Origin of the sequence: Luteibacter sp. 1214 (assembly GCF_031455395.1) — a bacterium.
Classification (GTDB): Bacteria; Pseudomonadota; Gammaproteobacteria; order Xanthomonadales; family Rhodanobacteraceae; genus Luteibacter; species Luteibacter mycovicinus.
Genome location: NZ_JAVDSQ010000001.1, coordinates 858,366 through 916,036 on the forward strand (window position 1 = coordinate 858,366; position 57,671 = coordinate 916,036).

At 66.2% G+C, this 57,671-nt stretch carries 46 protein-coding genes (2 of these 46 cut by a window edge); 13 read left to right on the forward strand and 33 right to left on the reverse strand.

The features are described 5' to 3' along the window. From J2X57_RS03545 to asnB, 9 genes are all read right to left on the reverse strand, one after another. A protein-coding gene (locus J2X57_RS03545) for a maltotransferase domain-containing protein (RefSeq protein ID WP_309863837.1) crosses the window boundary here: on the reverse strand, window positions 1-2,815 show its 5' portion. It extends 467 nt beyond the left edge of the window; the window shows 2,815 of its 3,282 coding nt (coding positions 1-2,815); its start codon is at window positions 2,813-2,815; its stop codon lies beyond the left edge, outside the window. A gap of 135 nt (window positions 2,816-2,950) precedes the next feature. Then, a complete protein-coding gene (locus J2X57_RS03550; protein ID WP_309863839.1) occupies window positions 2,951-3,589 on the reverse strand; it encodes an FMN-binding negative transcriptional regulator in 639 nt (212 codons plus the stop codon). Window position 3,590: 1 nt separating this feature from the next. Next, window positions 3,591-4,670, reverse strand: coding sequence for a cell division protein ZipA (gene zipA / locus J2X57_RS03555; protein ID WP_043693427.1), 1,080 nt, complete (start codon window positions 4,668-4,670; stop codon window positions 3,591-3,593). Window positions 4,671-4,696: 26 nt separating this feature from the next. Further along, window positions 4,697-8,197, reverse strand: coding sequence for a chromosome segregation protein SMC (smc, locus tag J2X57_RS03560; protein WP_309863842.1), 3,501 nt, complete (start codon window positions 8,195-8,197; stop codon window positions 4,697-4,699). A 7-nt stretch (window positions 8,198-8,204) separates the two neighbouring features. Continuing rightward, entirely contained in the window at window positions 8,205-8,468 is a 264-nt protein-coding gene (locus J2X57_RS03565; RefSeq protein ID WP_036114001.1) for a BolA family protein, read from the reverse strand. Then, the gene (locus tag J2X57_RS03570) at window positions 8,465-8,764 is read right to left on the reverse strand and encodes a YciI family protein (RefSeq protein WP_036114004.1); all 300 of its coding nucleotides are present in this window, start codon (window positions 8,762-8,764) and stop codon (window positions 8,465-8,467) included. Before J2X57_RS03570 ends, J2X57_RS03565 begins: the two co-directional genes overlap by 4 nt. Before the next feature lie 24 nt (window positions 8,765-8,788). Next, a complete protein-coding gene (lysS, locus tag J2X57_RS03575; RefSeq protein ID WP_036114006.1) occupies window positions 8,789-10,321 on the reverse strand; it encodes a lysine--tRNA ligase in 1,533 nt (510 codons plus the stop codon). Window positions 10,322-10,411: 90 nt separating this feature from the next. Further along, a protein-coding gene (prfB, locus tag J2X57_RS03580) for a peptide chain release factor 2 (protein WP_139382718.1) occupies window positions 10,412-11,537 on the reverse strand; the annotation gives its coding sequence in 2 pieces (ribosomal slippage) (window positions 10,412-11,461 and window positions 11,463-11,537; 1,125 coding nt in all). A 183-nt stretch (window positions 11,538-11,720) separates the two neighbouring features. Next, the gene (asnB, locus tag J2X57_RS03585; RefSeq protein WP_309863849.1) at window positions 11,721-13,391 is read right to left on the reverse strand and encodes an asparagine synthase B; all 1,671 of its coding nucleotides are present in this window, start codon (window positions 13,389-13,391) and stop codon (window positions 11,721-11,723) included. A gap of 334 nt (window positions 13,392-13,725) precedes the next feature. On the opposite strand from asnB, the gene J2X57_RS03590 reads away from it, so the two are divergent. Next, the gene (locus J2X57_RS03590; protein WP_043693419.1) at window positions 13,726-14,154 is read left to right on the forward strand and encodes a hypothetical protein; all 429 of its coding nucleotides are present in this window, start codon (window positions 13,726-13,728) and stop codon (window positions 14,152-14,154) included. Here J2X57_RS03590 and J2X57_RS03595 read toward each other — a convergent pair. After that, complete coding sequence (locus tag J2X57_RS03595; RefSeq protein WP_309863854.1) at window positions 14,118-15,476, reverse strand: formimidoylglutamate deiminase; 1,359 nt, start codon at window positions 15,474-15,476, stop codon at window positions 14,118-14,120. The genes J2X57_RS03590 and J2X57_RS03595 overlap by 37 nt on opposite strands. A 121-nt stretch (window positions 15,477-15,597) precedes the next feature. Here J2X57_RS03595 and J2X57_RS03600 point away from each other — a divergent pair, with 121 nt between their 5' ends. The 3 genes from J2X57_RS03600 to hutI all read left to right on the forward strand — a co-directional run bounded on the left by J2X57_RS03600 (window position 15,598) and on the right by hutI (window position 19,819). Continuing rightward, window positions 15,598-17,169 carry a bifunctional GNAT family N-acetyltransferase/carbon-nitrogen hydrolase family protein gene (locus J2X57_RS03600; protein ID WP_036114014.1) on the forward strand — a complete coding sequence of 524 codons (1,572 nt, stop codon included), beginning with the start codon at window positions 15,598-15,600 and terminating at the stop codon, window positions 17,167-17,169. Between the two features lie 65 nt (window positions 17,170-17,234). Continuing rightward, a complete protein-coding gene (locus J2X57_RS03605; protein WP_090352548.1) occupies window positions 17,235-18,587 on the forward strand; it encodes a chloride channel protein in 1,353 nt (450 codons plus the stop codon). After that, a complete protein-coding gene (gene hutI / locus J2X57_RS03610; RefSeq protein WP_309863857.1) occupies window positions 18,584-19,819 on the forward strand; it encodes an imidazolonepropionase in 1,236 nt (411 codons plus the stop codon). Before J2X57_RS03605 ends, hutI begins: the two co-directional genes overlap by 4 nt. Window positions 19,820-19,890: 71 nt before the next feature. Here hutI and J2X57_RS03615 read toward each other — a convergent pair whose 3' ends face one another. Beyond that, window positions 19,891-21,189 (reverse strand): hypothetical protein, encoded by a 1,299-nt coding sequence (locus tag J2X57_RS03615; protein WP_308846954.1) that lies wholly within the window; start codon window positions 21,187-21,189, stop codon window positions 19,891-19,893. Next, window positions 21,186-23,744 (reverse strand): type IV secretory system conjugative DNA transfer family protein, encoded by a 2,559-nt coding sequence (locus tag J2X57_RS03620; RefSeq protein ID WP_309863862.1) that lies wholly within the window; start codon window positions 23,742-23,744, stop codon window positions 21,186-21,188. Before J2X57_RS03620 ends, J2X57_RS03615 begins: the two co-directional genes overlap by 4 nt. Before the next feature lie 201 nt (window positions 23,745-23,945). Between J2X57_RS03620 and J2X57_RS03625 the strand changes: the two genes are divergently transcribed. Beyond that, entirely contained in the window at window positions 23,946-24,965 is a 1,020-nt protein-coding gene (locus J2X57_RS03625) for a hypothetical protein (protein WP_309863865.1), read from the forward strand. Continuing rightward, on the forward strand, window positions 24,962-25,702 hold the full coding sequence (locus J2X57_RS03630) for a hypothetical protein (RefSeq protein ID WP_309863868.1): 741 nt from the start codon (window positions 24,962-24,964) through the stop codon (window positions 25,700-25,702). The genes J2X57_RS03625 and J2X57_RS03630 overlap by 4 nt, the downstream gene beginning before the upstream one ends. Before the next feature lie 66 nt (window positions 25,703-25,768). Here the strand turns inward: J2X57_RS03630 and J2X57_RS03635 are convergent, their stop codons facing one another. The 3 genes from J2X57_RS03635 to J2X57_RS03645 all read right to left on the reverse strand — a co-directional run bounded on the left by J2X57_RS03635 (window position 25,769) and on the right by J2X57_RS03645 (window position 27,490). Further along, window positions 25,769-25,933: a 30S ribosomal protein THX gene (locus J2X57_RS03635; RefSeq protein ID WP_079522086.1), complete on the reverse strand. Its 165-nt coding sequence runs from the start codon at window positions 25,931-25,933 to the stop codon at window positions 25,769-25,771. Between the two features lie 95 nt (window positions 25,934-26,028). Then, window positions 26,029-26,997, reverse strand: a complete 969-nt coding sequence (locus tag J2X57_RS03640) for a cation diffusion facilitator family transporter (protein ID WP_309863870.1) — start codon at window positions 26,995-26,997, stop codon at window positions 26,029-26,031. 37 nt (window positions 26,998-27,034) lie between these two features. After that, window positions 27,035-27,490, reverse strand: a complete 456-nt coding sequence (locus tag J2X57_RS03645; protein WP_043697621.1) for a MerC domain-containing protein — start codon at window positions 27,488-27,490, stop codon at window positions 27,035-27,037. A gap of 87 nt (window positions 27,491-27,577) precedes the next feature. Between J2X57_RS03645 and J2X57_RS03650 the strand changes: the two genes are divergently transcribed. Next, window positions 27,578-29,590 (forward strand): TonB-dependent receptor, encoded by a 2,013-nt coding sequence (locus tag J2X57_RS03650; protein ID WP_309863874.1) that lies wholly within the window; start codon window positions 27,578-27,580, stop codon window positions 29,588-29,590. Window positions 29,591-29,891: 301 nt separating this feature from the next. Here J2X57_RS03650 and J2X57_RS03655 read toward each other — a convergent pair whose 3' ends face one another. Genes J2X57_RS03655 through gltX form a run of 3 tightly spaced genes read right to left on the reverse strand, consistent with a single transcriptional unit; the run spans window position 29,892 to window position 32,104 of the window. Next, on the reverse strand, window positions 29,892-30,365 hold the full coding sequence (locus tag J2X57_RS03655; RefSeq protein WP_036114050.1) for a transcriptional repressor: 474 nt from the start codon (window positions 30,363-30,365) through the stop codon (window positions 29,892-29,894). A gap of 40 nt (window positions 30,366-30,405) precedes the next feature. Then, window positions 30,406-30,708: a hypothetical protein gene (locus tag J2X57_RS03660; RefSeq protein WP_036117827.1), complete on the reverse strand. Its 303-nt coding sequence runs from the start codon at window positions 30,706-30,708 to the stop codon at window positions 30,406-30,408. Further along, complete coding sequence (gene gltX, locus J2X57_RS03665; RefSeq protein ID WP_309863878.1) at window positions 30,701-32,104, reverse strand: glutamate--tRNA ligase; 1,404 nt, start codon at window positions 32,102-32,104, stop codon at window positions 30,701-30,703. The genes J2X57_RS03660 and gltX overlap by 8 nt, the downstream gene beginning before the upstream one ends. 204 nt (window positions 32,105-32,308) lie before the next feature. On the opposite strand from gltX, the gene J2X57_RS03670 reads away from it, so the two are divergent. The 3 genes from J2X57_RS03670 (at window position 32,309) to J2X57_RS03680 (ending at window position 36,186) form a co-directional block, all read left to right on the forward strand. After that, entirely contained in the window at window positions 32,309-34,387 is a 2,079-nt protein-coding gene (locus tag J2X57_RS03670; RefSeq protein ID WP_036114054.1) for a ricin-type beta-trefoil lectin domain protein, read from the forward strand. 124 nt (window positions 34,388-34,511) lie between these two features. After that, window positions 34,512-35,672: a glycosyltransferase family 1 protein gene (locus tag J2X57_RS03675; RefSeq protein WP_036114057.1), complete on the forward strand. Its 1,161-nt coding sequence runs from the start codon at window positions 34,512-34,514 to the stop codon at window positions 35,670-35,672. Next, complete coding sequence (locus J2X57_RS03680; RefSeq protein WP_036114058.1) at window positions 35,644-36,186, forward strand: phosphatase PAP2 family protein; 543 nt, start codon at window positions 35,644-35,646, stop codon at window positions 36,184-36,186. The genes J2X57_RS03675 and J2X57_RS03680 overlap by 29 nt, the downstream gene beginning before the upstream one ends. Here the strand turns inward: J2X57_RS03680 and J2X57_RS03685 are convergent. From J2X57_RS03685 to J2X57_RS03755, 15 genes are all read right to left on the reverse strand, one after another. Further along, window positions 36,102-39,044 carry a type 2 lanthipeptide synthetase LanM family protein gene (locus tag J2X57_RS03685; protein WP_309863885.1) on the reverse strand — a complete coding sequence of 981 codons (2,943 nt, stop codon included), beginning with the start codon at window positions 39,042-39,044 and terminating at the stop codon, window positions 36,102-36,104. The two genes, J2X57_RS03680 and J2X57_RS03685, sit on opposite strands and share 85 nt — an antisense overlap. Before the next feature lie 10 nt (window positions 39,045-39,054). Next, on the reverse strand, window positions 39,055-39,261 hold the full coding sequence (locus tag J2X57_RS03690) for a DUF6229 family protein (protein WP_309863888.1): 207 nt from the start codon (window positions 39,259-39,261) through the stop codon (window positions 39,055-39,057). A 214-nt stretch (window positions 39,262-39,475) separates the two neighbouring features. Further along, window positions 39,476-40,348, reverse strand: a complete 873-nt coding sequence (accD, locus tag J2X57_RS03695; RefSeq protein ID WP_309863890.1) for an acetyl-CoA carboxylase, carboxyltransferase subunit beta — start codon at window positions 40,346-40,348, stop codon at window positions 39,476-39,478. A 63-nt stretch (window positions 40,349-40,411) separates the two neighbouring features. Next, the gene (gene trpA, locus J2X57_RS03700; protein WP_309863893.1) at window positions 40,412-41,212 is read right to left on the reverse strand and encodes a tryptophan synthase subunit alpha; all 801 of its coding nucleotides are present in this window, start codon (window positions 41,210-41,212) and stop codon (window positions 40,412-40,414) included. Further along, window positions 41,212-42,423, reverse strand: coding sequence for a tryptophan synthase subunit beta (trpB, locus tag J2X57_RS03705; protein ID WP_036114070.1), 1,212 nt, complete (start codon window positions 42,421-42,423; stop codon window positions 41,212-41,214). Before trpB ends, trpA begins: the two co-directional genes overlap by 1 nt. Before the next feature lie 10 nt (window positions 42,424-42,433). After that, the gene (locus tag J2X57_RS03710) at window positions 42,434-43,045 is read right to left on the reverse strand and encodes a phosphoribosylanthranilate isomerase (RefSeq protein ID WP_043693382.1); all 612 of its coding nucleotides are present in this window, start codon (window positions 43,043-43,045) and stop codon (window positions 42,434-42,436) included. Then, entirely contained in the window at window positions 43,042-43,809 is a 768-nt protein-coding gene (truA, locus tag J2X57_RS03715) for a tRNA pseudouridine(38-40) synthase TruA (protein ID WP_036114074.1), read from the reverse strand. The genes J2X57_RS03710 and truA overlap by 4 nt, the downstream gene beginning before the upstream one ends. Window positions 43,810-44,302: 493 nt before the next feature. After that, window positions 44,303-46,819: a FimV/HubP family polar landmark protein gene (locus J2X57_RS03720; protein WP_309863900.1), complete on the reverse strand. Its 2,517-nt coding sequence runs from the start codon at window positions 46,817-46,819 to the stop codon at window positions 44,303-44,305. 168 nt (window positions 46,820-46,987) lie between these two features. Continuing rightward, window positions 46,988-47,278, reverse strand: a complete 291-nt coding sequence (locus J2X57_RS03725) for a hypothetical protein (protein ID WP_309863903.1) — start codon at window positions 47,276-47,278, stop codon at window positions 46,988-46,990. Beyond that, window positions 47,278-48,306, reverse strand: coding sequence for an aspartate-semialdehyde dehydrogenase (locus tag J2X57_RS03730; RefSeq protein WP_308846964.1), 1,029 nt, complete (start codon window positions 48,304-48,306; stop codon window positions 47,278-47,280). The genes J2X57_RS03725 and J2X57_RS03730 overlap by 1 nt, the downstream gene beginning before the upstream one ends. A gap of 31 nt (window positions 48,307-48,337) precedes the next feature. Beyond that, window positions 48,338-49,336, reverse strand: coding sequence for a D-glycerate dehydrogenase (locus J2X57_RS03735; RefSeq protein WP_309863907.1), 999 nt, complete (start codon window positions 49,334-49,336; stop codon window positions 48,338-48,340). Continuing rightward, entirely contained in the window at window positions 49,333-50,442 is a 1,110-nt protein-coding gene (gene aroC, locus J2X57_RS03740) for a chorismate synthase (protein WP_309863909.1), read from the reverse strand. Before aroC ends, J2X57_RS03735 begins: the two co-directional genes overlap by 4 nt. Before the next feature lie 16 nt (window positions 50,443-50,458). Beyond that, entirely contained in the window at window positions 50,459-51,379 is a 921-nt protein-coding gene (gene prmB, locus J2X57_RS03745) for a 50S ribosomal protein L3 N(5)-glutamine methyltransferase (RefSeq protein WP_043693369.1), read from the reverse strand. Between the two features lie 72 nt (window positions 51,380-51,451). Beyond that, window positions 51,452-53,581 (reverse strand): phospholipase C, phosphocholine-specific, encoded by a 2,130-nt coding sequence (locus J2X57_RS03750; RefSeq protein ID WP_309863914.1) that lies wholly within the window; start codon window positions 53,579-53,581, stop codon window positions 51,452-51,454. A 6-nt stretch (window positions 53,582-53,587) separates the two neighbouring features. Then, window positions 53,588-54,379, reverse strand: a complete 792-nt coding sequence (locus J2X57_RS03755; protein ID WP_036117830.1) for an inositol monophosphatase family protein — start codon at window positions 54,377-54,379, stop codon at window positions 53,588-53,590. Between the two features lie 137 nt (window positions 54,380-54,516). Between J2X57_RS03755 and J2X57_RS03760 the strand changes: the two genes are divergently transcribed. The 3 genes in view from J2X57_RS03760 to J2X57_RS03770 are tightly spaced (at most 28 nt apart) and all read left to right on the forward strand, a layout consistent with a single transcriptional unit that may run on beyond the window. Continuing rightward, window positions 54,517-55,518 (forward strand): ABC transporter substrate-binding protein, encoded by a 1,002-nt coding sequence (locus tag J2X57_RS03760; RefSeq protein WP_309863919.1) that lies wholly within the window; start codon window positions 54,517-54,519, stop codon window positions 55,516-55,518. Between the two features lie 28 nt (window positions 55,519-55,546). After that, on the forward strand, window positions 55,547-56,548 hold the full coding sequence (locus tag J2X57_RS03765) for an ABC transporter ATP-binding protein (protein WP_309863921.1): 1,002 nt from the start codon (window positions 55,547-55,549) through the stop codon (window positions 56,546-56,548). Continuing rightward, on the forward strand, window positions 56,545-57,671 hold the 5' portion of the coding sequence (locus J2X57_RS03770; protein ID WP_309863924.1) for an ABC transporter permease subunit. 532 nt of this gene lie beyond the right edge of the window; 1,127 of the gene's 1,659 nt are visible here — the first part of the coding sequence; its start codon is at window positions 56,545-56,547; its stop codon lies off the right edge, out of view. Before J2X57_RS03765 ends, J2X57_RS03770 begins: the two co-directional genes overlap by 4 nt.

The following is a 57,671-nucleotide window of genomic DNA, read 5'->3' on the forward strand; positions in this document are numbered from 1 at the left end:
GGCCGGACAGCGTCGTCGCCAGCGCGGCGCGGATCAGGAAACCCGGGCGCCCCGAGGTCTGCAGGAAGTACGGGTTGATGTCCGGTGTATTGACGAAAAAGTTGGGCCGGAAGAAGTCTTTCGGTGCCGTCGTCGTCAACTCGGTCAGGTAGTCGATGAACTCCTGCTTCGAGTTGCGCCAGGTGAAATACGTGTACGACTGGCTGAAGCCAACCTTGGCCAGACGATACATCGGCTTCGGACGGGTGAACGCCTCGGAAAGGAACAGTGTTTCCGGATACTTCGCCCGCACGCGGGCGATCATCCATTCCCAGAACGGGAACGGCTTGGTATGGGGGTTATCGACACGGAAGGTGCGTACACCCTCCGCGGCCCAGAACAGCACGGAGTCGCACAGCGCCTGCCAGAGCGAGGGAATCGCGCCGTCGGCATAGAAGTCGACATTGACGATGTCCTGGTACTTCTTCGGCGGATTCTCGGCGTATTTGATGCTGCCGTCCGGACGCCAGTCGAACCACTCCGGATGTTCCTTCAGCCAGGGGTGGTCCTGCGAGCACTGGATGGCGAAGTCCAGTGCCAGCTCCAGCCCGTGGTCGTGCGCGGCGTCACGCAGAGCGCGGAAGTCCTCGAGGGTGCCCAGTTGCGGATGGATGGCGTTATGGCCGCCGTCCGGGGAGCCGATCGCATACGGACTGCCCGGGTCATCGGGACCGGGCGTCAGCGTGTTGTTGGGACCTTTGCGGAACGCGGTGCCGATCGGATGGATCGGCGGGAAGTAGAGCACGTCGAAACCCATGTCGCGGATCGCCGGCAGCCGCGCGATGGTATTGCGGAAGGTCCCGTGCCTGGCTTTGTCATCGGTCATCGAACGCGGAAACAGTTCGTACCAGCTGGCGAAGACCGCTTCGCGACGATCCACCTCGAGCAGATACGTGTCGGTGACGCTGGAGCGGATCCGGGGATCGGTCGCCGCCATGAGCGCCACCGTCGTCTCATCGAGCAGCATCTCGAGTCGCTGTGCGTCATCGGCCTTGCCGAGTGCCGCCGCCAGGTTACGCAAAGCCTTCGCCCTGGGACCAGCGGCAGCTTTGGCCCGGGCTTCGACGAGCAGGCGTCCCTCTTCCAGTTCCAGCGCAAGGGAGACACCGGCGGCGTGCTTCACCTCGATCTCGTGGTGATAGCTGGCGAAGCGGTCGTGCCAGGCTTCGACCTGGAACTCATAACGGCCGACACGCGTCGGTACGAAGCTCGCCGAATGAATGTCGTTGTTCACCGGCTCCATGACGACTTCGCGCCATGTCCGCTCGTCCTGTGCGCGGTAACGCAGGCGTGCGGCCAGCACCTCGTGGCCGTCCATGAAGATGTCCGCCGTCACCTCCACCGATTGACCGACGACGCGTTTGGCCGGAAAGCGGCCCGCGTCCACCGTCGGCTGCACGGCTTCGATCATGACGCGAGGCGCACGCGAGGCCGCCTGTAGGAATTCCTTCTGCACACTCGCTCCCATCTTTCGTTTAGCTGGCGTGGACGGCACACCGGTGAGGGTCAGAACGGCGCCGGGTGCCAGAAGCATCCCGTCGCCCTGGTCGAACACCTTGCGTCCGTCCGGCGTGACCCAGGGAGCGAAGTGCGCGGCCGCGCCCGCCAGCGCCTGCGCGGCACCGACCGGTGCGTCACGGTCCAGCGACGCGTTGACCAGGGTCAGGGTGGCACGGGACGCCTTTCGCGCGTCGGGTCCGTCGACCGTCAGGAACACGGCGACATCGCGGCCCGTCGTGATGAGGGGGGCCGCTGGCACATCGTCACCCACGGCCGCGTTGGCGGCACGGATCGTCGCCGTCAGGTCGAGGGCGGCATTTGTGGCGAGCGCCGCGGGCGTGACCGCAAGGCCACGTCGCGGATCCAGCGCATCGTGCTGGGCAAACTCGAAACCGACCGGCATCATCCAGCCCCCGGGCGATGTCGCCGCGAACGCGATCGCCCGCTGATAGGCGTTCTCGAGCTGGTTCTCCTCGCCCAGTTCATCGCCGAGCCGCTTCGCGAAGGGCTCCTCCACGCAAGCCAGCGCCGGCGCGACGGTGGCGAGACGCGCGGCTTCTTCAGCGAACCACGGCGCACGAAAGTCCCACCAGTTAGCCGACGAAACGACCGCGTCAAATCCGGCACCTTTCAGGTTGGCGAGATCGTCAGCGGAAAGCCCGGGCGTCCAGGCGAGGAACGCGGCCTGCGACGCATCGGCGTGCGTGTTGCGCACCGCATCGATCAGGCTCTTCCAGCGCGACGCGCGCAGCCGCTGCGGATGTACGACGCGAAAGCCTTCGACGCCCGCGGCGGTCCAGCGATGCAGACGATCGACCCACCACTGTGTGGCCGCTTCGGCAACCTCGGGGTCGTTGAGGCGCCAGCGGACGCTGTCGCTCTCCGCGGGGGTCCAGCGTGGATCTGGCGTGCCGTGCTGCGCGGCAACCGCGCGAAACCATTCCGGATGCTCCTGGCGAACCGGCGCATCCGAGGCGACCTCGTCCAGAGAAAGGTCCAGCCACAGTTCCATGCGGTGATTGCGGCAGGCCTTCGCGATCTGCGCCAGACGGGTGACCGCATCGCCGTCGTCCGCCACCGCCCCGTTCAACCGGTCGAAGTCCCGTGTAACGAAAACGTCACCGGTGACCGAAGCATCGAACGGTGGTGCCACCAGCAGCTGCCGGAATCCCAGCGACGCCGCGTGCTCGATCCACGCATTCCAGGCGGTCATCGGCCCGGCGAGCAGCGGATGCAGATAGTAGATTCTGAAAGGCGCTCGCGTGCTTTCCGACATGTGAATCGCATTCCTCTGGGGGAAGGACACAAGCATGCCGGGCAGGATGTATGCATCGTGCCAATACCCGGACACGCGAAGGCTTCACAGTGACGCAGAGGGGTGTTGCGGCAACGTGAATATGCTGCCGTTAATTCACACGTTTCGAGCGGCGAGCATCGCCGCCGCGATAGCCTGTTCGTCGTCACCGGGGCGCTCGGCAAGCAGCGTCGCCGCTCCTGTGCGATCGGCGTCCGTACGATTCTGGCCCAGCTTCCACTTGCCCTCGATGCGGTCGATGGCGATGCGGATACCGACGATGCCGCGGTACATGGCGGCCAGATACTCGGCCGGGGCATCGCCTACCTGCCACGGCAAGGGCTGCGCAGCATCCTTTTCGGACTGGGCGGTCAGACGCTCCAGCAAGGCACGGAGCAAGGTCGGCTCTGTGAACGTCTCCGGGTGCCCATAGACGTGCACCGCGATGTAGTTCCAGGTCGGGACTTCGCGGTGGTGTTCAGCCTTGCCGGGATACCCGTTGGGTGAGATGTAGGCGTGCGGACCCGCGAAGATCGACAGCGCCTCCCCGACGTGACGTGTCACATGGTCGTTGCCGCGCGCCACATGGCAGTAGAGCGTGCCGTAGGGCCCCTCGTCCGGCGCCAGCACGAAAGGAACGTGACTCGCTTCGATGCCGCCCTCACCGGCCGTCACCAACGTGCCGAACGGATGGCGCCGGATCGCCTCGTGCAGGACGGGCAGACGATCTTCGGCGAAGGCTCGGGGCGTGTACACGTTACTGGCCGAACTTGATCTCTTCGCCTTCGTGCCCGCGGTCCCAGCCACGCAGCTCGTCGCGGATGTGTGCGATGCGCTGGCGGCCGAGTGCGTTGCGCTCCTCGTCAAGGACCAGGCCGTCGAGCAACTCGCCCAGGCGCTGCGCGGTGGGCAGCATTGCGTCCCAGGCGTCCAGCGCGGGCACGGGACCCGGCAGCGCCATGAAGAACGACAGACCCGAGGTCTGCAACGTGGCGATGCGCGCCATGTCGAAGTTGCCGGGCTTGGTCAGGTTGGCGACGCTGAAAATCGGGCCCTGTTCCGGATGGCCGTCGACGAGCCGGTGGTAAATCCCCATGTCGCCGAACTCCAGGCCGGCCTTTTCAGCGGCCACGACGAGATCGGAACCGTTGAACCGGGTGCCTTCGCGGGCGACGACGTACAGACTGACGATACGCTCGACCGGCGCGTGCGGCGGGCGGCGGCCGAGATCCGAGCGCGGAGGGGTCTTCGCCACCGGTGCCGGAGCCGGCGCGGGGGGGCGCACCGGCACCGGCGCGGGGGCCGGGACAGGCGCCGGCGCAGACGCGGCCATGCGCGGCTCGTCGTCGAGATTGAACGGCAGGTCCAGATCGAAACGTGGCTCGGTGCGCTGGGCGGGACGCGCCACGGGCGCGGACGCCGCCGGGGCCGGTGCCGCCGGCGCCACGGGCGCGGCGGACGCCGTCCGCTCACCGGCCAGCGATGCGCCGAGGCGCTCCAGCTCCGCCCTCAGGTCCACATCGAGCTCGGCCTGTTTCGGCCGCGGATTGAACAGCGGGTCGTTGGCGTCGTCCTCGCGCAGCTCGTCGCGGGCACTGAAGGACACGTTGTCCCGCTCGTCGTATGCCTCGCGCGCATCGACGCCACCGTCCTCGTCGCTGAAGACCGGTTCGCGGCGCTCGCGGCCACGCTCGGGCTGCTCCGGCACCGGCTTGCGGCGACCCTGCTCCTTGCGCGGCTGACCGAACAGCCAGAGCAGCACCATCACGACGATGCCGACGAAGAGCATCGGGATGCCCACTGCGGGATTCCAGGCGAGGCCGATGGCGGGATTCATGGTTCGATTTCCTTCAAGAACGGTACTTAGGCGGCGCCGACGAGCTTGGACGCTTCGGCCAGATCGACCTGGACGAGGCGCGACACGCCCGGCTCACGCATGGTAACGCCGCAGAGCTGATGGGCGGCCTCCATCGTGGCCTTGTTATGGCTGACGAAGATGAACTGCACCTTCTCACTCATCTCGCGGACCATGGCCGAGAAGCGGCCCACGTTGGCTTCGTCCAGCGGTGCGTCCACCTCGTCGAGCAGGCAGAACGGCGCCGGGTTGAGGCCAAATATCGCGAAGACGAGTGAGACTGCCGTGAGCGCCTTCTCACCGCCGGACAACAGCGTGATGTTGGAGACGCGCTTGCCGGGTGGCCGGGCCATGATCGACACACCGGTGTCGAGGAGATCTTCGCCGGTGAGCTCGAGGTAGGCGTGACCGCCGCCGAACAACCGTGGGAACAGCTCCTGCACACCCGCATTGACGCGGTCGAAGGTCTCCTTGAAGCGCTGGCGGGTCTCGCGATCGATCTTCTTGATCGCGCCCTCCAGGGTTTCCATCGCGCTGGTCAGGTCGAGCAGCTGCGCATCGAGGTATTCCTTGCGCTGCGACTGCTCGGCGTGCTCCTGGATAGCGGCCAGGTTGACCGGCTCCAGACGGGCGATCTTGCCGGAAAGGTCGACCAGCTGCTGCTGCCAGCGCTCCGGCTCGGCGTCTTCGGGCAGTTCGGTGAGCAATGCTTCGAGTTCGAGACCCGACGCCACGATGGCCTGGGCCAGCTGTTCGGCACGCAGCTGCAAGGCCTGCGCGGCGAGACGCTTTTCGGACACGTTCTCACGCACCTGATTGAGCACGTGCTCGACGCGCTGGCGCTCCTGCTCGAGCCGGCGGAACTCGGCGTCGCAGTCTTCGAGCGCACGACGTGCGTCGACCAGCTGCTTGTCGACCAGCAGACGCTGGTCGAGGTAGGTCTGCCGCTCGGCTTCGAGTTCCGCAATGGGATCGGAACCGGCAGCCAGCTGTTGATCGATCTCATCGCGGCGAGCGGTCACCTGGCGCAGCTGGGTATCCAGACGCGCAAGAGCCTGTTCGAGCGACCCCAGCGCCGAGCGCTTGGACTCCATGCTCAGTGCGAGCTGGTGCGACTGGTCAGCCGCTTCGCGCGCATTGATACGGGCTTCTTCGCGCGCTTCGAGCAACTCGCGACGCTCGTTTTCGAGACCACGGCGCTCGTCCTCGCGATCGCCCATGTGGCCGACGGCCTCATCGAGGCGCGCGCGGGCATCACGGGTCTGGCCCTGCAGTTCGTCGAGCTGATCGACGATGACGGAGATTTCGCCGCCGACCTTCTCAGCTCGGGCGCGCGCCGTCTCCATCTTGCCGCGATGGCTCTGCAACTGACCGGCGAGCTCGGACAGACGGCGATGCGCGGCGTAGAGATCGCGCTGGGCGTCGTCACGCTGACGCTCGGTCTCGAACTTGCTGGTACGCAGGGCTTCCAGCTGTTCGGTACGTTCTTCGAGAGTGGCTTCGAGGGTTTCGATCTGCCCGGCGAGCTGGCGGATCTCGCGTTCGCGGGCGAGCACGCCGACCTGATTGCCCTGCGCCCGCAGCACGCGGGCCCAGCCCGGCCCCATCCATGCGCCATCGCGCGTGATGACGGACTGGTGCGGCTGCAGTGAAGCGAGCCGTGCGGCGGCGGCTTCCACCGACTCCGCGACAAAGACATTGCTCAGCAGCGCGACGGCGGCCACCGGTCCACGCACGTGCTCGGCGAGGGTACCGGGGGCGCCGGGGCCGCCCTGCTCCCTGGCGAACAGCGCGACATCGGCCTGACCGAGCGCTTCGAATTCGGGCAGCAAGGCGTCGATCGAATCGACCAGCACCCCGTCGAGGACGCTGGCGAGCACGGTTTCCACCGGCGACTCGTAGCCGGCGTCGACCTGCAGCGATTCGCCCAGTCGACGCGAGCGGTCGAGGCCAAGGCGCGACAGCCAGCCACTGGCCGCGGTTTCTTCCTGGCCCAGCGCGGCACTCTGCAGAGCTTCGAGCGAGGCCTGGCGGCCGCGCGCGGTCTGCAACTGCTGACGCCCGTCGTTCAGTGCGGTCTGCACCTGGCGCTCTTCGTCGAGCACGCGCTCGTACGCGACCTTGTGCTGGTCGAGCACGCCGCCCAGCTGCTCCACCTTCTCGCGCTGGGTATCGTGTTCGACATCGAGTTGTTCGGAGGCGGCGTCGAGCGCGGCGATGTCGGTCGCCTTCTGTTCGGCATCCAACGCCTCTTTGCGACGCGACAGGTCGACCGTCTGGCGGTCGAGATAGGCCAGCTTTGTCCGCTCGACCTCGGCCGCGCGGCTGGACTCCGACGCACCCCGGGTATGGGTATCCCAGCGCTGCTGCCAGTCGGCCAGCTTCGACTCGGTGGCACGGACCACATCGCCCGTCTCGTCCTGGATCTGCTGCAGGGCTTCGAGCCTGGGCTCGCCCTCGGCCAGCGCCATGCGCAGGGTCTCCACCTGCTCGCGGTCGGCGCCGATGTGACCCTGCAGTTCTTCGAATTCGCGCTCGGCGTCGCCACGCGCGCGCGTCAGTCGCTCGCTGAGGTCGCGGCTATGCCGCACCTGCTGCTCGACACGGGCGATCTCGGAGCCGACCTTGTAAACCTCGGCCTGGACCTGATTGAGGTGCTCACTGGCGCCCTGGTGGCGCTCGCGCACGCTTTCCATCTGCGCCTCGACCTGGCGCTGGCCGGCGAGGTGTTTCTCGATCTCGAGTTCCGCCTCGCGCAGACCGGAGCCTTCGCCTTCGTGGCGGCGATGCAGCGTACGGTACTCCAGCGCGCGGAGTTCGGCTTCGCGGCGGGTGTGCTCTTCCTTGAAGGCCTTCCAGCGCTCGGCGGCACGGGCCTGGCGATTCAGGTGGTCCAGCTGTTTGTCGACCTCGTCGCGCACGTCACGCACGCGGTCGAGGTTCTCGCGGGTGGCCTTGATGCGGCTCTCGGTTTCCTTGCGGCGCTCCTTGTACTTGGAGATGCCGGCGGCTTCTTCGAGATGGGTGCGCAGTTCTTCCGGCGCCGCCTCGATGATCTGGCTGATCATGCCCTGCTCGATGATCGAGTAGGAACGCGGGCCCAGGCCGGTCCCAAGGAACAGGTCGGTGATGTCACGGCGACGGCAACGCGCGCCGTTGAGGTGATACGAGGACTGGCCGTCACGACTGACGATGCGCTTGACCGAGATCTCGGCGAAGCTGGCGTACTCGCCCTGGATGGTGCCGTCGCTGTTGTCGAAGATCAGTTCGACCGTGGCCTGGCCCACCGGCTTGCGCGCGCTGGAGCCGGAGAAGATGACGTCAGTGAGGGAGTCGCCGCGAAGACGGCTGGCCGCGGATTCACCCATGACCCAACGGATGGCGTCGATGATGTTCGACTTGCCGCAGCCGTTCGGACCGACGACGCCGGTCATATTGGTGGGCAGGTGCAGCGTGGTGGGGTCGACGAACGACTTGAATCCCGCCAGCTTGATCGTGGTCAGACGCATGTTTTCTTTATTCCCCGGGGGCCTTGGCCTCGATCGCCAGCGCGTGGATGCCGTCCGGCATCATCTCGGCCAGCGCAGCATAGACCATGCGATGCCGCTGGATCGGGTTCTTGCCGGCAAAGGCCGGACTGACGATACGGGCGAAGAAATGCCCCCTGCCCTCGCCCGAATGCCCGGCGTGCTTGTGGCCCTCGTCGATCACGTCCAGCTCGACCGGGGCCAGGGCCCCGGTCAGCAGGACCCGGATGCGCTCGACTTTCTCGGCCGTCACGGCAACACGGCGCGGAACGGGCGGACCGTCACGTCGCGATACACGCCGGCTTCGACATAAGGATCCGCGCCAGCCCAGGCTTCGGCGGCCGCCAGGTCGCTGAACTCGGCCACGATCATGCTGCCGGTGAATCCGGCCTCACCCGGGTCGTTCGAATCGATGGCCGGGAACGGGCCGGCCAGCTTCAGGCGGCCCTCGTCTTTCAGGGCGTTGAGGCGCGCCAGATGCGCCGGGCGCGCGGCAAGGCGCTTTTCCAGCGAATTCGGGTGATCCAGTGCGACGATGGCGTAGAACATCGATGTCTCCGGTAGCGAGGCCGGTCAGGCCTCGGGGCGCATGGTCGGGAACAGCAGCACGTCACGGATGGACGACGAACCGGTCAGCAGCATGACGAGGCGGTCCATGCCGACGCCGAGTCCACCGGTCGGCGGCAGGCCCACTTCGAGCGCACGGATATAATCGGCGTCGTAGTGCATGGCTTCGTCGTCGCCGGCATCCTTGGCGTCCACCTGGGCCTGGAAACGCGCGGCCTGGTCTTCGGAATCGTTGAGCTCCGAGAAGCCGTTGGCGATTTCCTTGCCGTTGATGAACAGCTCGAAGCGGTCGGTGATGCCCTTGTCGGTATCGCTCTCGCGCGCCAGCGGCGAGACTTCCACCGGGTGATCGGTGATGAAGGTCGGCTGGATCAGCGTGTGCTCCACCGTCGCCTCGAAGATCTCCAGCAGCAGCTTGCCCCAGCCGTACGACGGCTTGACCTGGATCTTCAGCCGCGCGGCGTGCGCGGCCATGACGTCACGGTTGCGCAGGTCGGCCGGCTTGATCTCGGGATTGAGTTCGAGCACGGCGTCTTCCATGCGCCAGCGACGGAACGCCGGAGCCAGGTCGACGGTCGCGCCGTCCCACTCGATGGACGTCTGGCCGATGACCGCCTCGGCCGAGGAGCGAATCATGCCCTCGGTGATGTCCATGATCTCGTGGTAGGTAGCGTACGCCTGGTACAGCTCGAGCATGGTGAACTCGGGATTGTGTCGCGTGGACACGCCCTCGTTACGGAAGTTGCGATTGATTTCGTAGACGCGATCGAAGCCGCCCACGACCAGGCGCTTGAGATACAACTCCGGCGCCACGCGCAGGAACAGCGGGATATCGAGCGCATTGTGATGCGTGGTGAACGGACGCGCGGTGGCGCCGCCCGGGATCACGTGCATCATCGGCGTTTCCACTTCCATGAAGCGGCGCGGCTCGGCTTCGAGCCAGCGACGGACGTGGCTGATGATCTTCGAACGGAGCGCGAAGGTGCGGCGCGACTCCTCGGTGACGATCAGGTCGACGTAGCGCTGGCGGTAGCGTTGCTCGACGTCGGCCAGGCCGTGGTGCTTGTCCGGCAGGCCGCGCAGGGACTTGGTCAGCAGACGGATGGCGTCGACCTTGATCGACAGCTCGCCGGTCTTCGTGCGCATCAACAGGCCTTCGGCACCCACGATATCGCCGAGGTCCCAGCGCCTGAAGGCGTCGTAGGACGCTTCGCCCAGCGTGCCCTGGTGAACGAACAGCTGGATGCGGCCGGTGCCGTCCTGCATCTGCACGAAGCTGACCTTGCCCTGCCCGCGCATCAGGATGATGCGGCCGGCCACGGTCACGCGCCGCGGCGCACCCTCGATGGCCTCGGCCGTCCAGGTGTCCTTGTCCGCAAACTCGTCCTGCAGGTCGCCCGCAAAACTGTCGACCTTGAAGTCGTTGGGATAGGCGATGCCCTGCGCGCGCAGCGCTTTCAGTTTCTCGCGACGCTCGGCGATGAGGCGGTTCTCGTCGGCGGCGGTGGCGGGCGTGGCATCGCGGGTATCGTCAGTCATGGAAAGGGCAACATGTTTGATGGATGAAAGTAGGAGCGCGCCCTGTGCGCGATGCTCTCCAATCGCGCACAGGGCGCGCTCCTACCGCTGTCACGCGTCGACGCGCTTGGAACCGGCTTCGAGGCCGGACTTCAGGCTGGCCTCGACGAATTCGTCGAGATCGCCGTCGAGCACTTTCTGCGTATCGGAGCGTTCGAGGCCCGTGCGCAGGTCCTTGATGCGGGACTGGTCGAGCACGTAGTTGCGGATCTGGCTGCCCCAGCCGATGTCCGACTTGGTCGCCTCGAGGGCGTCCTTCTCGGCATTGCGCTTCTGGACTTCCAGCTCGTACAGCTTCGCTTTCAGCATCTTCATCGCGCGGTCGCGGTTGGCATGCTGGCTGCGCTCGGTCTGGCAGGCCACGACCGTGTTGGTGGGCACGTGGGTGATACGCACCGCCGATTCGGTCTTGTTGACGTGCTGACCGCCGGCGCCGGACGAACGGTAGACGTCCGTACGCAGGTCGGCCGGATTGATGTCGATCTCGATGTTGTCGTCGACTTCCGGCGAGACGAACACCGAGGTAAAGCTGGTGTGCCGGCGGTTGTCGGAGTCGAACGGGCTCTTGCGGACCAGGCGGTGCACGCCGATCTCGGTCTTGAGCCAGCCGTAGGCGTAGTCGCCTTCGACGCGGAACGTGGCGGACTTGATGCCCGCGACTTCGCCCGCGCTGACTTCCATCATTTCCGTCTTCCACCCGCGCGACTCCGCCCAGCGCAGATACATGCGCAGGAGGATTTCCGCCCAGTCCTGGGCCTCGGTACCGCCGGCACCTGCCTGGACGTCGACGAAGGCCGCCGCCGAGTCGAGCTCGCCGGAGAACATGCGCTGGAATTCGAGCTTGCCGACGCGGGCGTCGACCTTTTTCAGGTCGTCGACGATGGACTGAACGGTGGCGTCGTCGCCATCGGCGGCGGCCATCTCGAGCAGTTCACCGGAGTCGTCGAGCGTGCCGGACATCTCGTCGATGCCGGTGACGATGCCGTCGAGCTGGGCGCGTTCGCGGCCGAGCTCCTGAGCGCGCTTGGGGTCATCCCATACGGTGGGACTCTCCAGCTCGCGATTGACTTCTTCTAGGCGTTCTTTCTTGACGGCGTAGTCAAAGATACCCCCTAAGCGACTCGACGCGGCCCTTGAGGTCCGCAATCTGCGCAAGGATCGGATTGGTCTCGATCATGGTGTGTCTGGCCTGATGACGCGGCGCGGAAGGCGCCGACTAAAGCGACCGATCTTAACAAATCCTGGGGTTGGCCGCATGGCGGGTGGAGGCCGCTCCTGTAGGAGCCCGCCCTGCGGGCGATGGGACTGCGGCAAGGCCCCATCGCCCGCAGGGCGGGCTCCTACAGAGGAGCGGCTGCCCTCAGGCCGGCAAGGCCTCCTGATGCACCCCACGCACGGCCCGGCCCGACGGGTCGGCGGCGGCCGCGAAGGCCGGGTCCCACGCCAGCGCCGCCGGGGACGAGCAGGCGATGGACTTGCCGCCGGGCACCGTGGCCGCACAGGCCTCTCCCGGGAAATGGGTCTCGAAGACGGTACGGTAGAAGAATGCCTCCTTGGTCGCCGGGGTGTTCACCGGGAAGCGGGCCGCGGCGGCCGCGAACTCACGATCGGAAACCGTCTTCTCTGCATGCGCCTTCAGGCCGTCGATCCAGCCATAACCCACACCATCGCTGAACTGCTCCTTCTGGCGCCAGAGGATCGAGTCCGGCAAGGCGCCTTCGAAGGCCTCGCGCAGCAGGCCCTTCTCGATACCCTTACGGGCGACCATCTTGGCCTCGGCGTCGATCGACATGGCCGTTTCGAGGAATTCCGTATCGAGGAAGGGCACGCGGGCTTCGACACCCCAGGCCGACATCGACTTGTTGGCACGCAGGCAGTCGTAATAATGCAGCGCGTCCAGCTTGCGCACGGTTTCCTCGTGGAAGGCGCGGGCCGACGGCGCCTTGTGGAAATACAGGTAACCACCGAAGACCTCGTCGGACCCCTCGCCCGAGAGCACCATCTTCACGCCCATCGCCTTGATCCGTCGCGCCAGCAGGAACATCGGCGTGGAGGCGCGGATGGTGGTGACGTCGTAGGTCTCGATGTGGCGGATGACTTCGGGCAGCGCGTCGAGGCCTTCCTCGAAGGTGTAGCGGAAGCCGTGATGGACGGTACCCAGCGCCTCGGCGGCGATCTCGGCGGCTTTCAGGTCGGGCGACCCTTCGAGGCCGATGGCGAATGAATGAAGGCGCGGCCACCAGGCTTCGCCACGGTCGTCTTCTTCGATACGGCGGCGCGCATACCCCGCGGCGACCGCGGCGACCAGCGACGAATCCAGGCCGCCCGACAGGAGCACGCCATACGGCACATCCGTCATCATCTGGCGATGCACGGCGGCTTCGAACGCGGTACGGAGATGTTTCGGGTCGATGGTCTTGCCGACGGTCGCATCGTAGTCGCGCCACTCAGGCGTCCAGTAACGCACGGCCTCACCGGTCTCGCTGTCGTAGACATGGCCCGGCGGGAACGGCGCCACGTCCGCGCAGACACCGACCAGCGATTTCATTTCCGACGCGACGCAGAGGCGGCCTTCGCGATCGTGGCCCCAGTACAGCGGGCAAACGCCGACCGGATCGCGGGCGATGATGTAACGCTGGCGGCCCGCGTCCCAGAGCGCGAAAGCGAAGATTCCGTTGAGCTGACCGAGGAAGTCCGCCCCGTGCTCGCGGTACAGCGCGTTGATCACCTCGCAGTCGGAGCCCGTGGTGAACGGATAGCTGCTGGCGGCGCGAATCTCACGGTGGTTGTAGATCTCGCCGTTGACGGCCAGGGCCAGGTCGCCTTCTGGGGAACGCAGCGGCTGGGCGCCACTGGCGGGGTCGACGATGGCGAGGCGTTCGTGAACGAGGATCGCGCCGTCGTCGACGTAAACACCGCTCCAGTCCGGCCCGCGATGGCGCTGACGCTGCGAAAGGGACATCGCCTCACGGCGCAACGCGACCAGGTCATCACCGGCCACGAGGCCGAACATCCCGAAGATCGAACACATGGTCTTGCTCCTGGCTATCAATGGGGAAACGCGCAAAGAAAAAGGCCCGCCTGGTGAGGGCGGGCCTTTGGTGTCTGGTGGTTTGTCTCGCAACCGCCTACACGCCGACCCTCCCGAGGTTACGGGCATTATTGGTATTGGCGTTATTGGCGGCGAGGCGGGTCATGAGTCGAATAGAGCATGAAGATCGCTGCAATGCAACACCCTCCCCCGCGATTGCTACTCTGTAGGAGCGCACCCTGTGCGCGATGTCACGTTGCGGGGGCGGCACTCCGCAAAAAAAGCATCGCGAGCGGGGCTCGCTCCTACACGACTTCCGGAACCGAGGCATCCCATGACTCCCCTCCTCGCGCTCGCTCTTCTCTCCACGGCCCAGACCGCGCCGGCATGGATCGCCGGCGACTGGGATCCTTACAGCAACGCCTTCACCGGTCTGCGCATCCTCACCGTCGGCAAGGACTCGCTCACCTGGCACGGCTGCCAGAACGCGCACTTCGATGTCGTCGACGCGAAGGACAACACGCTCACGATCCGTCTTGCAAAGAACACTGCCTGCAGGCTCGACGATGAGCCGCCGACCCGCATCGACACCGTGCGCTTCACGCTGCGCGACAACCGGTGCGACCTCGCCGTATCTATCTACGCGTCGCCCGATGCGCTGGCCAGGAACGAGCCCGCCGCGGAAGGCCTCTACGGCAAGTCGAAATGCCCGTCGGGCCCGGCGGCTCAGGCGGCGACCAACCTTTCGACCACACCGCGATAAGCCTCGGCGGCACGCGTTTCGGCGGCGTGCGCGAAGTCGCGCACACGCCACGTGCCGCCCACCATCACGTCACGCACCAGCGGCGTGTTGCCGGCGAACAGGAAGCTGTCGATCACGTCCGCTTCGCCGCGCGCCGCCAGCAACGGCGAGCGATCGTCGAGGACGAGCATGTCCGCCCGTGAGCCGGGCGCAAGACGTGCCACGTTGACGCCGGCCGACTGCGCGCCGCCGTCCAGCGCGCGCTGCCACAGGACCGTACCCACGCTTTCTTCCGGCCGACGCGCCGCCACATTGCGATGCCGGGTCAGCAGGCGCTGGCCGTATTCGAGCCAGCGCAACTCCTCCACCGGCGACACCGAAATGTGCGAATCGGAGCCGATACCGAGCTTGCCGCCCGCGTCGATATAGGCCGCCAGCGGGAACAGGCCGTCCCCCAGGTTCGCTTCCGTCGTCGGACATAGCCCGGCGACGGCACCGGTCTTCGCGAGCCGGTCGGTTTCGTGCGGCGTCAGGTGGGTGGCATGGACCAGCGTCCAGCGCGCGTCGACGTCCGCGTGGTCGAGCAACCATTCCACCGGACGCGCGCCACGCGCGGCGAGGCAATCCTGCACTTCGCCGATCTGCTCGGCGATATGAATGTGGATCGGCAGGTCACGGCAGACGCCCGTGGCGAGCAGCGCACGCATCGCCTCCTCGGGAACGGCGCGCAGCGAATGAAGGGCCACACCCAGACGCAGCATGTCGTTCTGCAGAGGCGCCAGGCGCTCCAGCAACGCGACATACTGGCCCACGTCGTTGCGGAACCGCTGCTGGCGCTCGTTCAGTGCCCGGCCGTCGAATCCGCCCGTCATGTACAGGACGGGGAGCAGCGTGAGGCCGATCCCGGCTTCCCCGGCCGCCTCGATCAGCGCCAGCGACATCGCGGCCGGATCGGCGTAGGGCACGCCCCGGGGACCGTGGTGCAGGTAATGGAACTCGCAGACCTGGGTGTAGCCGGCCTTGACCATCTCGATGTAGAGCTGGGTCGCGATGGCCTTCATGTCGTCGGGGTCGATCGCCTCCGCGAAGGCGTACATCGTCTCGCGCCAGGTCCAGAAACTGTCCTCGCCCGGACCGCGACGCTCGGCCATGCCGGCCATGGCGCGCTGGAACGCATGCGAGTGGAGGTTGGGCATGCCCGGCAGCACGAAGCGGCCGATCCGCTCTTCCCGGGCCGGTGAGGCATCGGCGAAGCGACCGGCGGCCACCGCGATACCACCCTCCCCCGAGCGCCATCCGCGGTCGTGCCAGAGATAGTCGGCGGCGAGCTTCTGATGTGACATGGGGAGATGTCCTTGGGGGGTATCTCGACATGGTATCGCGGGCGGGGCCCGCTCCTGCATGGGGACGGCAGGCTATCGCGGATCTGTCGGCGATTTCACCGCGCAGGCGCATAATGGGGGGATGACCGAGATCAACTCCGCTCAGGCGCCGAAGCTCACGCTTCGGCTTGCACGCCTCGCCGACGTGCCCGAACTCGTCGCCCTCACCGCCCGTGTCTACACGGCCGAGTGGGGTCATTCCGCCGAGATGCTGCAAGGCCAGCAGACCCACTTCCCCGAAGGCCAGTTCGTGGTCGAGTACGAGGGGAAGATCGTGGGTTTCTGCGCCACCTTCCGGATCAACGAGGCGCTGGCCCTGGCGCCGCATACGTGGATGCAGATCACCGGCGGCGGTTTCGCCTCGCGCCACGATCCCAAAGGCGACTGGCTCTACGGCATGGAAGTCGTGGTGCACCCCGACTACCGCGGCATGCGCATCGGCCAGCGGCTGTACATGGCCCGCAAACGTCTGTGCACCGAGCTCAAGCTGCGCGGCATCGTATTCGGCGGTCGCCTGCCGGGCCTCTCCAAAGCCATCGGCCGCTATGGCAGCGCCGAGGCTTACGTCCAGGCCATCGTCGACGGCAGCCGCCGCGACGCGACGCTGAGCTTTCAGTTGCGTAACGGCTTCGAGGTCATCGGGCTGCTGCGCGAGTACGTGCCGTCCGACCACGAATCGCTCGGCTATGCGGCGCATCTGGTCTGGCGCAACCCGCAGTTGCTCAACCACCCGGACACGCCGAAGGTGTCGCAGTCGCATCGACTGCCCGACTCGGTGCGCGTTGCCTCGGTGCAATACCAGCAGCGGCGCATCGCATCGTTCGCTGAGTTCGCCACCCAGGTGGAATACTTCGTCGACATCGCCGCCGATTACGACGCCGACTTCGTCGTCTTCCCCGAGCTGATCACGCTGCAGCTGTTGTCGATCGAAAACGCCGAGCTGTCCCCGGTGGATTCGATCCGCCGGCTCTCCGAGTACACCGACGAGGTCAAGGCGCTCTTCCATCGCCTGGCCGTGCACTACAACATCAACATCATCGGTGGCTCGCACCCAACCCGGCAGCCCAATGGCGACATCCACAATGTCTGCTACGTCTGCCTGCGCGACGGCTCGATCCACGAGCGCGAGAAGCTGCATCCGACGCCCAGCGAGAAAAACGTCTGGAACATCACCGGCGGCGACAGCGCGGCGACCATCCAGACCGACTGCGGTCCGATCGGCGTGATGATCTGCTACGACTCCGAGTTCCCCGAGGTGGCCCGTCACCTCACCGACCAGGGTGCGCTGATCCTGTTCGTCCCGTTCTGCACCGACGTGCGCGAGGGCTACCTGCGCGTGCGTTACTGCTCGCAGGCACGCGCCATCGAGAACCAGTGCTACGTGGTGCTTTCGGGCAACGTGGGCAACCTGCCCGGCGTGAACAACTTCGATATCCAGTACGGCCAGAGCTGCATTCTGACCCCCAGCGATTTCCCGTTCGCGCGCGACGGTATCGCCGCGGATTCCACCCCGAATATCGAGACGGTGCTGTTCGCCGATCTGCGGCTGGAAAGCATTGCGCGCGCACGCAATGCCGGTGCCGTGCAGAACCTTAAGGACCGTCGTTTCGACCTCTACCAGGTACGCTGGGCACGACATCTGGAGGGCAAATGAACAAACTCCCTCCCGACATCGACCCGACGCCGGGCGCCGAACCCGCACCGGGGCATCCATCGCGCATGGCCCGCCTGCGTGAGTTGCGCCGACACGAATGGTTGTCGCCCAGGCAGTGGCGTCGACGCATCCTGTTCTGGACGGGCGCCATCGTCGTCGGCCTGTCCGCCGTCTTCTTCGCCAAGGCCGCGGATTACGCCTTCGAGCTGTTTCACAGCGTGGCGTCGCATGGCTGGTGGGTACCGTTGTTCATCACCCCGCCGATGTTCGCGCTGCTCTGCTGGCTGACACAGGGGGCGCTGAAAGCGACGCGGGGCTCGGGTATTCCGCAGGCCATCGCGGCACTGAAGGTCGAGGACGAGGGTTTTCGTTCCCGCCTGCTGGCGCTGAAGGTCGCGCTCGGCAAGATGGCTCTGACCCTTGCCGCGCTGCTCGGCGGCGCCTCGGTCGGCCGCGAAGGCCCCACCGTGCACGTCGGTGCGGGGCTGCTGTATTCGATGGGCCGGCGCTTCGGCTTCGACGACCCTGCCGCGGCGGGCCGTTTCATTCTTGCCGGTTCGGCGGCCGGTCTGGCGGCGGCGTTCAATACCCCGCTGGCGGGCATCGTGTTCGCCATCGAGGAAATGTCCGGCACTTTCGAGCACCGCATGAGCGGCACGCTGCTCACCGCCGTCTTCGTCGCCGGCGTGGTCTCCCTGGGCATCGTCGGCAACTACGCCTACTTCGGCGACATCACGGCCACCCTGCCCCTCGGTCGCGCGTGGATCGCCGTGCTGCTCACCGGCCTCGTCGGCGGTCTGGCCGGTGGCCTGTTCGCCCGGCTGATCATTCCGTCCACGCTGGGACTGCGCGGTGCGATGGGCCGTCTGCGCGCGCGTCAGCCGATCGTCTTCGCCGCGGCCTGCGGTCTGGCCCTGGTGCTGCTCAGCCTGCTCAGCGCCAACGGTCTGTATGGCACCGGTTATGCGCAGGCACAGGACATCCTGCAGGGGCATAGCGACACCGGCCCGCTGTTCGGCGTACTCAAGTTTCTGGGCAACATCGCGTCGGCGTGGGCAGGCATTCCCGGTGGCATTTTCTCGCCCGCACTGGCGGTGGGCGCGGGCTTCGGTGGCAACATCGCTCAGCTGCTGCCCGGCGCGGACACCTCCGCCGTGGTGCTGCTGGGCATGGCGGCGTATCTGTCCGGCGTCACCCAGGCACCACTCACCGCCACGGTGATCTCGCTGGAACTGACGGCCAACCACATGATGGCCCTGCCGATCATGGCCGCCTGCCTGCTCGCGCGCGGCGCGTCGGCTCTGGTCTGCCGCGTTCCGGTGTACAAGGCTCTGGCCGACGTACTGATCGTGCAGTACGAGGCCGAACGCGCGCGTCGCGAAACGCCTCCCACTCCCGAGCCGAGCCCCTCGCCATGACCGCCGATAACCGCTGGGACCACCTCCTCCTCGATGTCGGGCTGGCCACACTGACCGACAACGGCAAGGCTTACGGTGCGATCGAGCAAGGCGCCATCGGCTGGCGCGACGGCGTGATTGTCTTTGTCGGACCTCGCGCCGAGCTGCCCGGCGATCCGCACGCGCTCGCCCATCGTGTCGAGTCGCTGCCGGGTTGCTGGATCACCCCAGGTCTGGTCGACTGCCACACGCATCTGGTCTTTGGCGGCGATCGCGCGCAGGAGTTCGAGCAAAGACTGGAAGGCGCCACGTACGAGGAAATCGCCCGCGCCGGTGGCGGCATCGTATCCAGCGTGCGCGCCACGCGGGCAGCCAGCGAGGACGAACTGCTGCGCCAGTCGCTGCCCCGTGCGCGGGCCCTGCTCGCGGATGGCGTCACCACGCTCGAGATCAAATCGGGTTACGGGCTGGAGCCGGATGCCGAGCGGCGCATGCTGCGCGTCGCACGACGCATCGGGGAAACGCTGGGCGTCGATGTACGCACCACGTTTCTCGGCATGCATGCCCTGCCTCCTGAATATGCCGGACGGCGCGACGAGTACGTCACGCTGGTCTGCGACACCATGCTGCCATCGCTCGCGGACGAAGGTCTGGTCGACGCAGTGGACGCCTTCTGCGAAGGCATCGGCTTTACGCATGCGGAGACGGACCGGCTGTTCGCGAAAGCGACCGCACTCGGCCTGCCGGTGAAGCTGCACGCCGAACAGCTCTCCGACCTCGGCGGCGCGGCACTCGTCGCAAAGTACGGAGGCCTGTCCGCCGACCATCTCGAATGGACCAGCGAGGAAGGCGTCCGGGCGATGGCGACGGCCGGCACGGTCGCGGTGCTGCTTCCGGGCGCGTACTACGCGCTGCGCGACACGCGGCCGCCGCCCATCGATCGCTTCCGCGAACACGGCGTGGCCATGGCGGTCGCCACCGATCTGAACCCCGGCACCTCGCCCCTGCTTTCGCTACGCCTGGCGATGAGCATGGCCTGCACGCTGTTCCGCCTGACGCCGGAAGAAGCGCTTCGCGGGGCCACGGTTAACAGCGCGCGTGCGCTCGGGCTGGTCGACCGTGGCACGCTGGAGGTTGGCAAGCGTGCCGATCTGGCGGCGTGGAGCGTGCGGCATTTGCCGGAGCTTTGTTACTGGATTGGCGGTGACCTGCTGCGTGCGAGCTGGATCGGTGGGGAGCACGCCGCTGGCTGAACGATTCATGCACAGATCTCTGTTAGCCGGGAGTTCGAGCGTAATGACGTGATGACGGACGTGGGCGAGCTTCAGCCCATTCGAGGTCCAGACATAGCCGGACCAGACTGCGACTGTGTCTGAGTCTGTGCCTGCTGTTGGGCCTGCGCTTCGATCTCTTGCTGCTCGGAATGAAACTGGGCCCACTGCTGCGTTTGCTGCCCTGCATAAGCATTGGCATGCGCGACCGTCTGCTCGACGGTGGGCGGCGGCGTAGCGATATCGACAACAGCACGGTCACCCGGGTGACGTCCGTGCACAAGCAACGTCGAAGTGTTCTGCAACGAAACACCCTGAATGTCGCCGCCCCGTATGTCGGCCTGCCGCGCGGCAAGCGTCACCTGGGCAAGTCGATCCGGCGAGGTACCCTCCGGCAGCCTCGCTCGGAGGTCATCGTAAAGGGCCGGATCCACAAAGCGCGCAAGGACGGTCGAGTCAACCGACGGCGACTTTGGAGCGGTCGTGTCGGCAACCGTATGCGGGCTCTGCGCAATTTCGCGATACGGGTCATCCGGGTGTACCTTTGCCGCCATGTGCTGACGCTCAAGTCGAACCTCACGCGCATCATTGAGGTCTCGAATCAAGGCCGGATCGGTGACGCGCTCAGAAGGGCTGCGAAAGCCGAACTCCGCAACATCGGTATTGACATAGGACGTCCAGCCTTTTGAGCGAGCGTCGTATTCGTAGTGGTTGATGTCACGATTGATGTGATTAGGATCGACATACGAGGAGGAAAATGCCGCCGTGCGCTCCGCTCGGATGAGAGCACCCATGTATTCACCTTTATCGGCGACGTAATCCCCGTATTTTCCAAGGACACCATAAGTGGTATCGCCGAGGCGAGGTACACCGATGAAACGGCTATCGAGCATGGTGTGCCAGACCTTCTCTACAGCTGGCTCACCTCCGCCAGCGCGCGCCGCGTTGAGAAGTATATTCGGTGTCCAGGCATCAGCCCCGATCGACGCCTTCCCGAATGACTGAGCATGGGCATCTTGAATGTCCGCTACCGGAAGATTCAATGCCAACTGCGGCTCATTCTGGGCCATGTGAAGAGCGCGTCGCTGGAAATCGTTACGGACAAGATCCCTGCCAAAAGCCTCCCAGCCGCGTTCGTCGAGAACCAGATGGTCGTGGTCTTTCGCATACGACTGCGCGTAGCTGTTTGCGACAGCGCCTGGCATGTTGTCGTTCCTTACAACACCCAGCGCGAGAAGGCCGTAACCGTCTGCGCCCGCATGATTGGCGAGATAGTTCCAGTAGCGCTCACGATTCCCCGCCTCAGCATAGGCCTGAAGAATCTCCATATCCTTGTTGTTAAGGCCATTCATCGTCCGGCTCCGTTTGCCGCACTTTGCAGGGCTTGGTCGAATAGCGACCTGATCCTCGTCTCGATACGTTTCCAGTCCTTCATGTAAGCGCGAAGATAGGTGACATCCACCGCAATCTGGAACTCTTCAATCACGAACTCCTGATTACACGTACCGCGATCGATACCCGCCGCAGTATCCTCTAACCGTTCGTTGACTAAATTTGCGCCACGAATTTCTCGCGGGCTGCAAGATATGAATGTAAGCGGCTTACCACCCGCGGAGTATGAAACAAACCAATCTTTGCCTAGTCCTGTGAGGTTTTCATCATCAACAGGCGCGCCTCTTCTCGAGAGGTATGCCTTCAGTTTCGTCATATCGATGTAATACGGCACAAGACCATCGACAGCCCCTCCCTTAGTCCGAAGCGAGAGGTGATAAATCGGGTCGTCCGGTTGGTTCCATGGGTGCGGCGAAATAGAGGTTCTTACGACGTCCTCGATCGGCGCCTTATCCACATATCTCGGACGAACGCTTATTGCCTCGTCAAGATAGGCGCCTGCATATGCACGGTCTCGGACAGCACCTGCCGGAAATGCCTCGAGCGTAGGCCACCGCAGCGTGAGCCCTACCGACCCTTGGAAATCCGGTCCCGTCTGATGCTCATAAAGATTCATCGGAAACAAGAAAGTGTTTGGCCCCAGCTTCGTCGGCACCAGCTTCTCGCTGTACCCCTCCCATTTGTAATTGGGATCACGCTTCCCAACCGCCTCCTGGAGGAAGCGCTCCTGGTCGACCGTCCGACCGTCCTTCTTCGCCTGCGCGGCGACAGCCTGCTCGGACGATGCCGGCTTGTCCTGCGAGCACGCCGTGGCTGCAAGAGCCAGGGCGGCTGTGGCGCCAATCGCGCGAAGGGTTCGTGGGGGCATGCAGGGGTCTCCGGGATCCAGGGGATCGACCGTAACAGGAGGAAGGAGGCGTGGGGCGAGATGCCGGTCGCGCAGCGGCGAACGCGTGGTGCAGATAACAGGGCCAGCGAGGCTCTCGGCCACCACTATCTGCTGGCCCGGCACTAGCCGGGCAAGATCGCGACGTAATTGAGTGGCCCGCGATGGGTCGAAGTGAAGCGGACGCTGTCGGCCGGCCTCGTTAGCGAAGCCCAACACATCCATGAAGTCGTTCTCATCCGCGCGGCGTGACGGTGCCTGGACGACCCGGCAAGCCATCGCGCTCATCGCCTCGACCTCGGCACGGGAACCATAGACCTCGCGCCAACGGGCGGGCTGAGCGGTACGAAGTACAAACCGTGGTCCGTCCTGAGCCGTTTCATGAAGGACACGAGACAGATTCTCGACCAGTCCAACCCGCTCGATGCCATTGATCAGACAGGTGAACTCCGCGGCGCCGGAGCGGCGCCCGAGTCCCAGTCGGATCAGGTCCCAGAGCAGAATCGCAGCCACCCGGCGCTGGTCCGGGGACAGATCGTCGCCAACCGACAGGTAAATCGAGACGGCAGCCCCATGCTGTATCGCTGCGCAGGTATCCGGGCCGGACATGACACTGCCCGCGAATGCCGTACTAAAGGCCGGCAGTGGAACCTCGACCGACGCAAGGCGCTCCCTGAGCACGCGGTTCGGCAGGCGAAGCAACGAATCAAGCCCAGCACGGGTGTCGCCGGCGACGAAACCCTTGCCGAGCATTTTCTTTATCGCCGACTTGCCGTCGGCACGTGCCCGGGACACGACCTGATGGATCATCCTGAACGTAGCCGATGCATCGCTCTCCGATCCGCCAAGAGCTCGTCGGGCCGCCGCGTCATCGTAAACGTATCCGGCGAAAGCGGTGAAGGCATCCTTCGCTTCACGCATCAGCCTTGCGCCATAGCTGCGCTCGTCGTACAGCATGCTGGCGATCGCCGACAGCTCCTCGCGGCGCCGATCAGCTTCCGGGGAAAGGCGGCCCAATGGGTTCCAGTGAGTCGAGATGCCGTCGGACGCGAATGGACGGATGAGCCTAACGGTCCCCAGTGTCGCTCGATAGCCTGAGGTCGCGCGCCACAAGCGGCTCTCGCAATCCAGGACAACAACGCTGCCGGGCGTATCCAGCAGAGATGACACCAACTGAGCTTCCGCCCGGGCTTCGTCCGGAACGCACAACGCGAGATGCCCTGGCCCTGCCCAGCGAAGTGCCCGACCGCCTCGCATACCGACAGCCACACCGTGATGGGCATCGAGCATACCCGCGTCACGCAGCTCGGAGCGCGTCGCGAAACGCGTGGGAAATGCCACACGACGCGCCGCCAGCCACCGAACGTAAAGCCAAAGAGCCGTTCCCCATGCCACGAGCGGCGGCAAAAAACCCGCGGCACCGGACAGCCATATCCGCCAGACGTAAGGCGCGACGTCAGGAAGCATGCGCGCAGTCCAGTACTGTCCGTACGTATCGCCGCTGAGTGCAACGCGCTCCCTCAGACCGAACCAGGCAAGCAACACCGCGCCCGACAAGCGAAGACCAACCAACCACACGACAACCAATAAGGCCGACAGGGCGACCCATCCCACGGTTTTCCAACGCATCGTCACTTCATCCTTGCCGACTCGTCCCGAGTCGCGCGTGCACCATCGCTTCGTCGACTCTTCTTGTCAAGGCACGACCAGCGCGCCGCAAATCCGACCCAAAACTCAGAATAATTCCATCGATTTCGACCGGCATCGCCACCTAAGATCGCAGTCCCCTCGCCCATCCGGGCGTCGGCGACCACGGATGTCGAATTCGCGATGCTGCTCTTTCCCACACTTCCCCGCCTTTCGCCGGGCGTGCTTTCCCTGCTCGCCTGCATGCTCGTGGCCTGCACGGAAACCGACGACCGCGATGAGCTGCGCGCGCGGCGCGCACGCCAGATGCGCGACGTCTCGCGCATGCTCGATGCGATGGAGACGCCGGAAAACGCGAGACGACCTGTCGACGCCACCCGCACACCGGCACCGGGCGCACCGGCCTCGCGTCCCTCAGCAGAGACAAGCGGGCGAACCGACGCTCCCGCTTCGTGGACCGTCTCATGCCTTGCCACGTTCGGTTCCGGCGTCGCCGCGATCGCGATCCGACGATGGCGACGCAAGCGACGCCTCCGTCCACTGTCGCAACCGCTGTCCATCGCCGCGCATTTCAGCGACAGCCCCATCGTGCGCAGGACCGACGCACAGGGCATTCCCTCGCATCCGACGTGGGTCTACCGCACATCCCCTTTCGAAACGCCGCTGCTGTACATGGTGCCGGAATCGGTCGACCTGTTGCCGCTGCCGTCGCCTGACATCGCCATCTCGTTCGCCATACGCAGCGCACTCGGCGACGTCGAATGCCTGACCGGCGCGAGGCGTCTCTTCGCCGTACGTGAGCTCGTCGCGCGGTACTCGGGCGAGAACGAACCTCGCGATCGAGCTGGCATCCATGCCCTGATCGATGTCCACCTCGCCTGGGCGTCCTGGGTACGCGGTGATGCCCTCAAGGCGCGCCTGGCGGAGGTCGAACGGTTGTGCCGCGCCATGACCGCGTCCGGGTCCGGACAGCCCGATCCATCCATCTCGTTACTCATCGCGCGGACGGCGCTCGCACGCGCGCGCCTGCTATCGGGCATCGATGCGCGGGACGTGTGCTCCCTGGCGCTGCTGCATGCTTTCCTCGCGGAACAGGAGCCGTCCCTCACCGATCAGGCTGCGGCGTGCCGGCAGGAGATCACCGCGTTCTACGAAAGCATCCGCGAATCCATCCCGTCATTGCCCGGCGAGCCTTCTTCATGACCGTTACGACGTCTCCGCAGGATCCCTCCACGCCTTTCTGGTCCACCCGCTACGGCATCGCCGCGGCTGTGCCCACGGACAACATGATCGCCCGATCGCTGAAAACCTACGGCGAATGGACCGAACAGACATCGGACCTGCTCAGCGCCCTCGTCGATGAGCGGCACGTCGTGCTCGAGTTCGGTGCGGAGTACGCCGCGCACGCGCTCTGGATGTCGCGGGCCGTGGGCCCCGGGGGTCAGGTGCATATGGTCGAGCCACGACGCATCCGGTTCCAGCAATCGTGCGCGACCATCGCGCTCAACGGTCTGGATAACGTGTTTGCCCATGCGGTGTGGCTGGGAGGCTCACGTGGCCAGCACATACTCCGTGGCGACGGTCGCCCGGACGAGAGCGTTCGCGGCGTGACACTCGACAGTCTCCGGCTGGCGTCGCTGCAGTTGCTCAAGATCAACGAAACGGATGCTTTGATCGACCTCATCGCGGGCGGTGTCGAAACGCTGAAGACGTATCGGCCCCTGATTTACGCCCGGCTTTCCGGAAGCGAAAAGGCAGCCGGCGAAGTGGAAGCGATCAAGGCGCTCGGGTATCGCGTGTGGTCGCACCTGCCCTATCTGTTCAACAGGGAAAACCACGCCGGCGTCGCCCAGAACCTGTTTCCGGGCGTGGTCCAGCAAAACGTGATCGCCGCATCGGCGGGCGGCAACGTCGACTTTACGGACCTCGTCGAGTTATAGGGGTCAAAGCCCCGGAAACGAGAAACCCCGCCGAAGCGGGGCTTTTCGTCTCACGCAAGAACGGCTTTACGCCTTCTTGCGAGGCGCGGCTGCCTTCTTGGCAGCGGCAGGCTTGGCGGCGGCCGGCTTGGCAACAGCGGCGCCGGTGACGACGTCGACGTGCGGACGGGCTTTGCCATAGCTGGAACGGTAGATCTTGCCGCGACGGGTGCGACGATCGCCCTTGCCCATGGGAAACTCCTTGATTCGAAAAAGTAGAGAGGAACGGCCGGTCATCGTATCAGCGGCCGCGTAAATGGCAAGCGCCAGCCGTTCAGGCGGGCAGTTCAGTGAGTGTGCCGGCCGTCCTGGCCGCAGCCCTCGAGGTCGTCCGGACAATGACCCGGGTCCACCTGGACCGTCGCGTGCCCCACCCGCCAGCGCTCGCTCAGGGTCGTCTTGATGACCGTGAGAATGCGGGCCGGATCGGCGCCGGGCTTGAGTTCGGCGTGCAGCGTGGCCATCCGCGAGCCCGCGGTGACCTGCCAGATGTGCACGTGGTGGATGCTGAGGATGCCCGGATCGAGGCCCTCCAGCCGACTTCTCACGTCCGCCAGATCGACGCCTTCAGGCGTGCCCTCGAGCAGGATGTGGCCGGAACGTCGCACCAGGGACCACGCGCTGCGCAGGATCAGCATCGAGACCAGGATCGACAGGACCGGATCGGCCCAGTTCCAGTCGAGCCAGCGCACCGCCAGGGCGGCCAGCACCGCGGCGATGGAGCCCAGCAGGTCGCCCAGCACATGCAGGCTGGCGCCGGCGATGTTGACGTCGTCGGGGTCGTGGCCATGCAGCGTGCGCAGCACCACCACGTTGGCCACCAGTCCCACGGCGGCGACCACGAACATCACGCCGGAGAGGATCGGCGACGGATTGAACAGGCGCATCACCGCCTCGTAGACAATGAACGCCACCAGCGCGAACTGGGTCAGTGCGTTGACGAAGCCCGCCAGCACCTCGATGCGGCCGTAACCGTAGGTGCGCTGAGCATCCGCCGGGCGCGCCGCGAAGCGCGCGCCGAGAAACGCCAGCAGCAGGGCGAGCGCGTCGACCAGCATGTGGCCGGCGTCGGCCAGCAGCGCCAGCGAGCCGGAAAGGATGCCGCCACCCGCTTCGACCACCAGCATCAGCGTCGTCAGAACGAAGGCGAACAGCAGCTTCCGTTCACTGCCGCCGGCGGCATGACTGTGGTCGTGGTCGTGGGTATGCGCGTGGCCATGGGAATGGCCGTGGGCGTGTGCGTGATCGTGTGCCATGAACGAAAGGCTAGGTGCTCGGGGCGCGGTTACACAATCACGGGTGCGCGCAGGAGGGGCCGTGGATATGGCCCGCATGCTCGCTGTGGTCGACCCGGAGATTGACGAAGTGCGCGGAAGCGACGAGCAGCCCGCCACAGGTCACGAGCACGCTGTGCACCACGAGCGACCCGCCGTGCAGAAAGGTCACGCCGAGCACGAGCAGGGTGAGGCCGGGTATCGCCAGAGCCAGTGGCAGACGTCGGTGGTGGCGCCGATACCCGGAGATCAGGGCCAGCGAGGCAAGGACGCAGGCGAAGGCGACGAAGCCGGTTTCGAACCGATGATCGGCCAGGAACGACAGGCCGAGCACAGGCAGCAGCGCGATCACGAAGGGCAACGCCGCGCAGTGGATCGCGCAGAGGAAGGAGGCCGTGGCGCCGAAGCGGTCGGCCACATGCCACCAGCGTCGGGGCACTTGCTGAGCGTCGGATTCGAGAGGGAGATCGGTCATGGGATGCATAGCGTGACTTCTTGCACGGGTCCAGGCAAGTAATGATACTTTATAACATCTCAAAACACACCACGGAGTTTCACCCCGATGCGCAGAACCCTTCTCGCCCTGACGCTGGCTACCACGTTCGGTAGCGCCCTCCCCGCCATGGCCGAAGACGCTCCCCAGGATGCTTCGGCGCCCGCGAGCGCCAGAGAGACCCAGGGGAAATCGCGCAAGAACGCCGAAAAGCTGGACGCCATCGTCGTCAACGCGGTGCCCCTGGGCCAGAGCGCCGACCAGATCGTGGCTCCCGTGGCCGTACTGGCCGGCTCGGCTCTCGATGACGCCAAGGCCGTGTCGCTCGGCGAGACCGTCTCGGCGATTCCGGGCGTGCAAAGCTCGGCGCTCGGTACGGCGGTCGGTCGTCCGATCATTCGCGGTCTCGACGGTCCCCGCGTCGCCGTCCTCGAAAATGGACTGTCGTCGCAGGACGTATCCAATGTCAGTCAGGATCATGCGGTGACTCTCGAGCCGTTCCTCGCCGATCAGATCGAAGTGCTGAAGGGCCCCGCCACCCTGCTTTACGGTTCCGGCGCGATCGGTGGCGTCGTGAACGTCGTCGACGGCCGCGTGCCGGAAAAAGCGCCGGAGAACGGTTTCGCCGGCCGCGCCGAAGTGCGCAGCGATTCCGTGTCGGACGGTAAGACCGGCCTGCTCCGCCTCGACGCGGGTAACGACAGGTTCGCCATCCACGTCGACGGCATGCATCGCGACAACGAGGATTACGATATCCCGGGCGGCACCCTCGCCAATAGCGCGGTGAAGACCACGTCCGGCGCGGTGGGCGCGTCGCTGCTCGGATCGTGGGGCTACCTCGGCCTGTCGGTCTCGCGCTTCATGGATCTCTACGGCAGCCCCGCCGAGCCAGGCGATCCGGCGGAGGGCGAAGATCCCGTGCACATCAAGATGGCGCAGACCAATTACAGCCTGAAGGGAGGCTTCATCCAGCCGATCGACGGCATCGCGAAGATCGAGTTCAACCTCGGCCACGGCGCTTACCAGCACGTGGAGTTCGAAGGCGATACGCCGGGCACGACGTTTGCGACGACCAGCAACCAGGGCCGCCTCGTCGTCACGCACGAAGAACTCGCTGGATGGAACGGTGCCTTCGGCGTGCAGACCCAGCATCGTCAGTTCTCCGCCGTGGGCGAAGAGACTTTCGTACCCGCGACGACGACCAAGGGCGTCGGTGTATTCCTCACCGAGCAGCGCGACTTTGGGCCGGTGAAGGTCGAGCTTGGCGCGCGGCATGACAAGCAGACCGTCCAGCCCGATAACGGCGCCAGGCGCGACTACAACCCGAACAGTTTTTCCGCAGGCGCCGCGTGGCGTTTCGCTGACCAGTGGCATCTGTCGCTCAACCTCGACCACGCCGAGCGCGCGCCGTCGGAAGAGGAACTCTTCGCCAATGGCCCGCATGAAGCCTCGAACACCTTCGAGATCGGCAGCGACCTCAACAAGGAAAAATCCAACCAGGCCGAATTGGGCCTTCACTTCCACGGTGACGTGGTCGAGGGCAAGGTCGCGGTCTACTACAACAAGTACAAGAACTTCATCTATCTCGCCGACACCGGCGAAGTCGAGGACGACCTGCCGGTACGCATCTGGTCGCAGAATGACGCGACTTTCCGCGGCGCGGAAGCGGAAGCCACGTTCCACCTTTCGAAGGGGACGTCGGGCAACTGGGATCTGCGCGTGTTCGGCGACACGGTGCGCGCCACGCTGTCCGACGGTGCCGGCAACGTGCCGCGCATTCCCGCCGGTCGCGTGGGCTCCACGCTGAGCTGGACTGCCGACAGCCTGCGCGCCAGCCTCGGCGCCGTGCGTTACATGAAGCAGGACAAGATCGCCGCGTTCGAAACCGACACCGCCGGTTACACGCTGGTCAATGCGCACTTCGCATGGACGTTCGTCAACGACGAACGCAGCCAGTGGGAAGCGTTCGTCGACGGCAACAACCTGACCAACCAGACCGCCCGTCCGGCGACGTCGCTGTTCAAGGATGTGGCACCGATGCCGGGACGGAATGTGTCGGTGGGCGTGCGCGCGTTCTTCTGACCGACAAAAAGAACATGTAGGAGCGCGCCCTGCGCGCGAAAAGCCTGCGTAGCGATGATGGGGTGCCGCTTCTTCGCTGTGTAGGCTTTTCGCGCGTAGGCGCGCTCCTAGCGATGCTGGGTGCCGCTTCTTCGCTGTGTAGGCTTTTTGCGCGCAGGGCGCGCTCCTAGCGATGGTGGGTGCCGCTTCTTCGCTGTGTAGGCTTTTCGCGCGCAGGCGCGCTCCTACCGATGGTGGGGTGCCGCTTCTTCGCTGTGTAGGCTTTTCGCGCGCAGGGCGCGCTCCTACCGATTTTGGGGCGTTACCGGCAGTTCTTGCAGATGCCGTGCACTTCGAGGGTCTGCGCTTGCGGACGGAACCCCAGGGCTTTGGCCTGGGCCTCGATCAGCTCCGCGACGCGTTCGTCGCAGACTTCCTGCGCGCACTGGCATTTGTCGCAGATCAGGAAAGGTACCTGATGCGATTCCGCCGGATGATGGCAGGACACGTATGCGTTGATCGACTCGAGCTTATGGATGAAGCCGTTTTCAAGGAGGAAATCGAGCGCCCGATAGACCGTGGGCGGCGCGGCGTTGCCGTGCTTCTCGCGCAGGCGATCGAGCAGATCGTAGGCTTTTACGGGCTTGCCCGCGCTCGCGACCAGTTCCAGCACCTCACGACGCAGGGGCGTCAGGCGCAGACCGCGCTCCAGCGAGGCGTGTTCGACCGCCGCGACGAAGCCGCGGGCATCGTCATGGTGTTCGTGCGTGTGCTTGTGCGCGGCGTGCGTGGTCACATCGAAGTCCTCGTATCCCTCATTCTAACATGAGGGCCCGTCAGCGCTTTTTCGACCCGGGCAGAGGCGGCGGACCGCCACGCGGCGGTAAAGGCGGGGGCCGCTTGCGTGGCATGAAAGGCACCACCCAGCCGAACGGCCCCAGCACCAGCGCGGCGACGATGCCGGCGACGAAGCGCCCGCGCCACCAGCCCAGCACGCCGCCGACGACGATGAAAACGATCTGCCAGAGGATCAGCTGCCCCCATGGCACCGCGGCCATGAGGTTGGTGAAGATCGCCAGAAAGGCCCCGGGGTCGTCAGGATCGACGCCCCGCATCGCCTTGGCCAGGATCTCATCCACGAGCGCGGGCGAGCGCCTCGTCGATGCGCGCCAGCGCACCGTCGCGACCGGCCAGGTAGATGGTGTGTTCGATCGACGGCGACACCTGCGTGCCGGTCATCGCCACGCGCAGCGGCGCGGCCACCTTGCCCATCCCCAGTTCGAGGCCCGCGGCCACGCGCTCGACGGCGCCGTGCACGGCCTCCGGCGTCCACTCAGACAGAGCGGCGAGTTCGGACTTCGCCTTCTCGAGCGCGGCGGGCGCGGTGTCCGTACGCAGGTGTTTCTCGATGGCCTTGTCGTCCCACTCGACGATCGGGCCGTACCAGATCTTCGCGCGCTCGGCCATTTCCTTGAACGTCTGCACGCGGTCGCGCAGGGCCACGACCACATCGGCGGGGTTCGGGCCAGCCGAGGCGTCGATACCGATCTTGCCGAGGTGCCAGGCCAGTTCCGGCCCGAGCGTCGCCGGGTCATCCGTCTTCAGGTAATGCTGATTGAGCCAGGAGAGCTTGGTCACGTCGAAGCGCGATGCGGCCTTGTTGACGTCCGAGACGTCGAACAGCGTTTTCATGTCATCGACCGAGAAGATTTCCTGATCGCCATGCGACCAGCCCAGGCGGACGAGATAATTGAGCAGTGCATGCGGCAGGAAACCGTCGTCGCGGTACTGCATGACGCTGACGGCACCGTGACGCTTGGAAAGCTTCTGACCGTCCGGCCCCAGAATCATCGGCAGGTGCGCGAATTCGGGTACGGGCGCACCCAGCGCCTTGTAGATGTTGATCTGGCGCGGGGTGTTGTTGACGTGGTCGTCGCCGCGGATCACCTCGGTGATACCCATGTCGATGTCATCGACCACGACCGCGAAGTTGTACGTCGGGAAGCCGTCCGAGCGGAAGATCACGAGGTCGTCGAGCTCTTCGTTCGACCACTCGATGCGCCCCTTCACCTTGTCGTCGAACACCACCGAACCCGTGGACGGGTTCTTGAAGCGGATGACGCGGTTCGGATCGTCACGCAGCGGCTCGTTGCGGTCGCGGTAATAGCCGTTGTAACGCGGCTTCACCCCGGCTGCCATGGCCGCGTTGCGCATCTCCTCGATCTCTTCCTTGGTCTCGTAGGCGTAATACGCCTTGCCCTCGCGCAGCAGCTGGTCGGCCACCTCGCGGTAACGATCCATGCGCAGCGTCTGATAGTACGGACCTTCGTCGTGCGTAAGGCCGAGCCACTGCATGCCGTCGAGGATGGCCTGCACGGCCTCCTGCGTGGAGCGCTCGCGATCGGTGTCCTCGATGCGCAGTACGAATTCGCCACCGCGGCGGCGCGACTCCAGCCAGCAGTAGAGCGCGGTACGGGCACCGCCGATGTGGAGGTAGCCGGTGGGGCTGGGGGCGAAACGGGTACGGACGGTCATCGTTGAGGTCATCGGACGGACAAGGACGGGATTTTAACCGATCGGGCACCGGGGTGGTTTCGAGGTCATCCCCTACAGCGTGCCTGCCTTTCTGCCAGTGCCCCGCTGCAGTCATTCCTACACAAAAGAAGACCACTGGCCGGATGCTGCGCACGGGCTCGCCCGCGCATGCTGTAAGCACTCCCCAACTGCAAGGATGCATCCATGAAGACCCCCCTACGCCACGCGGTCGTCGCCATCGCCCTGGGCCTGTCCGCGCCGATCGTCGCGCAGTCACCGCCCACGGACGCCCAGGTGGTCGGCCTCGACGTGCGCTATCTGCGCCTTTCGGACCTCCCGGCGATCCTGACGGCGACCGGCGGCGACCCAGCCGCCTGGCGGACACCGGCAGCCTTGAAGGGCACGGCACTGTCGCAATCCGGAGCGTCGGCCGATCCCGTCATCGCATGGGTACCCGCCTCGGCACTGGCCTCGCCCCACGCCCGGGCCGAGGCCCTGGATATCGTCTCCTCAGGCGTCGCCCTGCTCGTTACCGCCCGAACAGGTGAGCGACGCTACGAAATCGCCCTGTTCGGCGTGGAAGCCACCGAAGCGACCGTGCTCTACCAGCCACTGCGCCATGGCGGCGTTCACCTGCATCTGTTCGAAGATACGGTCGATCCGCTGGCCCTGGCGGCCATCGCCGGCCACGTGGTCGAGGACGCCAGACGTCTGGCGATGGCTGACGCAGAAGAAGCATCGAGGTCACGCCTTGCCCCTGTCACGCGCGGTCCCGCGCAGGCATCGCAGACGGCGCCCGCGCGCGAGACGCCCGTGCGTCCCTGGGCCGCATCCAAGACCCACACCAATGGATCGCGCGTGGCGCTGATCGCGACGGTCACCCGGGATACCAGCCGCACGCACGACTCCAAACTGATCACGGTAAAGAGCACGGCCGAGGTCATCCCCCATCAGCGAGGGCTGGATACTCGAAAGAACAATCCCTTATGGTGGGTGCCGATCTGGCCGTTTCCGTCCCTGCCCCACGGCGCGGGCATCTACGTGCCTGGCGAGTACGGCTTGTCGACGTGGCTCATGTGGCCGGAAGATGCAACGCCGAACGCCCGCTTGCTCAGTTATCACCCGATGACTGACGGCCGTACCGCCCGGACAATCACCGACAAACATGTCACCACCTCGACATGGGGGGTGTCGGTGTCGCCCGAGACGACCCGTGGGCTCGCCGATGGCAAGATTTCGTCGGCCGGCAAATTCCCCGCATCGTTTTCCTACAGCGAAACGAACACGGACGAGCAATCCGTAACGATCACGCTCGACGACTACAGCGCCGCGTTCTCCGAATTCCAGGCGGAAAATCAAACCGAGGCATCGTGGCGTTTCGCCCTGGCCGATGACATTTCAGCCAAACCCGCCTACTTCGGTAAACCCGCCACGACAGGGGGGCGCAGTCGGATGATGAAACACGCGGGGCTGGAAACCGCGGCCACATGGCGGGTCGACGGTACGTACGAAGGCCCGATCAAGGTCACCAGCGCCGCCACCGTGATGAACCGCTACTTCCATCACCAGGCCAAAACGACCGCTGATGCCATCGACTGCCATGAGAAAGTCGTCGTTCTCGATGCGACGCCGTGCGAACTCTCGATCGTCACCAGCCGCGGCCCGTCGGACAGGCGGGAATTCGTCGCCACGGCGCAGCCGATTGCCAGCGTGATCATGGACCTCGGCACGCCCTACCTCACGCGCACACCGACGGTGCTGCTGCAGTCCCTGGGCGACGCCAACCGCTGCATCACGCAGCCCGACGCGTCCGCCCGGATCACCCTCGAGACCTGCGACCGCACCGAAGGCCATCGCGTTCAGCAATGGATGATGGACGAGGCCGGACGATACGTGAACCGTGGCAGCGGCATGTGCCTGGAGACGGATACCGCGTTCGGTGGCGTGAGGGCCACGGCATGCACGCAGACACTGGCGCAACAGTGGGAATGGCGTGCCGACCGCATCCATTCCCGTTTCGAAGGTGGCCGCCTGCGCCTGCATACGGACGCATCGGGCTTGTCGACGGCGTTCCGCCCCGGTAAGGACGCATTGCTGCCGGTCAATGCGACCAACGCACTGTTGCCGCCGTGGACGACCTACCCGTTGCAGCCACGCAGGGGCGACTACATTCCCGGCTTCAACTTCCAGGCCGAACCGATCCCCGATGCCTATCTCGCATTCGGCGATGTCGACAGCGGGCAGCGCTGGGCAGCCATCCCGCTCATTTTCGGCATCAAGTGACAAAGCGGGCCCGGCGGTCGATCGCCGGGCCCGTTCCGGTAACGCCAGCGTCATATCACCATCATGCCCGCGACATCCCTGCGCGCGAAGCTTGGACCAAGCTCAGGCCAACAGGGGCACCGCCATGCGAGTCGGCATCGTCACCGAGACCTATGCACCGGACGTCAATGGGGTCTCCCTTACCGTCCAGTCGCTCGCCCGCGGACTCGTCCGCCGCGGACACACCGTCGACCTCATTCGCCCGATCCACCCCGACACGCCGGCCATGGCCGATGCGGGCATGGATGTCCTCGCCGTCGAAGGTGCCGCCGTCCCCCGCTATGCCGGCCTGCGCTTCGGCCTGCCCTCCCGCTTTCGCCTGGAACGCCGCTGGCGGTCGGACCGCCCGGATGCGATCTACGTGGCCACCGAAGGCCCGCTGGGATGGAGCGCGGTAAGCGCCGCCCGCCGCCTCGGCATCCCCGTCGCTACAGGCTTCCACACGCGCTTCGACTTCTACGTCGGTCATTACGGTTTCGGCGCCTTGACCCCGTTCGTACGCAACTACCTCGCCCGGTTCCATCGTCGCGCGCAGACCACCCTGGTGCCCACGGGCCAGCTCGCCGGTGAGCTCAACGACCTCGGTGTCCACGACGTACGCGTGCTTCGCCGCGCTGTCGACCCGCAGCGTTTTCATCCGGAACGCCGTAACGACGACCTGCGCACGTCATGGGGCGCGGGTCCGGATACGCCGGTCATGCTCAGCGTGGGCCGTGTGGCGCCGGAGAAAAACCTGCACGTCGTGATCGATGCCTACCGTGCCCTGCAGCGTCGCGTTCCCGGAGCCCGCTGCGTCATCGTCGGTGACGGTCCGGGTCGTGCCGCTCTCGAAGCGGCCCATCCGGATGTGATTTTCGCCGGCGTCCGCCGCGGCGACGACCTGGCCGCTTACTACGCCAGTGCCGATCTGTTCGTTTTTCCGAGCCTCACGGAGACCTTCGGCAACGTGGTGCTCGAGGCGATGGCGTCGGGGACACCCGTCGTGGCCTATGCGGAAGCCGCCGCTCGCGAATTCATCCGCAACGGCCAGAACGGCATCCGCGTCGCGCCCGGCAACGAAGGCGGACTGATCGAACGCGCCGCGGCGCTCGGTGCGGACATCCACGCGTGCCGGGCGATGGGCGGCGCCGCACGTCTCTCGCTTGCCGGTTCATCACCCGATTCGGTCATCGCCGAATTCGAATCCATCATGCAATCAATGGCCGAGGAGAGCGTCCATGAACGCAGCACCGCCGTCGCCGCGTAGGGCCAGCCTCGACCGGCGCATGTGCGTCGCCGCCAACCGCTGGGGCGCGCGTCGTGCGATCGGCATCTTCTTCGGCGCCATCAGCCGCCTCGGTGATGGCGTCTTCTGGTATTCGCTGATGACGGTCATGGCGATCGTCGGCGGCTGGCACGGTGTGGCCGTGGCGGTCCAGATGGCGATCACCGGACTGACCGCACTGATGCTCTATCGCGTACTGAAGCGCTGGACGCGTCGCCCACGCCCCTTCCGCACCTGTCCCGGTGTGATAGCCCACGTGCCCCCGCTGGATGAGTTCAGCTTTCCGTCGGGACACACGTTGCAGGCGGTCTCGTTTACCGTCGTCGCCGTCGCGCACTACCCGGTGCTCGCACCTTTCCTGATCGGCTTCGCCGCGCTCATCGGTGCCTCACGCGTCGTGCTCGGTCTGCACTACCCCAGCGACGTGCTCGCCGCGACCGTCATTGGTGGCGGGCTCGGCACGTTGTCGCTGTGGGCGGAGCGTGTGCTGGTCTGATTCGCGAAGGACGGAAGCAGGACGGAAGGCAGAGCGCTTTCGGGATGCATCCGCAGCAACTGCCACGCGACGCCGCCCAGGCCGGCGATCAGGCCCGGTGACAGGTCTTCACTCTGCCTGCCGCACCGGGCTCCGTGGCTTTCGATGCTGCCGATGATCGTGGCCTTCAGCGTATCGCTGTCGCAGCCTGCGGGAGCGAATCCCGTGCGCACGGCGATGTCGAGCAGCTCCCACGCCCCCATATCGCCGTGGCATAGCCCATGCCCGCCACCGATACCGTTCTGCCAGGCGAGCGTCGAAGCGACGCGGAACTGGGCACGCCGATCGGCGTTATCCAATGCCGGATCCAGATCCACCAGCGCCAGCCCGATACCGACCGCGCCGTGGCACCACGCGGCCGCCGGGTCGCCACCACGAAGGTCGCGCCAACCCGTCGCCGGATCGAACAACGACGCGTCGAACGCGAGCGCGGCCCGCGATATCGCAAGAAAACGATCCTGTCCGGACGCCTGCGCCAGCTTCGCCAGTGCCCATCCGATGCCCGTCGATCCATGGGCGAATCCGCCAAGTCCATCGGGCCATCGCTCGTGCGGCCACCAGGCGCGGCCGTCCTGCCGACGCGCCGCCTCGATCAGTGCATCGCCCACGGTCATCGCCTGGGTCAGGTGGCTCGCATCCTTCGTGCGCGCGTAAAGCGTAAGAAGGGGTGCAATCGCACCGCTGCTGCCGGTAAGCAGGTCGCGCGTATCGTCCGCCGCGACGGACTCCGCGATGAGTCCGGCGAGACGCTGCGCCCGCTCGACGCCCTCACCTGCCGCCGTCGCGCCCCAGGCCTCCAGTAGCAGCCACGACGCGATCTGGGAGCCGAGACCGATGTACCCACCGGGAGGCACCGGGCGCGGCCGCGCCACATGGGTACGACGCTCCCATAGCTGCGCTTCGGCCCATCGCATCGTGTCGACCGCCGCCGCTGCGATCGCATCGATCTCCGACACATCGTCCGCCCTCCCCGCATCGCGCTCGCGCGTATAACCATGAGCCAGTAACGCGATGCCTGCGATGCCTCCGTATACATCCTGAGCGATCGGTTGCACGCTGCGCCCGTTGGGACCCAGCACGGAAGCGATCCAGGCCACGCTGCCATCGTCACCGCGGATCGCACGCCTCACGATGTCTTTCATGACACCTGCGGCGAGCCGACGGCGACGGCGGTCGAGATCGTGCAACGCGAGGCGTACCGGTCGCAGGGAGGCATGCGCTTCGTCGCGGTCACCGTCGGCATAGGCGCTGGCCAGCGAGGCGCGGATAGCCTGACGTTCGAGCGCGAGATCTGCCTCGCGCCAGCGTCGCAATGCATCCTCGGCGAGGTCGCGGGGATCGAGCCACGACGTGCCGCGAGGGCCCGCCAGCCACCCTTCGCTAACGATCGTCGAAAACAGCGGAATGTCGCCATCGAGCAGGTCGGCGATCTCGGCCGCGATCACGTCGTCGCGATCGGGCGAAATCGCTCGGTTCAGACCCATCCGACGCAATAACGCGGCGGCGCGATGCTTCGCTTCGTCAGGTGCGTGCAGCGACACCGGGTGCCAGAGCATGCGCGCCAGCTCGGCGTACACCTCGGTCGACCGGACGACCGCACGCACTTCGCAGCCGGCAAACGGGCGCAACCGGTCAGCCAGTCTCCCCGCCGCGTCCTCGGAGCGCAGCCAGGCGGTCACCTGATCGAAGCCTTCGACGACCTTCGGCCAGTGCGCAGCCAGCGCGGGCGCGCGTGACGGATGATTCGCTGCGCCGCCGGGCTCGACCATGACGGTGCCCAGCCGCGCGCGATCCGTACCCGCGTCGACGATGGCAGGCACCTCCACGCTGGGCTGCTGCCCCGGCAAGGCACCCATGCCGGACGAATCCACGCCACGCCAGGCCAACGCCGCGCCGCGCCCCGGCAGAAACCCCATGCTCAGCACGCTGCCTTCGACCATGCCCATGGCGCGGTCGTGCGCCAGGCCCATGCCCGACGGCGTGACCGGCGGATGCGGCGTGAACAGCGTCTCGCAGTCGATGACGAACGGATGCGCACCGTGCGCGATCAGGTTTTCGGCGTGCAGATCGCTACCGCCGAGCAGACGCATGACGGCCAGCCACTCGCCCAGTCCGCGATAGAAACGGGACAGTTCGCCCTCGTCGGCGGCGTAGCGGTGTTCGACGAACGCGGCCCAACCGTAGCCATCCCGCTCCACGACGGGTGGTACACGAAGACTGGCGCCCTGCGCTGTGAGTGGCTCGATAAAGCGGGACAAGGCGGCGTCGATGCCCACCGATCGTGGCTTGTAGACGATACGGCCGCGGGCGCAGGTGAGCAACGCCACGGTCCTTCCGCCGCGGTGACTGTCGCCCGCGCCGATCGCCAGGGCGACGAGTTCGCCGAGCGGGCTACCGTGAAATACGTAGAGCGCCTCGCGGTCCGTCGCGAAATGCATGGCGAACGCCAGCGCGCTTGCGCAACGCTGTTCCACCAGGCAATTCACGCGATCCATCAGCGTCGGATAATGCGTCGTCAGTTCTTCCCAGAATGCGGGAGACGACGAGCGCGCAATGAATTCGTGCCAGCGGCCCGCGCTGTCGGCAGCGACGAGCAAGCCGTCTTCGACGGCCGCGTGCAACTCGAGCAACAGGACACGACCGAGTCGGCCATGCAGCGCTTCCGTCAGCGAAGCGCGCGTCGCGTCGGCGACGACGCCGCGTTCGGCGCACGTCAGGCCGGCTACCCCGGCGAGCCGGGCTGCAAGATCCACCATGGCATCGGCGATCAGGCAGCCCAGCGATTCGCTGAAATCGTCGGCGTCCGTGGAGGACGTCACGGCGAGAGGATCAGGCGCAGTAGATGTGGATGGTGTTCTTGATGGAGCCCGTACACATCGCACAATCGGTGACGAGCATATCGGTGCCGCCGATGATATCCGCCTCGGCGAATTCGTTGGCGAAGAGCGCACCCGCCGGGTTGTTGTTGTCCGCCTGCGTGCGCCACTGCGCGGCACGGCTGACGGAGTTGGAAGCGAAGTTCATGTCGTTGTTCATCGGATTCATCCTTTGCGGTATGGAATGGAAAAACGTACGTACTCCGGCGCCCTCACCCCGGCCGATTCTTGTCGTGCGCCCGGATACGGCACAAGGGCCAACGCCATGCGTCGTTACGTGTTTTCGGCATGAGCCGCAAAAGTGACTGCCGCGAACGAAGAAGGCCCCGGATTTCTCCGGGGCCTTCCCTGTTTCACTTACTTACGAAGCCGGATCACGCCGCCGCGCGCGGCGCCTTCTCCAGAATGCCGAGAATCGAGCCGAGCTTTTCGCGCATTTCGCGACGGTCGACGATCATGTCGATGGCGCCGTGATCGACCAGGAACTCGGGACGCTGGAAGCCTTCAGGCAGGGTCTCGCGCACGGTCTGCTCGATGACACGCGGGCCGGCGAAACCGATCAGCGCCTTCGGCTCGGCGACGTTGAGGTCGCCCAGCATGCCAAGGCTTGCTGACACACCGCCGGTGGTCGGATGCGTAAGCACCGAGATGTACGGCACACCGGCGTCGCGCATGCGCGCCAGTGCGGCCGACGTCTTGGCCATCTGCATGAGCGAGAACAGGCCTTCCTGCATGCGTGCGCCACCCGTGGCGGCGAAGCAGACGAGTGCGCTGTTTTCCGCCAGCGCCTTTTCCGCGGCACGTGCGAATTTCTCGCCGACCACCGACCCCATCGAGCCACCCATGAAAGCGAACTCGAAGGCGACCGAAACGATGCGACGATCCAGCAGCGTGCCGGACATCGCGATCAGCGCATCCTTTTCACCCGTGGACTTCTGCGCGGCGACGACGCGGTCCTTGTACTTCTTCTGGTCCCTGAACTTGAGCGCGTCGACGGCCTCCAGCTTCGGCCAGAGTTCCTTCGCGCTGCCTTCGTCGAGGAACGCGTTGAGGCGCACGCGCGCCGAGATCGCGTGATGATGGCCGCACTTCGGGCAGACCATCAGCGACTTTTCGAGCTCCGGCTTGTAAAGGACCGTGCCGCAACCGGCGCACTTCTCCCACACACCCTCGGGCACCTTGCCCTTACCGCCGGCCGCGCTGGGTGCGCGGGTCTTCGGCGTCATGATTTTCTGCAGCCAGTTCATCGTGCGTCTCCGATTGGTGTCGCGTCGCGCGCGGGGCGCGCTCCTACATGAAGCTCGTTTCGATCAGCGCGCGTCGAGGGCGGCGCGGATCGGGGCCAGGAAATCGTTGGCCCGTTTTGCCACCTCGTCAGCGGACGTCGCACCGGCCAGACGTTCGACCAGGGCACTGCCGATGACGACCGCATCGGCGAACGCACCGATGGCCGCGGCACTCGCGGCGTCGCGCACCCCGAAGCCGACGGCGACCGGCGCCTTCGACGTCGCCCGGATGCCGGCCACGCGCTCGGCGATATCCGCCGTGCTGAGCTGGGCCGCGCCGGTGATGCCAGCGAACGACACATAATACAGGAAGCCCGAAGCCGCCTCGCACAAGGCCTGCAGCCGGCTATCGGTGGTCGTCGGCGAGGCCAGCAGGATCTGGTCGAGGCCGGCATCGCGCAGCGGCGCGAGCACGTGCGCCTCCTCGAGCGGGCAGTCGACCATCAGCACGCCATCGACACCCTTCTCCACGGCATCGTCGGCGAATTCCGGGTATCCGTACATCTCGACCGGGTTGAGGTAGCCCATCAGGACGATCGGCGTTTCGTTGTCGGTCTCACGGAATGCCGCGACCCAGGCCAGCACATTATGCAGGCCGATGCCTTTAGCAATGGCCCGCTCGCTGGCGTGCTGGATCACCGGGCCGTCGGCCATCGGATCTGAGAACGGCACGCCCAGTTCGATCACGTCGGCGCCCGCGGCGACCAGCGCATGCAGCATCGGCACCATGGCGTCCGGCTGCGGGTCACCCGCCGTGACGAAGGTAATCAGGCCGGTACGACCGGCGGCTTTCAGTGCCGCGAAACGGCTTTCAAGGCGGCTCATCAGATCTCGATCCCTTCACGCTCGGCGATGGTGTGCACGTCCTTGTCCCCGCGACCGGAAAGGTTCGCCAGCACCAGGCCGTTGCTGGGCAGTTCACGGGCCAGCTTGATCGCCTGGGCGATCGCGTGGCTCGATTCCAGCGCGGCAAGGATGCCCTCCGTGCGGGCGAGCAAGTGGAACGCCTCGAGCGCTTCGTCGTCCGTCACGCCGACGTATTCCGCCCGACCGGCGTCCTTCAGGAACGCGTGCTCCGGGCCGACGCCCGGATAGTCGAGGCCCGCGGAAACGGAATGCGTCTCGACGATCTGGCCGTTCGCGTCCGAGAGGACGTAGGTGCGATTGCCGTGCAGCACGCCCGGCTTGCCCGCCGCCAGCGAGGCGGCATGACGACCCGTACCGATACCGTCGCCCGCCGCCTCGGCGCCGACGATGCGCACGTCGCGGTCGTTGAGGAAGGCGTGGAACAGACCGATGGCGTTCGAGCCGCCACCGACGCAGGCCGTGATGACGTCCGGCAGACGGCCGAACTGCTCCAGCGTCTGCTCGCGCGCTTCGCGACCGGCGATGGCGTTGAAGTCGCGGACCATCTGCGGGTACGGGTGCGGACCCGCCACGGTGCCGATGATGTAGAAGGTGTCGGCGACATTCGTGACCCAGTCGCGCATCGCCTCGTTGAGGGCGTCCTTGAGTGTCTTCGAACCGGAAGTGACCGGGACCACCTCGGCGCCGAGCAGGCGCATACGATAGACGTTGATCTTCTGCCGCTCGATGTCGACGGCGCCCATGTAGACGACGCACTTCAGGCCCAGACGCGCGGCCACGGTGGCGCTCGCCACGCCATGCTGGCCCGCGCCGGTCTCGGCGATGATCCTCGACTTGCCCATGTGCCGGGCGACCAGCGCCTGACCCACGGTGTTGTTGATCTTGTGCGCGCCTGTGTGGTTCAGGTCTTCACGCTTGAGGATGATCCGCGCGCCGCCGACGTGCTTCGTCAGCCGCTCGGCGAAGTACACCGGGCTGGGACGGCCCACGTAGTACTTGAGGTCGCGATCGAGCTCGGCGATGAAGGCGGGATCGACACGCAGTCTTTCATACGCGGCGGTCAGCTCGGCCAGGGGCTCCATGAGCGTTTCCGCCACGTAGATGCCGCCGTAGTCACCGAAGCGGCCATGCGCATCGGGGTAGGCGTGAAAATCCGTGATTTCGGTCATTGCCTTCTCGTTATCGTCGTACAGCGGAAATGAAGCGTTCCATCTTAGCCCCATCCTTGATACCGGGCGACGTCTCGATCCCGCTGGAGACGTCGACGGCCCAGGGGCGTGCGATGCGGATGGCCTCGGCCACGTTGTCGGCGCCGAGCCCACCCGCGAGGATCAGGGGTTGCGCAAGATGTTTCGGCATCCGCGACCAGTCGAAACGCTGCCCGCTTCCGCCCTGCTCGCCGAGCCCGTGCCCGTCCAGCAGCAGCCCGGCCGCGCGCGGATATTCGTGCAGACGCGCCAGCGCCGCCTCACCCTCACCCATCGCGATGGCCTTGGTATAGCGCACGCCGTAGCGGGCGCATTCGTCGTCGGTTTCGGCGCCGTGGAATTGCAGCATGTCGGGACGGAGCACGCGCAGCACCTCGTCGATAAACGCCGGCTCGTCGTCCATCACCAGCGCAACCGTGGTGATGTACGGCGAAACGGCATCGCGCAGCTGCGCGGCGGCGGCCGGCTCGACAAAACGCTTGCTCTTGCGCGTCATCACGAAGCCGATGGCATCCACGCCGAGGTTCACCGCGAGGCGTACATCGTCGAGGCGGGTCAGCCCGCAGAACTTGATCCGGGTCATAGCGTCACTTCCTGTGGCAGCCCCCAGTGGGCTTCGTAAAGCGGTCCGAGGAAGGTCAGCCCTTCCGCGGGTGCGGTGGCGCCGGCCACCTCGCGATCGCGGCCGGCGAGCAGTTCGGCCATCCAGCCGACGCTCTCTTCACCACGGCCGATCCGCAGCAGCGAACCGACGATATTGCGCACCATGTGATGGAGAAAGGCGTTCGCCTCGATCTCGACCACCACATGGATGTCTTCGCGAAACACGCGGATCGAGCGCACGTTGCGCCGCGCATGCGCGGCCTGGCAGGAGATCGCGCGGAACGCGGTGAAATCGTGCTCGCCGACGATCGCCTGCGCGGCTTCGTTCATGGCCTCCGCATCGAGCTGGCGGCGCTCCCAGGCAACGAACCGCGCATCCAGCGCCGGGCGCACGAAGCGCGGCAGCAGGCGATACCGATAGCGTCGGGCCCGTGCGGAGAACCGCGCATGGAAGTCGTCCGGCACCACCTGCGCCCAGGTCACCGCCACCGTGTGCGGCAGATTGGAGCAGGCGCCGAGGATCCAGCCGCGCATGTCGCGCACCACCTCGGTGTCGAAATGCACCACCTGGCAGCGACCGTGCACCCCGGCGTCGGTGCGGCCGGCGGCCGTCACTTCGATGGGCGTCTGCGCGACAAAAGCGAGCGCGGCCTCCAGCGAACCCTGCACGGTCTTCGCATGGCTGAGCCGCTGCCAGCCGAAGAAGTCGGTGCCGTCGTATTCGACGCCAAGGGCGATGCGCATGGGGCGGGGATCTTGGGGCGGTGGAAACCGGAAAGGGTACCACTCGGGGGGCTGGGGGTGCGTTCGGGGGCGTATGGGGGATGGCAGCGATTGCGCTGAGGCTGGGGAGCCGTTGGCTGCCGTTCCTGTCGCTAAGTCCTCGTCCGGCCTTCGCCTCCCTGCGGAATCGCTCCAGGAACGGCATCCAACGACTCCCTCCCAACGCAACGGTAGGTTGTGGGCGAGCAAAGCGGAGCGCGGCGATCTTGCGGCCTGCGCCTATGCTCCTCGATCGTTTTTGCGGCACGAAACCTCATCGTTCGGAGGGGTGCCGCCGGGTGTCGTTCTCAGAGCGCTTCCGCACGTAGGCGAAGGCCGAAGGAGGACTTAGCGACGAGAATGGCACCCGGCGGCGCCCCTGCCTCGACGCATTCGCGCCCAACGCGATGGCGAAGCCGAGCACAAAAAAAGCCCCGGCACAACCGGGGCTCCAGTATCACGGCCTACGAATGACTCAGACGATATCGCTCAGAATCCGCTTCGCGGTGTCTTTCTGCATCTGCGAGCCCTCGGCGATAACTTCCTCGAGCATCAGGCGGGCGCCTTCGGCGTCGCCCATGTCGAGGTAGGCACGGGCCAGGTCGAGCTTGGTGTCGACCGGGTCGTCGCTGAAGCTGTCCGCCGAATGGTCGGTAAGCGGCTCTTCGTCGGGGAAGACCGGGAACGCCGGCGGTTCGTCGAAGCGCGGCGGCTCGTCGAAACGCGGCGGATCCGACGGCCTGGGCGAGGCGAGATCATGGTCTTCGTCGAACGACCACGTCGAACGCTCTTCCTCGTGCGTCTTCGTCTCTTCGCTCAGGATGTCGCCGAAGGTCGAGCCGTGGGCGGGCTCGTCGTGCAGCGGGGTTTCGCTGTACGGCGATTCCGGCGCATCGACATCGAAGACGTCCGGTGCGTTGGGACGGCGATCCGCCTCGGCACGCTGCACCGGGGTGAGGTCGAAGTTGAAGTGGTATTCGCTGTGTTTCTGCGGTGCCGGACGCGGCGGGATTTCGCCCTCATCCGGACCCGTCACGTAGCTGCCCAGGTCGAATTCCTCGAGCGCGGCGGCCTCGTCGGCCGTGTGCGGCGTGGCGGCCGTGTACGTATCGTACGGCTCCTCCACCGCGTCGACCGGCGTGCCGCCGAACAACGGATGGCTCGGGGCCAGGTCTTCACCCATCATCACGACTTCGCGCCATTCCGGCTGTTCCGGATCGGCGACGTGCGCGTGCATGGCCTCGGCGGCGGCTTCGAAATGCTCGACGTCACGGCGGCCGTAGTAGAGGCTGACCAGCTCCAGGTGCAGGCCGATATCGTCCGGGTGCTCAGCCAGGGCGTCGAGGATCTCGCGCTGATCCTGGTCGATGGCATCGTTATGACCGTATTCGCCGAAGCTCGGCTCGTGGCCGAAGCGATCGGCCAGCGAACTCGCGCTCGCCGCGGAAGGCCTGGGCTTCTTGCGGCCGAACACGGCCGCGACCAGCAGCAGGAGGACGACGATGGCGCCGCCGCCCCATGCCCACGGCTGCATGTACCAGGGATCTTCTTCGACCGGGACCGGCGCGACAGGAGTCGCCTTCTTGACCGGCGGCCTGGCGGCAGCCACTGGCGCAGGCGCAGGCGCCTGAGGCGCGGCCGCCGGTGCCTGCAACGGCGTCGTTGCCACCGTGGCGGCGGACGGTACCGGTGCCGGCGTGGCCGACGGAGCCGATGCGGTAGCGGCCGGGGTCGACGCGGGCGTGGCGGCGACCGGTGCCGGTGCGGGAGCAGGCGGCGGAGCCGGGGTCGGCGCGGAAGCCGCCGCGGCCGGCTGGCCATCCGTCTTGCGCGCGTCGGCCAGCTTGCGCTGCAACTCGGCGATTTCCGAATCCTTGAGACTCAGGAGGCGCTCGTTCTTGGTGTTGATCTCTTCGAGATCGCTGATCCGCGACTTCAGCTCGGCGCCCTGCTGCTTCAGCGAGGCGACGTTTTCCTGCTGGGTCGTCAGCTCCTGCTTGAGGCCGGCGATCTGGGCATCGCCCTTGCCGTCCTTCGTGCCCGCGCGGGTCGACGCGGCATCGCCACCGGCCTTGGACGGCACGATGGCGAGGCGATCGTTGGCGGGCGCGGCGGCCTTGCCGGTGTCCTGTGCCGCGCCGGTCGAGGCGCCATCGGCGACCACGGACGGCTTGCGGGTGGAGCCCGAGCGCCACTCTTCGTTCTGGCGACGCACTTCGGCCAGGGCCGACGCGGCGGACTGGGCTTGCACGTCTTCCGGCGACGGCACGCGCAGCACGGCGCCCGTCTTCAGCGCATTGATGTTGTCGCGGTAGAACGCATCCGGGTTGGCCTTGTGCAGGGCCAGCAGCATCTGGTTCATGTCGCCGCCGTTGCCGTGCGCGCGCACGATGGCGGACAGGCTCTGGCCGCGCTGGACCGGACCGTAGCTACCGTCGGCGGAAACCGGCGCGCTGCTGCGCGATGGCGATCTGGCCGGAGCGGCCGCTTCGCTGCGCGACGGACGCGATTCATCTGACGAGGAGCGGGACGGCACGTCCGAGGTGCGCGACGGGCGCGAGGTCGGCTTCGGTGCACCCGTGGACGGCGCCGAAATCGGGGTACCCGGCGGATCGAGCAGCATGGTCACCTCGCGGACGACCTTGTTGCTACCGCTGGAGACCTCGACGAGGAAATCGAGATAGGTGTCGCGGACCGGCGAGCTGCTGGTCACGCGGATCACCGGCTGGCCGCTGGCATTCCTGGCCACCGCGAAGCTGAGCGCCACGGGCAGGCCGTCGCGATTGAGCCCGGCGCGGGAGAAAGCCTCCGGCGAAGCCAGCGTGACATGGACGTTGTCGAGACTACCCGACACGCCGGTCAGCGGGATTTCCGCGACCAACGGCTGTTCCATGGTGGAGCGCATCTGGACCGGACCCAGGTTCTGGGCCATGGCGTGGCCGCCCCCCGTTACCAGCGCCAGCATGATCGACAACTTCAATGTGCGGTTCATTACTGCTTCCCCCGAACGAATATCATGCCGGCGGCGCGCCTCTTTCGGGCGATCAACCGCGAAGGCGCCACTTTAGTGCACCCCAGCAACAACTAACAATAGCGAACACGGGTAGTTACGCGACAACGTTGCGGTCGTTCGCGAATCCCGTACACGCCCCCCTTACAGTTAACGCGGCCCTTGCTCGGCGGCCAGTTGCTTTTCCAGCTCGGCGATCTTCCGATCGCGTTCGGCCAGGGCTTTCGCCGCCGCGTCGGAGTTCGACTCCAGCGTGTCGACCCTGGCCTTGAGCCGCTTCACACTGGCATCCTGCGCCGTGACCTCCCGGTGCGTCGCGTCCAGTCTGGCCCGGGCGGCCTGCGCGTCTTCAGCTCGCGCCGGCGCCGTCGCCCGCTGCCCGGCCATCGCAAAAGGCGATACCAGAACGAGCAGGCAAACGGCGACGGCGCGATGATTCATTACAGATAGTCCTCGATCAGGATCTCCGCGATCTGCACGGCATTCAGCGCCGCACCCTTGCGGATGTTGTCGGACACGACCCAGAGGTCGAGGCCGCGCTCATGGGAAATGTCTTCACGGATACGGCCCACGAACACGGGATCCTTGCCGGCGACATCGCCGACCGGGGTGGGATAACCGCCGGCCTTGCGCTCGTCCTGCACGACGATGCCCGGCGCCCGCTCCAGCAGTTCGCGGGCGCGCTCGGCCGTGATCTTGTCGCGTGTTTCGATGTGCACGGCCTCGGAGTGACCGTAGAACACCGGCACGCGCACCGCCGTCGGGTTCACCTGGATCGAAGGATCCTCGAGGATCTTCCGGGTCTCCCAGACCATCTTCATTTCTTCCTTGGTGTAGCCGTTGGGCTGGAAGTCGTCGATGTGCGGGATCACGTTGAAGGCGATCTGCTTGGGAAACTTGGACGTCTCGACGTCCTGGAAGTTGAGCATCTGCGCGGTCTGCTTGCCCAGCTCTTCCAGGCCGCTGCGGCCCGCACCCGACACCGACTGGTAGGTGGCCACGTTGATGCGTTCGATGCCCACCTCGCGATGGATCGGCGCCAGCGCCACCAGCATGCCCATGGTCGAGCAGTTCGGGTTGGCGATGATGCCGCGCACCGTGTAATCGGCGATCGCGTGCGGGTTGACCTCGGACACCACCAGGGGAATGTCGTCCTGGTAGCGGAATTCGGAGGTGTTGTCGATCACCACGGCACCGGCCGCCGCGGCGCGCGGCGCGTGCTCACGACTGACGGAGCCGCCGGCGGAGAAGAAGGCGATATCCACGCCGTCGAAGTCGTATTTGGCGAGATCCTGGACGACGTAAGGTTTTCCAGCGAAATCGACCGTACCGCCCGCCGAGCGCTCGCTCGCCAGGGGCACCAGTTCGCTGACCGGGAAGTCCCGTTCGGCGAGGATCGAAAGGAGGGTTTCGCCGACCGCGCCGGTCGCACCCACCATGGCTACCTTGTAACTCGTCTTCTTGCTCATCAGTCGCTTTCGTCAGGGCGTGGGAAACAGGTCAGCTGGCGTCGGCCAGTACACCCGGATTGAGAATCGTGGGTGGCCGGCCGGCGTGGGGACCATGTCCAAACGCCGCCAGCACATTGTCCACAGCCAGCGCCGCCATATCGCGACGTGTGTCGCGACTTGCGCTGGCGATGTGCGGACTGAGCACGATATTTTCGATTTTCAGCAGGTCGGGGTGCACCTGGGGCTCCCCTTCGAACACGTCGAGGGCGGCCGAGGCGATCGTCCCGTCGGTCAGCGCCCGGGCCAGGGCCGCGTCATCGACGATGCCGCCACGGGCGATATTGACCAGCGTGGCCGTCCGCTTCATGGCCTTCAGCTCCGCCTCGCCGATCGTATGGCGATTGGCCGGCGTGAACGGCAGCACCAGAATCAGGTGGTCCGACTGGGCGAGCAGCGTGGCCTTGTCGACGTACCGGGCCCCGCAGTCGCGCTCGATCGAGGCCTCGAGGCGCGACCGGTTGTGGTAGATCACCGGCGAGCGGAAACCGGAGGCGCGGCGCGCGATGGCCTGCCCGATCCGGCCCATGCCGAGGATACCGATGGTCTTGCCGTGTACGTCGGCGCCCAGCCAGCCCTCGAAACGAGAGCCATGCCACTGCCCGTCGCGCAGCCAGCGTTCGGACTCGCCCACCCGGCGGGCCGCGGCCAGCATCAGGGCCCAGGCGTAATCGGCTACCGTCTCGTTGAGCACGTCCGGAGTGTTCGACGCACCGACGCCGGCGCTGGTCAGGGCATCGATGTCGAGGTTGTTGTAGCCCACTCCGAGATTGGCCACGAAGCGCAGCTTGGGCGCGCCCCGCAGCACCTTGCCATCGATCTTGTCGGCGAGGCCGACGATCGCGGCGTCGGCGTCGGCCAGACGTTCCGCCAGCTCAGCTGGCGAGAACGGCCGTTCTTCGGTCTCGGCGCGCACGTCGAAGTGCTCGCGCAGACGGTCGACGATATCGGGAAAGAAGGGTCGCGAGACCCAGACGACTGGCTTGCTCATGCGTTGTCCTGTACGACGCCGGGGATCCGCGGGGGCACCTCGCCCACATCGCCGCATTGCGCACGATGGCGCAGCGCCTGATCCATCAGCACCAGAGCCAGCATGGCCTCGACGATAGGCACGGCGCGGATACCCACGCAGGGATCATGGCGGCCCTTGGTCACGACCTCGGCCGGCTGCCCTGCCCGGTCGACGCTGCGCCCCGGGATCAGGATGCTGGAGGTCGGCTTGAAGGCCACCGAGACGACGACAGGCTGGCCCGAGGCGATGCCGCCCAGGATGCCGCCCGCGTGATTGGAGAGAAAACCGTCGGCGGTGAGTTCGTCGCGGTGCTGCGTACCGCGCTGGGCCACGGCGGCGAAGCCGTCGCCGATCTCGACACCCTTGACCGCGTTGATCGACATCATGGCGGCGGCGAGTTCGCCGTCCAGCTTGCCGTAGATCGGCTCGCCCCAGCCCGCCGGCACGCCGTCGGCGACCGCGGTGACTCTGGCGCCCACGGAATCGCCCGACTTGCGCAGGGCGTCCATATAGGACTCGAATTCGGGAATCTGGGCCGCGTCGGGCCAGAAGAACGGGCTGGTCTCGATGGCATCGGCGTCGAAACCACGCGGCACCATCTCGCCGATCTGGGACACGTGGCCGCGAACGGTAACGCCATAGCGCTGGGCCAGCCACTTCTTGGCGATGACACCTGCCGCCACGCGCATGGTGGTCTCGCGCGCCGAGGACCGGCCGCCGCCGCGCGGGTCGCGCACGCCGTACTTCTGCCAGTAGGTGTAGTCGGCATGCCCCGGGCGGAACGTGTCGAGGATATTGCCGTAATCCTTTGACCGCGCGTCGGTATTGCGGATCAGAAGCGCGATCGGGGTGCCCGTGGTCACCCCCTCGTAGACGCCCGACAGGATCTCGATGTCATCCGCCTCGCGGCGTTGCGAGGTGTGCCGCGAGCGCCCGGTGGCGCGGCGCTCGAGGTCGGCACGGAATTCGGACGCCTCCAGTGCCAGACCAGGGGGACACCCGTCGACCACGCACCCGATCGCCGGGCCGTGGCTTTCGCCGAAGGTGGTGACAGAGAGCAGCTTGCCGAACGTATTGGAGGACACGGTACTTCCGATGGATTCAGTTTCTTGCCGCGCGTGCGGCTGCGATATCCGAGGCGTGCTCGATCAGGTCGCGCCGTTCCAGCGCGAAGATGCCCATCTGACCGACCTTGAACTCCAGCCAGACGAAGGGCACGCGCGGCAGCAACGCCGCCAGGGCGTGCTCGCTGTCGCCGACTTCGACGATCAGCAGGCCGTCTTCGCTGAGATGGTCGGCGGCCTCATCGAGCATGCGCAGGGTGATGTCCAGTCCATCATCGCCGGATGTCAGTCCGAGGACGGGTTCGTGGCTGTATTCGGCCGGCATGGCGGCGTATTCGGCATGAGTGACGTACGGCGGGTTGGAGACGATCAGGTCGTAGACCTCACCCTTCACGCCGTCGAACAGGTCGGACTTGATGGCGCGGACGCGATCTTCCACATGCTGGAAGACGATGTTCTCGTTGGCCAGCGACAGCGCGTCGTCGCTGACGTCGATCAGGTCGACCTGCCAGTCGGGGTTGTACTCGGCCATGGCGATGCCGATGCAGCCCGAGCCGGTGCACAGGTCCAGCGCGCGCTCGATGTGGCGGTCGTCGAGCCACGGCGTGAAGCGGCCTTCGATCAGCTCGGCGATGGGCGAGCGCGGGACCAGCGCACGGTGGTCGCTCTTGAACTTCATGCCCGCGAACCAGGTTTCGCCGACCAGATACGCAACGGGCACGCGCTCGGTGACCCGGCGTTCGATGAGGGCCAGCACTTTCGCCTTCTCTTCCGCGATCAGCTTGCCTGCGCCGTAAGCCGGCGGGATATCCGGCGGGAGGTGCAGCGCGGCCAGCACCAGATGGGTGGCCTCGTCGATCGGATTGTCGTGGCTATGGCCAAACGTCAGGCCGGCGGCCGAGAAACGGCTGGCGCCGTAGCGGATGAAATCGATGATCGAGGAGAGTTCGCTGGTCACGGGATACGGCTTTCGATGGGGCTGACCACGGAGTATAGCCGTCCGGGAGATAGGCGGGGCCGCCCGGACAGTTCAGACGGTCCGCGGTCCCGGATCGCTCGTCGCCGGCTGACCGTCTTCGTGATGGCCAGCGAACCGTCGCAGGTAGCGCGGCTGCTCCGGTGAGATGATGTCGATGTCGTACCAGCCCGCGCTCGCCTGCAGGTCGAACGACAACGTCACCGACTGGCCCGCCGCCAGTTCCAGCTCGCGTGCGTCTTCCGTCGCATACGCGTTACGTACGCGGATCGGTATCGTGGCCGTTCCAACGTTGCTGAGCCGGACCTCCACACGACGCGCGCCAGGCACACCGGCGAGAACGGCCTCGACCGCATCGCCGGCGAAGCCGCGAAGATGCGCCAGGTATCCATGGGGACCGTGCACACGTCGATCATATGCATCGCCTGCGTTCGCCAGAGGCCAGCGATCCTCGATGCGCTTGCCCGCACTCACCGCGTAACGGCGCGGTGGGGCATCCCGCTGCAACCCGTCGTAGACCAGGAAACCGGCGCCCAGACGCCCCGTGTTGCGGAAGACGAGTCGACTGCCATCCGCGTCCAGGGAGTGTTCGACGGACCACGCGTAGCCCAGAGCGCGCGCAGGACGGCTACCCGCCTCCTGCACCGGCATCGCTTGTACGCGCGGGACCTCGATGGGCAGCTTGCCGTCGGATCCGGATGGCACACCGAGCCGGGGCACCCGGTCGTCGCCGACACCGGTGAAATCGAACGCGCTGGTCAGGTCGCCGCATACCGAACGGCGCCACGCACTGATGTTCGGTTCCGCGACACCGAAGCGCTTCTCGAGAAAGCGCAGTACCGAGGTGTGGTCGAACGTTTCCGAACATACCCAGCCGCCACGTGTCCACGGCGAGACCACGATCATCGGCACCCGATTGCCGAGCCCCACCGGCTGTCTGCCGCGTGGATCGCTGCCAGGCACGAGCGGCGCGGAAATCTTCGGATGCGCGTCGAGATCCATGATCTCGTCGTCGAGCGAAGCGACGAGATCGTCCGATACGACGCCCTGCCCGTCTTCACCGCTCCCGGCCGGCGGGGCGGGCGGCACGACATGATCGAAGAAACCGTCGTTCTCGTCGTAGTTGAGGAACAGCACAGTACGCGCCCAGACCTTCGGGTTCACGGTCAGCGCATCGAGCACGCTGCGGATGTAGAACGCACCGTCGGCCGGAGAGGACGTCGGATGCTCGCTGTATTTGTAGGGCGCGACGATCCAGGCGACCTGCGGCAGCCGGCCATGGATGACGTCGTCGCGCAGGTCACGCAACGTGTGCGTCGAAACACCATTGCGCACGAGTGAGCCGTTCGGATCCGCCCCTTCCTTCACCTGATAGGCCGCGAAGAATTCGAGCGAGTTGTCGGTGTAATTGTCGGTGGGCGAACCCGGCTCACCCGTGCCGCCCTGATAAACGCGCCAGCTGATGCCGGCTTTCTCCAGACGCTCGGGATACGTCGTCCACGTATAGCCATTGGCATCCGCGCGTTCTTCCGTGCCGGGACCATTCGGCTTGCTGCTCAGCCGCCCCGAGGGATCGCACGTCCCGCTCCACAGGTAGATGCGGTTGATCGCCGTATCGGCCAGCGCGGACGCGTGGTACGCATCGCAGACGGTGAACGCGTCGGCGAGCGCGTAATGAAACGCGGCATCGTCACGGCGCAGGTACGCCATGGTCAGCACGTCCTGTTTCTGCTCGATCCAGCGATCGTTGCGTCCGAGGTTCCACGCGCCGTGGCCGGTACTCCAGCCGTGATCGGTCCCCTCGTGATGGTCGCCGCTGGCATGGGTGTCGAGGTGGAACGGATAGACCCAGGCCACATCGTCGCCGATGCCGCGCGACTTCCAGTATTTCGTGCGAGCGGCGCCGACGGGTTGTTTCCATACCGGATCGCCGTTACCGAGTTCGAGTACGCGCGGGTCGGCAAAACCGCGCACACCGCGCAGGCTGCCGAAGTAGTGATCGAACGACCGGTTTTCCTGCATGAGGATCACCACGTGTTCGACGTCCGCGATGCTGCCCGTGCGACGGTCCGGCGGCGTGGCCAGCGCTTTCGCGATAGCGGCGGGAAAACCCTGCGCGACCAGCGAGGCCACCGCCGTCGCACCCGCGGTCTGGAGGAAACGGCGCCGATCGCGTGAAACCATGGAAACTCAGTCCTGTCGCAGAGATTCGATGAGGGCCAGGTGCAAGGCCGGCGTCGCGGCCGCGACGACACGACCGCCGCTGTCGAGGCCCAGCGCGCGCCCCTCCCAGTCGGTGATCACGCCGCCCGCCGCTTCGACCACCGGTGCGATGGCGAGGTAGTCGTACGGCATAAGATTCGCTTCGATCACTGCATCGATATGACCGGACGCCAACATGCCGTAGCCGTAGCAGTCGCCACCGAAGCGACGGGTGTAGGCGGCGCGGCTCGTACGGTCGAATTTCGCCCACTCTTCCGGCGTGAACATGTCCGGCGTCGTGGTGTACAGCGTCGCCTCCGCCACCGCCTCACACCCGCTCGTGCGGCACGGATGTCCGTTCATGGATGTACCTACCCCGACGTGGCCGATCCAGCGCTCGTCGAGCGCCGGCATGTCCAGCAGGCCGAGCACGGGACGACCGTGATGCAGCAACGCGAGCAAGGTGCCCCACAGCGGCCAGCCGGAAATGAAACTGCGCGTGCCGTCGATCGGATCGATCGACCAGACGAACTCGGCGTCGATACGGGTCGCGCCGTACTCCTCACCCAGCAGGCCATGGCCCGGCCAGGCCTGCTCGATGCGCTCGCGCAGCATGGATTCCACGCCGCGATCCACGGCCGTCACGGGACTCATGTCGCCTTTCAGGGTGACATCGACGGGACGGCGGAAACGCGGCAGCGACAAGGCTCGGGCGTTGTCGGCGATACCCACGGCAAACGCCTCGAATTCCTTCCGCCCGGCGGCGGACAACGATTCCATCGACAGCACTCCAACGTTTCGGGTTGATGACAAAAACGAAAATTCTCTGCTGGATCTAAGTCCCCAGCTTTGCAAATATACCCAAAACGCCACACAGGTGGGGTATGTTGTTTCAGCGCCACAGCCCGGGGACATCGATGCGTCCATACCGCCAGATCGCCTGCACCGTCGCCCTGGGCGCCGCCTGTGGCGTGGCGAATGCGGGCAGCGTCACCGTTTACTCCGCGCTGGAGAGCGACGAAATCGCCACCTATCTCGCTGCGGCGAAGAAAGCCCTGCCCGATCTGGACATACATGTGCTGCGTCTGTCCAGTGGCGATCTTGCCGCGCGCCTGCTGGCCGAATCGGCGCAGCCGCGCAACGACGCGATCTGGGGTATGGCCGTCACCGACATGCTGGACCCACGCATCGCGACACTGCTCACACCCATCCACGGGGACAACATCGACCGCATGCCCGCCCGTTTTCGCGGTGCGGACGCCAGCTGGTTCGCACCCACGGGCTATCTGGCCGCGCTGTGCGTCAACCGTGAAGCGCTGGCCGAACGCGGACTGCCTGTGCCGCGGACGTGGCAGGACCTGACCTCGCCGCGTTATCGCGGGCAGATCGCCATGCCCGATCCGGCATCGTCGGGCACGGGATACATGGTGCTGTCCTCGCTCAGCGATGCCGGGCGCAGCGCGAAAGGCATGGCGCTGGTCACCGCGATCGCACACAACGTGGGCCAGGTAACGCTCTCGGGTTCGGCGCCGTGCAAGCTCGCACGCATCGGCGAATTTCCGATCGGCGTGTCGTTCGCGTTTTCCGCGATGCAGTCGATCCGCCAGGGTTATCCGGTGACGATGGTGATTCCGTCGGATGGCGCCGGCTACGAACTCGAAGGTTCCGCCCTGATGAAGGACGCCGCGCACGACGCGGACGCCCGCCGTTTCCTCGACTGGACCGCGTCGCCGGAAGCCGCTTCGCTGTACCGCGGTTTCAAGGAAATCGTCGCGGCGCCCGGCAGCAAACCGACTGAAGAACAACAACGGCAGGGCTTGCCCGCCGACCTCGTCGCGACGCTGCCCGCCCGCGACTTCACTACGGCGGCGCGCGAACGCGCGGCGCTCATTGCCAGATACAAGCGGCTGACGCGCTGACGCGCCGGCCCGGGGAGTCAAGGGGAACATGCATCTTCGCATCGACGACATCGCGAAGGCCTGGAACGGGCAGACCGTGCTCGACGGCGTGTCCTTCACCGCCGGTGAGAGCGACTTCGTCTGCCTGCTCGGCCCCAGCGGCTGCGGCAAGACGACGTTGCTACGCATCGTCGCCGGACTGACGCCGCCCGATGCCGGCCGGGTCATCCTCGGCGAACGCGATATCACCCGGCTGCCCGCGCGCGACCGTCGCATGGGCCTGGTGTTTCAGTCCTATTCGCTGTTCCCGGACATGACCGTCGCCGCCAACGTCGGCTACCCCATGCGTCTGCGCCGCGAGGTACCCGCGACCGTCATCTCGCGCACCGCCGACCTGCTCGATCGCGTGGGCCTGGGCGCACTCGCCGCGCGCTATCCGGACGAGCTTTCCGGCGGTCAGCAACAGCGTGTGGCGCTGGCTCGCGCACTGGCCAGCGATCCGGCCATGCTTCTGCTGGATGAGCCGCTTTCCGCGCTGGATCCGGCCATCCGGACACAGCTCCGCACGGAGATCCGCTCGCTGCAACGCTCACTGGGCATTCCGACCCTGATGGTCACGCACGATCAGGACGAGGCACTGGCCATGGCGGACACCATCGTCTGCATGAACGAGGGACGCGTGGAGCAGATCGGCACGCCGCGCTGCCTTTACGAGCGGCCGCGCACGCGCTTCGTCGCCAGCTTCATCGGCAAATCCAACCTCCTGTCCACGGCGCTCGTGCGCGAGGCGATGCCCGCATTCCTCGAACGGCGCCCTCCGGGTGCCGAAGCCACCTTCGACCTCTGCCTGCGGCCGGAGGACCTGAAGGTCGTCGCCGATCCACGCGGTGAAGGCGTGGTTGAGGAACTCACCTTCCTGGGCAACCTTGCCCACGCGCGCATCGCCTGGCGTGGCCGCTCGTTACTCGTCGAACTGCCGGGGCGCAGCAACCTGAATCCGGGCGAGGCCGTATCGGTCGATGCGACCCGCGCCGCGTGGGTCGCCGCATGAGTGCACTGACACTGGCCGCCGTGCACACACGACGCCACATGGCGGGCATCCTGCTCATCGTGCTGCCGCTGCTGGGCCTGTGCGGCTTTTTCCTCTATCCCCTGCTGACGGTGCTGTGGCGGAGTGTCACCGATGCCCATGGTGCCATCACGCTGTCGAACTACGCGCGGCTCTTCGACGATCCCGGCCTGCCGCGTGCGGCGCTGCACAGTCTGGTCATCGGCGTGACGACGACACTCGGCACCATCGCGACCGGCGTGTGCGTCGCCATGGCCCTGCACCGCTCGCGGCTTCCAGGCAAGGCGCTGATTCGCGGCGCGTTGCTGCTCCCGATGCTCGCCCCCTCGCTCGTGCTCGGCCTCGGGCTGGTGTGCCTGCTCGGCCGCAATGGCCTCGTCCACCGCCTGACCGGATGGCCCACGGACATCTACGGCTTCTGGGGCCTGTTGCTTGCCAACCTGCTTTACGGGCTGCCGCAGGTCGTGATCATCGTGTCGGCCGCACTGGAGCGCACCCCTGTCCGCCACTACGACGCCGCCGCATCGATGGGTGCCACGCCCTGGCGCCAGTTCGTCGACGTCACGGTGCCACGCATCCGCTTCGCCGTCATGGCCGCCGCGTTTCTGGTCTTCACCGAAACGCTGACGGACTTCGGCAGCGCGGTCGTCGTCGGCGGCAGCTATCGCGTACTCGCCATGGAGATCTACAGCGAAGTGGTGGGCCAGCTCGATTTCCCGATGGGTGCGACGCTCGGCGTGCTGTTGCTCGCGCCCGCCGTGCTCTCGGTCTGGCTGGGTCGCCTGGCGAAGCGCCGGCAGGACATGGGTGACGCGAGTCCGGGCCGCGCGCTGGTGCCGGAGCGCAACTTGTGGCGCGACAGCGTACTCGGCGCCGTGACGCTGCTGGCCGTGCTCGGCATCGTCGCCGTCGTCGGCACCGTCGCCTACGTCAGTCTCGTCAAACTCTGGCCGTACAACCGCACCCTCACCCTGGCCAACTACCTCGGCGGCATGCCCGACGGATACGGACCGGTGGGCACGTCGCTATGGGTCTCGCTGCTGGCGGCACTCGCCGGCGTCGTCCTGGTCTTCGCGCTGTCCGCCGGGCTGCGTCGACTGCCCGG

Bases quoted from the DNA above. Each gene is read 5' to 3' on its own strand.
- J2X57_RS03600 (WP_036114014.1), top strand. From the start codon at position 15,598: ATGACCGAGATCAACTCCGCTCAGGCGCCGAAGCTCACGCTTCGGCTT.
- J2X57_RS03675 (WP_036114057.1), top strand. From the start codon at position 34,512: ATGCGAGTCGGCATCGTCACCGAGACCTATGCACCGGACGTCAATGGG.
- J2X57_RS03725 (WP_309863903.1), bottom strand. From the start codon at position 47,278: ATGAATCATCGCGCCGTCGCCGTTTGCCTGCTCGTTCTGGTATCGCCT.
- J2X57_RS03765 (WP_309863921.1), top strand. From the start codon at position 55,547: ATGCATCTTCGCATCGACGACATCGCGAAGGCCTGGAACGGGCAGACC.
- J2X57_RS03595 (WP_309863854.1), bottom strand. From the start codon at position 15,476: ATGTCACATCAGAAGCTCGCCGCCGACTATCTCTGGCACGACCGCGGA.
- J2X57_RS03720 (WP_309863900.1), bottom strand. From the start codon at position 46,819: ATGAACCGCACATTGAAGTTGTCGATCATGCTGGCGCTGGTAACGGGG.
- J2X57_RS03755 (WP_036117830.1), bottom strand. From the start codon at position 54,379: ATGGAATCGTTGTCCGCCGCCGGGCGGAAGGAATTCGAGGCGTTTGCC.
- hutI (WP_309863857.1), top strand. From the start codon at position 18,584: ATGACCGCCGATAACCGCTGGGACCACCTCCTCCTCGATGTCGGGCTG.
- accD (WP_309863890.1), bottom strand. From the start codon at position 40,348: ATGAACTGGCTGCAGAAAATCATGACGCCGAAGACCCGCGCACCCAGC.
- truA (WP_036114074.1), bottom strand. From the start codon at position 43,809: ATGCGCATCGCCCTTGGCGTCGAATACGACGGCACCGACTTCTTCGGC.
- J2X57_RS03750 (WP_309863914.1), bottom strand. From the start codon at position 53,581: ATGGTTTCACGCGATCGGCGCCGTTTCCTCCAGACCGCGGGTGCGACG.
- J2X57_RS03645 (WP_043697621.1), bottom strand. From the start codon at position 27,490: ATGACCGATCTCCCTCTCGAATCCGACGCTCAGCAAGTGCCCCGACGC.
- J2X57_RS03710 (WP_043693382.1), bottom strand. From the start codon at position 43,045: ATGACCCGGATCAAGTTCTGCGGGCTGACCCGCCTCGACGATGTACGC.
- lysS (WP_036114006.1), bottom strand. From the start codon at position 10,321: ATGACTGACGATACCCGCGATGCCACGCCCGCCACCGCCGCCGACGAG.
- J2X57_RS03630 (WP_309863868.1), top strand. From the start codon at position 24,962: ATGACCGTTACGACGTCTCCGCAGGATCCCTCCACGCCTTTCTGGTCC.
- J2X57_RS03650 (WP_309863874.1), top strand. From the start codon at position 27,578: ATGCGCAGAACCCTTCTCGCCCTGACGCTGGCTACCACGTTCGGTAGC.
- J2X57_RS03590 (WP_043693419.1), top strand. From the start codon at position 13,726: ATGACTCCCCTCCTCGCGCTCGCTCTTCTCTCCACGGCCCAGACCGCG.
- trpA (WP_309863893.1), bottom strand. From the start codon at position 41,212: ATGAGCCGCCTTGAAAGCCGTTTCGCGGCACTGAAAGCCGCCGGTCGT.
- J2X57_RS03570 (WP_036114004.1), bottom strand. From the start codon at position 8,764: ATGTTCTACGCCATCGTCGCACTGGATCACCCGAATTCGCTGGAAAAG.
- J2X57_RS03615 (WP_308846954.1), bottom strand. From the start codon at position 21,189: ATGAATGGCCTTAACAACAAGGATATGGAGATTCTTCAGGCCTATGCT.
- J2X57_RS03760 (WP_309863919.1), top strand. From the start codon at position 54,517: ATGCGTCCATACCGCCAGATCGCCTGCACCGTCGCCCTGGGCGCCGCC.
- J2X57_RS03730 (WP_308846964.1), bottom strand. From the start codon at position 48,306: ATGAGCAAGAAGACGAGTTACAAGGTAGCCATGGTGGGTGCGACCGGC.
- J2X57_RS03690 (WP_309863888.1), bottom strand. From the start codon at position 39,261: ATGAACAACGACATGAACTTCGCTTCCAACTCCGTCAGCCGTGCCGCG.
- gltX (WP_309863878.1), bottom strand. From the start codon at position 32,104: ATGACCGTCCGTACCCGTTTCGCCCCCAGCCCCACCGGCTACCTCCAC.
- J2X57_RS03680 (WP_036114058.1), top strand. From the start codon at position 35,644: ATGAACGCAGCACCGCCGTCGCCGCGTAGGGCCAGCCTCGACCGGCGC.
- J2X57_RS03625 (WP_309863865.1), top strand. From the start codon at position 23,946: ATGCTGCTCTTTCCCACACTTCCCCGCCTTTCGCCGGGCGTGCTTTCC.
- J2X57_RS03670 (WP_036114054.1), top strand. From the start codon at position 32,309: ATGAAGACCCCCCTACGCCACGCGGTCGTCGCCATCGCCCTGGGCCTG.
- zipA (WP_043693427.1), bottom strand. From the start codon at position 4,670: ATGAATCCCGCCATCGGCCTCGCCTGGAATCCCGCAGTGGGCATCCCG.
- asnB (WP_309863849.1), bottom strand. From the start codon at position 13,391: ATGTGTTCGATCTTCGGGATGTTCGGCCTCGTGGCCGGTGATGACCTG.
- J2X57_RS03605 (WP_090352548.1), top strand. From the start codon at position 17,235: ATGGCCCGCCTGCGTGAGTTGCGCCGACACGAATGGTTGTCGCCCAGG.
- J2X57_RS03620 (WP_309863862.1), bottom strand. From the start codon at position 23,744: ATGCGTTGGAAAACCGTGGGATGGGTCGCCCTGTCGGCCTTATTGGTT.
- J2X57_RS03640 (WP_309863870.1), bottom strand. From the start codon at position 26,997: ATGGCACACGATCACGCACACGCCCACGGCCATTCCCATGGCCACGCG.
- J2X57_RS03735 (WP_309863907.1), bottom strand. From the start codon at position 49,336: ATGAGCAAGCCAGTCGTCTGGGTCTCGCGACCCTTCTTTCCCGATATC.
- trpB (WP_036114070.1), bottom strand. From the start codon at position 42,423: ATGACCGAAATCACGGATTTTCACGCCTACCCCGATGCGCATGGCCGC.
- J2X57_RS03635 (WP_079522086.1), bottom strand. From the start codon at position 25,933: ATGGGCAAGGGCGATCGTCGCACCCGTCGCGGCAAGATCTACCGTTCC.
- smc (WP_309863842.1), bottom strand. From the start codon at position 8,197: ATGCGTCTGACCACGATCAAGCTGGCGGGATTCAAGTCGTTCGTCGAC.